The 57,671-nt window shown below is 58.8% G+C and carries 45 protein-coding genes and 3 pseudogenes (1 of these 48 running past the window's edge); 29 read left to right on the forward strand and 19 right to left on the reverse strand.

From position 1 onward, the window contains the following. Nucleotides 1-224 precede the first annotated feature (224 nt). Nucleotides 225-572: an H-NS family nucleoid-associated regulatory protein gene (locus tag HDG34_RS29630; RefSeq protein WP_409259615.1), complete on the forward strand. Its 348-nt coding sequence runs from the start codon at nucleotides 225-227 to the stop codon at nucleotides 570-572. Nucleotides 573-1,097: 525 nt separating this feature from the next. Here the strand turns inward: HDG34_RS29630 and HDG34_RS29635 are convergent. The 6 genes from HDG34_RS29635 to HDG34_RS29660 all read right to left on the reverse strand — a co-directional run bounded on the left by HDG34_RS29635 (nucleotide 1,098) and on the right by HDG34_RS29660 (nucleotide 13,531). Further along, nucleotides 1,098-2,039: a hypothetical protein gene (locus HDG34_RS29635; protein ID WP_184065091.1), complete on the reverse strand. Its 942-nt coding sequence runs from the start codon at nucleotides 2,037-2,039 to the stop codon at nucleotides 1,098-1,100. Continuing rightward, nucleotides 2,032-4,191 carry an AAA family ATPase gene (locus tag HDG34_RS39920; RefSeq protein ID WP_311734880.1) on the reverse strand — a complete coding sequence of 720 codons (2,160 nt, stop codon included), beginning with the start codon at nucleotides 4,189-4,191 and terminating at the stop codon, nucleotides 2,032-2,034. Before HDG34_RS39920 ends, HDG34_RS29635 begins: the two co-directional genes overlap by 8 nt. Nucleotides 4,192-4,278: 87 nt before the next feature. Beyond that, nucleotides 4,279-5,673, reverse strand: a complete 1,395-nt coding sequence (locus HDG34_RS29645; protein ID WP_184065097.1) for a UvrD-helicase domain-containing protein — start codon at nucleotides 5,671-5,673, stop codon at nucleotides 4,279-4,281. Next, entirely contained in the window at nucleotides 5,666-7,432 is a 1,767-nt protein-coding gene (locus HDG34_RS29650) for an ATP-dependent endonuclease (RefSeq protein WP_221309299.1), read from the reverse strand. The genes HDG34_RS29645 and HDG34_RS29650 overlap by 8 nt, the downstream gene beginning before the upstream one ends. Before the next feature lie 184 nt (nucleotides 7,433-7,616). Then, nucleotides 7,617-11,348 carry an ATP-binding protein gene (locus HDG34_RS39925; protein ID WP_184065100.1) on the reverse strand — a complete coding sequence of 1,244 codons (3,732 nt, stop codon included), beginning with the start codon at nucleotides 11,346-11,348 and terminating at the stop codon, nucleotides 7,617-7,619. A gap of 533 nt (nucleotides 11,349-11,881) precedes the next feature. After that, a complete protein-coding gene (locus tag HDG34_RS29660; RefSeq protein WP_184065103.1) occupies nucleotides 11,882-13,531 on the reverse strand; it encodes an AAA family ATPase in 1,650 nt (549 codons plus the stop codon). Between the two features lie 1,631 nt (nucleotides 13,532-15,162). Here HDG34_RS29660 and HDG34_RS29665 point away from each other — a divergent pair. The 3 genes from HDG34_RS29665 to HDG34_RS29675 all read left to right on the forward strand — a co-directional run bounded on the left by HDG34_RS29665 (nucleotide 15,163) and on the right by HDG34_RS29675 (nucleotide 19,513). Continuing rightward, a complete protein-coding gene (locus HDG34_RS29665; protein ID WP_184065106.1) occupies nucleotides 15,163-16,122 on the forward strand; it encodes a hypothetical protein in 960 nt (319 codons plus the stop codon). Beyond that, entirely contained in the window at nucleotides 16,067-17,608 is a 1,542-nt protein-coding gene (locus tag HDG34_RS29670; protein ID WP_184065109.1) for an IS3 family transposase, read from the forward strand. The genes HDG34_RS29665 and HDG34_RS29670 overlap by 56 nt, the downstream gene beginning before the upstream one ends. A 591-nt stretch (nucleotides 17,609-18,199) precedes the next feature. Further along, the gene (locus tag HDG34_RS29675; protein ID WP_184065111.1) at nucleotides 18,200-19,513 is read left to right on the forward strand and encodes a hypothetical protein; all 1,314 of its coding nucleotides are present in this window, start codon (nucleotides 18,200-18,202) and stop codon (nucleotides 19,511-19,513) included. Between the two features lie 149 nt (nucleotides 19,514-19,662). Here the strand turns inward: HDG34_RS29675 and HDG34_RS29680 are convergent, their stop codons facing one another. Further along, nucleotides 19,663-23,748, reverse strand: a complete 4,086-nt coding sequence (locus tag HDG34_RS29680; protein ID WP_184065115.1) for a helix-turn-helix domain-containing protein — start codon at nucleotides 23,746-23,748, stop codon at nucleotides 19,663-19,665. A 110-nt stretch (nucleotides 23,749-23,858) separates the two neighbouring features. Between HDG34_RS29680 and HDG34_RS29685 the strand changes: the two genes are divergently transcribed. Genes HDG34_RS29685 through HDG34_RS29690 form a run of 3 tightly spaced genes read left to right on the forward strand, consistent with a single transcriptional unit; the run spans nucleotide 23,859 to nucleotide 29,808 of the window. Continuing rightward, nucleotides 23,859-27,554, forward strand: coding sequence for a hypothetical protein (locus HDG34_RS29685; protein WP_221309300.1), 3,696 nt, complete (start codon nucleotides 23,859-23,861; stop codon nucleotides 27,552-27,554). Beyond that, nucleotides 27,551-28,720 carry a hypothetical protein gene (locus tag HDG34_RS38720; RefSeq protein WP_221309301.1) on the forward strand — a complete coding sequence of 390 codons (1,170 nt, stop codon included), beginning with the start codon at nucleotides 27,551-27,553 and terminating at the stop codon, nucleotides 28,718-28,720. Before HDG34_RS29685 ends, HDG34_RS38720 begins: the two co-directional genes overlap by 4 nt. 26 nt (nucleotides 28,721-28,746) lie before the next feature. After that, complete coding sequence (locus tag HDG34_RS29690; RefSeq protein ID WP_184065118.1) at nucleotides 28,747-29,808, forward strand: DUF4365 domain-containing protein; 1,062 nt, start codon at nucleotides 28,747-28,749, stop codon at nucleotides 29,806-29,808. Between the two features lie 144 nt (nucleotides 29,809-29,952). On the opposite strand, the gene HDG34_RS29695 is transcribed toward HDG34_RS29690, so the two are convergent. Further along, nucleotides 29,953-31,095 carry a HEPN-associated N-terminal domain-containing protein gene (locus HDG34_RS29695; RefSeq protein ID WP_184065121.1) on the reverse strand — a complete coding sequence of 381 codons (1,143 nt, stop codon included), beginning with the start codon at nucleotides 31,093-31,095 and terminating at the stop codon, nucleotides 29,953-29,955. Between HDG34_RS29695 and HDG34_RS29700 the strand changes: the two genes are divergently transcribed. Together HDG34_RS29700 and HDG34_RS29705 are read left to right on the forward strand one after the other, a co-directional pair. Beyond that, a complete protein-coding gene (locus HDG34_RS29700) occupies nucleotides 31,065-31,463 on the forward strand; it encodes a hypothetical protein (RefSeq protein ID WP_184065448.1) in 399 nt (132 codons plus the stop codon). The genes HDG34_RS29695 and HDG34_RS29700 overlap by 31 nt on opposite strands. A 63-nt stretch (nucleotides 31,464-31,526) precedes the next feature. After that, nucleotides 31,527-32,420 carry a hypothetical protein gene (locus tag HDG34_RS29705; protein ID WP_184065124.1) on the forward strand — a complete coding sequence of 298 codons (894 nt, stop codon included), beginning with the start codon at nucleotides 31,527-31,529 and terminating at the stop codon, nucleotides 32,418-32,420. A 345-nt stretch (nucleotides 32,421-32,765) separates the two neighbouring features. Here HDG34_RS29705 and HDG34_RS29710 read toward each other — a convergent pair. Next, nucleotides 32,766-33,976, reverse strand: a protein-coding gene (locus HDG34_RS29710) for an IS3 family transposase (protein ID WP_184065436.1) whose coding sequence is annotated in 2 segments (ribosomal slippage) — nucleotides 32,766-33,661 and nucleotides 33,661-33,976 — 1,212 coding nt in all. Because the reading frame shifts where the segments join, the coding sequence is not laid out codon by codon here. Between the two features lie 78 nt (nucleotides 33,977-34,054). Beyond that, the gene (locus tag HDG34_RS29715; protein ID WP_184065127.1) at nucleotides 34,055-35,098 is read right to left on the reverse strand and encodes a hypothetical protein; all 1,044 of its coding nucleotides are present in this window, start codon (nucleotides 35,096-35,098) and stop codon (nucleotides 34,055-34,057) included. Nucleotides 35,099-35,417: 319 nt separating this feature from the next. Between HDG34_RS29715 and HDG34_RS29720 the strand changes: the two genes are divergently transcribed. Both HDG34_RS29720 and HDG34_RS29725 read left to right on the forward strand, forming a co-directional pair. Further along, nucleotides 35,418-36,776 carry an XRE family transcriptional regulator gene (locus HDG34_RS29720; protein ID WP_221309302.1) on the forward strand — a complete coding sequence of 453 codons (1,359 nt, stop codon included), beginning with the start codon at nucleotides 35,418-35,420 and terminating at the stop codon, nucleotides 36,774-36,776. A gap of 10 nt (nucleotides 36,777-36,786) precedes the next feature. After that, complete coding sequence (locus HDG34_RS29725) at nucleotides 36,787-37,923, forward strand: beta family protein (protein ID WP_311734882.1); 1,137 nt, start codon at nucleotides 36,787-36,789, stop codon at nucleotides 37,921-37,923. Nucleotides 37,924-38,236: 313 nt separating this feature from the next. Here HDG34_RS29725 and HDG34_RS29730 read toward each other — a convergent pair whose 3' ends face one another. After that, a complete protein-coding gene (locus HDG34_RS29730) occupies nucleotides 38,237-38,923 on the reverse strand; it encodes a hypothetical protein (RefSeq protein ID WP_184065133.1) in 687 nt (228 codons plus the stop codon). A gap of 26 nt (nucleotides 38,924-38,949) precedes the next feature. Between HDG34_RS29730 and HDG34_RS29735 the strand changes: the two genes are divergently transcribed. Further along, nucleotides 38,950-39,717, forward strand: coding sequence for an HNH endonuclease (locus tag HDG34_RS29735; RefSeq protein ID WP_184065137.1), 768 nt, complete (start codon nucleotides 38,950-38,952; stop codon nucleotides 39,715-39,717). Nucleotides 39,718-39,756: 39 nt separating this feature from the next. On the opposite strand, the gene HDG34_RS39930 is transcribed toward HDG34_RS29735, so the two are convergent. The 4 genes from HDG34_RS39930 to HDG34_RS29750 all read right to left on the reverse strand — a co-directional run bounded on the left by HDG34_RS39930 (nucleotide 39,757) and on the right by HDG34_RS29750 (nucleotide 41,762). Then, complete coding sequence (locus HDG34_RS39930) at nucleotides 39,757-40,002, reverse strand: BPSL0761 family protein (protein WP_311734883.1); 246 nt, start codon at nucleotides 40,000-40,002, stop codon at nucleotides 39,757-39,759. Then, a complete protein-coding gene (locus HDG34_RS29740) occupies nucleotides 39,989-40,288 on the reverse strand; it encodes a PIN domain-containing protein (protein WP_221309303.1) in 300 nt (99 codons plus the stop codon). The genes HDG34_RS39930 and HDG34_RS29740 overlap by 14 nt, the downstream gene beginning before the upstream one ends. Nucleotides 40,289-40,596: 308 nt before the next feature. Then, a complete protein-coding gene (locus tag HDG34_RS29745) occupies nucleotides 40,597-41,265 on the reverse strand; it encodes a type IV toxin-antitoxin system AbiEi family antitoxin domain-containing protein (RefSeq protein ID WP_260321385.1) in 669 nt (222 codons plus the stop codon). Between the two features lie 56 nt (nucleotides 41,266-41,321). Beyond that, nucleotides 41,322-41,762 carry a hypothetical protein gene (locus HDG34_RS29750; RefSeq protein WP_184065147.1) on the reverse strand — a complete coding sequence of 147 codons (441 nt, stop codon included), beginning with the start codon at nucleotides 41,760-41,762 and terminating at the stop codon, nucleotides 41,322-41,324. Between the two features lie 149 nt (nucleotides 41,763-41,911). Between HDG34_RS29750 and HDG34_RS29755 the strand changes: the two genes are divergently transcribed. From HDG34_RS29755 to HDG34_RS29765, 4 genes are all read left to right on the forward strand, one after another. Continuing rightward, on the forward strand, nucleotides 41,912-42,208 hold the full coding sequence (locus HDG34_RS29755) for a helix-turn-helix domain-containing protein (protein ID WP_184065150.1): 297 nt from the start codon (nucleotides 41,912-41,914) through the stop codon (nucleotides 42,206-42,208). Nucleotides 42,209-42,843: 635 nt separating this feature from the next. After that, entirely contained in the window at nucleotides 42,844-43,032 is a 189-nt protein-coding gene (locus tag HDG34_RS38725; RefSeq protein ID WP_260321386.1) for a hypothetical protein, read from the forward strand. Between the two features lie 449 nt (nucleotides 43,033-43,481). Then, on the forward strand, nucleotides 43,482-43,784 hold the full coding sequence (locus tag HDG34_RS29760; protein WP_018424976.1) for a helix-turn-helix transcriptional regulator: 303 nt from the start codon (nucleotides 43,482-43,484) through the stop codon (nucleotides 43,782-43,784). Nucleotides 43,785-43,868: 84 nt separating this feature from the next. Further along, nucleotides 43,869-44,927 carry an alkene reductase gene (locus HDG34_RS29765; protein ID WP_184065153.1) on the forward strand — a complete coding sequence of 353 codons (1,059 nt, stop codon included), beginning with the start codon at nucleotides 43,869-43,871 and terminating at the stop codon, nucleotides 44,925-44,927. 91 nt (nucleotides 44,928-45,018) lie between these two features. Here the strand turns inward: HDG34_RS29765 and HDG34_RS29770 are convergent, their stop codons facing one another. Then, entirely contained in the window at nucleotides 45,019-45,546 is a 528-nt protein-coding gene (locus HDG34_RS29770) for a GNAT family N-acetyltransferase (protein WP_184065156.1), read from the reverse strand. Between the two features lie 150 nt (nucleotides 45,547-45,696). Between HDG34_RS29770 and HDG34_RS29775 the strand changes: the two genes are divergently transcribed. The 4 genes from HDG34_RS29775 to HDG34_RS29790 all read left to right on the forward strand — a co-directional run bounded on the left by HDG34_RS29775 (nucleotide 45,697) and on the right by HDG34_RS29790 (nucleotide 48,942). Continuing rightward, a complete protein-coding gene (locus HDG34_RS29775; protein ID WP_184065159.1) occupies nucleotides 45,697-46,344 on the forward strand; it encodes a VTT domain-containing protein in 648 nt (215 codons plus the stop codon). Between the two features lie 120 nt (nucleotides 46,345-46,464). Continuing rightward, nucleotides 46,465-46,917 (forward strand): MarR family winged helix-turn-helix transcriptional regulator, encoded by a 453-nt coding sequence (locus HDG34_RS29780; protein WP_184065162.1) that lies wholly within the window; start codon nucleotides 46,465-46,467, stop codon nucleotides 46,915-46,917. Nucleotides 46,918-46,962: 45 nt separating this feature from the next. Beyond that, entirely contained in the window at nucleotides 46,963-47,541 is a 579-nt protein-coding gene (locus tag HDG34_RS29785) for an isochorismatase family protein (protein ID WP_184065165.1), read from the forward strand. Between the two features lie 51 nt (nucleotides 47,542-47,592). Beyond that, entirely contained in the window at nucleotides 47,593-48,942 is a 1,350-nt protein-coding gene (locus HDG34_RS29790) for an MFS transporter (protein ID WP_184065168.1), read from the forward strand. 40 nt (nucleotides 48,943-48,982) lie between these two features. Here the strand turns inward: HDG34_RS29790 and HDG34_RS39550 are convergent. Next, nucleotides 48,983-49,247, reverse strand: a pseudogene (locus HDG34_RS39550) (LysR family transcriptional regulator); the annotation flags it as partial. A 230-nt stretch (nucleotides 49,248-49,477) separates the two neighbouring features. Here HDG34_RS39550 and HDG34_RS29795 point away from each other — a divergent pair. The 3 genes and pseudogenes from HDG34_RS29795 to HDG34_RS39560 all read left to right on the forward strand — a co-directional run. Further along, a complete protein-coding gene (locus HDG34_RS29795) occupies nucleotides 49,478-50,881 on the forward strand; it encodes an MFS transporter (RefSeq protein WP_090806323.1) in 1,404 nt (467 codons plus the stop codon). Nucleotides 50,882-50,932: 51 nt separating this feature from the next. After that, nucleotides 50,933-51,088: pseudogene (locus HDG34_RS39555) on the forward strand (Gfo/Idh/MocA family oxidoreductase); the annotation flags it as partial. Continuing rightward, nucleotides 51,079-51,165, forward strand: a pseudogene (locus HDG34_RS39560) (3-dehydroquinate dehydratase); the annotation flags it as partial. The pseudogenes HDG34_RS39555 and HDG34_RS39560, both read left to right, overlap by 10 nt. A gap of 37 nt (nucleotides 51,166-51,202) precedes the next feature. Here HDG34_RS39560 and HDG34_RS29805 read toward each other — a convergent pair. Beyond that, nucleotides 51,203-52,282: a hypothetical protein gene (locus HDG34_RS29805; RefSeq protein WP_184065171.1), complete on the reverse strand. Its 1,080-nt coding sequence runs from the start codon at nucleotides 52,280-52,282 to the stop codon at nucleotides 51,203-51,205. A 119-nt stretch (nucleotides 52,283-52,401) separates the two neighbouring features. Here HDG34_RS29805 and HDG34_RS29810 point away from each other — a divergent pair, with 119 nt between their 5' ends. The 5 genes from HDG34_RS29810 (at nucleotide 52,402) to HDG34_RS29830 (ending at nucleotide 56,544) form a co-directional block, all read left to right on the forward strand. Continuing rightward, the gene (locus HDG34_RS29810) at nucleotides 52,402-53,307 is read left to right on the forward strand and encodes a LysR substrate-binding domain-containing protein (protein ID WP_184065174.1); all 906 of its coding nucleotides are present in this window, start codon (nucleotides 52,402-52,404) and stop codon (nucleotides 53,305-53,307) included. Nucleotides 53,308-53,405: 98 nt separating this feature from the next. Further along, complete coding sequence (locus HDG34_RS29815) at nucleotides 53,406-54,080, forward strand: HAD family hydrolase (RefSeq protein WP_184065177.1); 675 nt, start codon at nucleotides 53,406-53,408, stop codon at nucleotides 54,078-54,080. 34 nt (nucleotides 54,081-54,114) lie between these two features. After that, a complete protein-coding gene (locus HDG34_RS29820; RefSeq protein ID WP_184065180.1) occupies nucleotides 54,115-55,263 on the forward strand; it encodes a DSD1 family PLP-dependent enzyme in 1,149 nt (382 codons plus the stop codon). Nucleotides 55,264-55,406: 143 nt separating this feature from the next. Continuing rightward, nucleotides 55,407-56,243 carry an RNase A-like domain-containing protein gene (locus HDG34_RS29825; protein WP_184065183.1) on the forward strand — a complete coding sequence of 279 codons (837 nt, stop codon included), beginning with the start codon at nucleotides 55,407-55,409 and terminating at the stop codon, nucleotides 56,241-56,243. Between the two features lie 7 nt (nucleotides 56,244-56,250). Further along, a complete protein-coding gene (locus HDG34_RS29830) occupies nucleotides 56,251-56,544 on the forward strand; it encodes a contact-dependent growth inhibition system immunity protein (protein ID WP_184065187.1) in 294 nt (97 codons plus the stop codon). 29 nt (nucleotides 56,545-56,573) lie between these two features. On the opposite strand, the gene hpaR is transcribed toward HDG34_RS29830, so the two are convergent. Further along, nucleotides 56,574-56,981: a homoprotocatechuate degradation operon regulator HpaR gene (gene hpaR / locus HDG34_RS29835; protein WP_184065190.1), complete on the reverse strand. Its 408-nt coding sequence runs from the start codon at nucleotides 56,979-56,981 to the stop codon at nucleotides 56,574-56,576. A gap of 191 nt (nucleotides 56,982-57,172) precedes the next feature. Here hpaR and HDG34_RS29840 point away from each other — a divergent pair, with 191 nt between their 5' ends. Then, nucleotides 57,173-57,671 carry the 5' portion of a fumarylacetoacetate hydrolase family protein gene (locus tag HDG34_RS29840; protein ID WP_184065209.1) on the forward strand. It continues 275 nt past the right edge of the window, so only the first 499 of its 774 coding nucleotides appear in the window; the start codon lies at nucleotides 57,173-57,175; its stop codon lies off the right edge, out of view.

Raw genomic sequence — 57,671 nt, forward strand, 5'->3', positions numbered from 1 at the left:
ACACAAACCATTACCAAACCGCTCAGCAGACCTGGACCATTCGGTATCTCTGATCGATGCCGCCGTCTAGTGTCGGTTTCTCACAGCCGTTCACAACTACTCCAAACAAAGCATCGAACCTCATCAGCTATACCAAATCCAGAGTGATATTCTCAAGGAACGGCGTTTGCGTTAATCAGGAGGCTCGCGAAAGGCGAGCAAATCGTAAAACGGGGGGGGAAACCATGGATGAGCGAAAGCGCGACAGTATGGTCGCGTACCTGCGCCGCAGAATGGCTGAAGTCGGCATTGAACTCGATGACCTGGCAGCCGCAATCGCCGAAGACCAGCTTAAACAGAAAACTGCCCGGTACCGCAGCGCGACAGGAGAAGCTTGGTCGGGCGACGGCGAGATGCCTCAATGGCTCAAGCAAGCCATCAGCGCAGGGCAATCAATGGAGCACTTCGCGGTCGAGCGCACCTCGCCCGCGGCGTCGGCGACGACCGAGACGCGGACGAAGGTAGACTGGAGTCAAGACCCGTTTGCAGGCAGCAGACTTGCGGCCGCACAGCCGTCACATCGAGGCACTTGAAATACGCACTGGTGGTCAGCTATTTGACATCTTGTCAAACTAGTAACCAAGCTATCTCAGGCTCAGCCGAAACAGACTACTTCGGACAGTCGACTTGCTGGAAACCGCAAGCTCCAGCGCGAAACTAGAACCGTGACGTCTCGATTCCCTCGTCCAATTCCCTTCTCTACGATGCGGTCGACAGGATGGGGTCGATGAAAATCTGAGCTCGCTTCTGCCCGTACTCGAACGTGTCCTGTTCGCTGAGGAAATCGAATTTCTGCCGGAAATCTATAAGCTCTTGGCTGTCATCGTCATGCGATGACAGCCGGCATCGTCTGGGCTCGTGAGTGGGTTGACACCAACGGTTGACCAAAACGATTTGGAACTTCTGCAAGACGGACCTCGAATCCTGCTTTGTTGAGGTCCATCCCGCCGTGAGCCAGTCCTCTGTGCGTTGATGTCGGCCACGACCGTCGAGGTCAGAGCCGGCGGCGACCCGATAGTGGCAGGATCGACGTTTCCCCACAAATCGCACGAACCGCCTTAGATGACGATTTCATAGTCGTCCTCGTCTTCGTCATCAACGTCGTCGTTGATCTGCCGAGGCACAGTTCCTGGCCGATCGCCTGCCAGCCACGCTTTGGCAAACGCGAAGCAAGCCGCAGAGTAAGGTTTGTTGTGTTTGACGAAATTACTCAGGATATCGTCAAGCAGTGTCTTCGCTTCCATCAGCGTCGCTTCCTTATCAGCTTCGGACGCCATCTTGTCCGCTGACATAACCAGCCTTCGCCAAGCGAATAGCTCCCGTTCCAGTGAAGTCAATCTGGCCGTACGCGCTGCGACCAACCGTCGGCGGTTCAGGCCGAAGCCTTCTATTGTCGCCTCCGCTTTCATCAAACCAATAGGGTCGAGCTCGGCAGGACGAACGAAGGACCGGGTTTGCCCACCAAAACTGCCGACAGTAAACTCAAGGTAACGATGTGGATCATCGAGCGTCGGATTGATGAGTAGCGGTGATTCTGTATGGAGGTATCCCCCCGAAGGGGCACACCCCTGACCGGGCATCAAGGGGAAGTAGTTCCCCTTCCCGAGTTTCCTCACAGATCCGTCGGGCAGAAAATGATCAGTTTCCGTGTTGCAATCACTACATGCGGGGAGTAGATTTGTCCATTCCGATGCGAGCCACCAATAGCCAATTGTAGCTGCCGGGGCTCGCGTCAGCTGCACTCCCCCCTTGGGCCGAAAATGCTCAACCTGGACCCCTTGATTCACGAATCTCGACTCGCAGTACGCGCACTTCTTTTCAAAAATCGCGTTAAGCGCCTGCTTCACCTCCGCGTCTCGGTAAACGTGAAAGCCGCCGAACGCCGGGAAGCCACCAGGTGTCGTCGCGTAGTAACCGGAAGCGCGGCTTTGCTCGTTCGTCGCGCGGTCGCCTTGTAAAATCTCAGGTTCGCTACCAAATGGCCGGTCTCGCTTAATCACCTAGCAGCCCCTTGTACTCTTGGTCACTTTGCACGAGCTCTTCGATGAGTTTGATCGCGTCCTCCGACAGTTCGCCTCCATCGCCAGCATCTCGTAAAGTTGCGAGTTGCCTGTCTATCACGCGGTACATTATTCTCTCTCGCTGGGTCACGCCCATCATTCCTTCATCGTGCAGAGACTCTTCAAGTCCTCGCAGTTCGTCTCGCTCACGTGCGTTCAAGCGGGAATCACCCCGCGCCAGCAAATCGTAGTACCGGACAAATTCACCGTCCAGTTTCTCGTCCAACGTCGTATTGAGCCCAAACAAGTCGGAAGTGAGAAGCTGATCGACGAATAGTCCATCGATGTCACCCGGCGCAGACCGCGCTGACAGCGTCCCTTGCTCCGACGCATTTAGGATCTGGACGTCTTGTCCCCGGACGCCTCGCAAGGTCAAAGGATCGTGTGTGCTATAGATGAAATGGATCATCGGGAACGCCCGCCGCAGTCGCTCTACGATGCGGAGTCTCCAGGCCGGATGCAAATGAGCATCCAGCTCATCAATCAAGACTGTCGCTTGCGCTCCCAAAGCACTGTCCCCCCACGAGTACACCACCTCCAGAATATCGGTCGCAAGGGAGAATATGTTCTGCAACCCGGAGCTCATTGCATCGATCGGCTGCTCGCGGCCATTTATTCGCACTTCGACCTTCGAATCTACGATGTTCACGACCGCAGTCGGCTCCAGCATCAACTGTTGCACAAGGTCTGCTGCATCACGCAATCTTTGCCCAGCAAGCTTCGTGAACCAGCCGTGCGGACCATTAATCTTTGCGTGCTCGTCAAAAAGCGATAGCAGCCGAAAATCATTGCGCCGTTGCTTCCGCGACATGACTTTCCGGGCCAGCAGACGGTACGCCCCGTATGCAAGGACAGGAGACGGCGCAGAGGCGAATCCGCCAAAACTTCGACTGGTTCTCTCGAAGGTTATAACGTTGGGCTCATCCGAGTGCCAGAATTCGAGCCTTATCTCCCCCGCTGACGCACCCTCCGAGATAATCGTCTTTGCGTCGTCGATCATCTCCGATGCAACCACTGGTCCAGCCAAGGAAAGCGCCAGTGCCTGGAGCATAGACGTTTTGCCGACACCATTTGGCCCAACGAATGCAACCCACTGTGCATCCTTCCCATCAGGCATCGGAAAGTCAACGGCTGCCTCTCGAATCCCCTTGAAGTTTCGGATTTCGATTCGACGGATCGGCCGTGCACGCCGTTGCACGTGCCCCAAAAGATATCGGGAGTCTCTTGCTCGGTCACGCGTTTCGAATACGCGTTCAACCTCATTCCGATCAATAAATCCTACAGTGTTAACGATTTGTCGAAGGCCCCATTCTGATATTGAGTGCAGATCCATCCTACGCACTCTTCTCGGCATAAGACCATGTAGCAGAAGCGCTATTGCTCCCGAAAATGTCGCCTCAGGCAGGAGTAGTTTTCGGACCGCTTCGAATATCGAAGTTAACGCTGGCATCTTCGCTTGTTCGAAGGCTTCATTCCACCGAAAAATAAACTCACGTAACGCGCTCTCTCGACTGTGAAGCAAGTCGTCGCGATTCAGGTCGAGAACTGAGATAGTCTCCGTACCACGCTGTGTGAGACCGTACATCCTTCCTGAAGGGGCAACACTCAAATGCTTCTCTACCTTATCGTATGCCGGATCAAGGAGCGCAGGAGTCTCAGTCCGGCGCAATGATTCGATGCTCGCACCTAGCGCACTTCGCCCTCTAATCAAGGGGAAGAGATTGGCCTTTATCGAAGCACACGCAGCGCAGCCAACATACAAATTTTCCCACTCCACCGCTAGCCAGCAATAGTGGAGGCGGTCTATTCTCCCTCGCCCCCGGTCTGCAGCCCGAGTCGGTCTGAAATGGTCAAGACTCTCAGAACGGCTCCCGCTGTGAAGGCGTGTTTCACAATAGGAGCATTTTCCAAAGGTCCACCCCGACAGTACCTCCAGCAGTTCGCTCCGATCCCTATGTTCCAGACTCAACTCAGGAGGCCTGTGAAAATCTGGCTCTTCCAGGTATTCACGCACCTTTTGTCTATACGATGTTGCCTTTCCAGAAGAAAAAAATTGTGGCGTCGGTACGTTATAGCGATTCAATTGTCGCATTGTGTTCTATCTCTTTGGTCAGATAGCAATTCGTTATTATTAAAGGAGACGCAGCAACCGTCAGCGACCACCGAAGATGTAATAAGCTTAAAGGTCAGGTCTCTGAAATTGCACCCAATTGTCCGGAGCGGAAATGGTCAACGAATGTGTAGCCCTGGAAATTGCAACGTAGAAAAGCTTCGCCTGCGCGCGTTGCTCCCGGGCGAAATGCGCAGCGTCGGGTACCACAACATGGTCGAACTCCAGCCCCTTCAGTAACAATGGGGTTGACACAGTTCTCTGCGGTAGCCGACGTCCCGTGAGGCTCGCACGCTGCCTCACTCGTTCAGCGGCATCTGTCATCGACACACAGCGTCCAGCCGCAACGTCCGCCAAGGCGCGCTCGACATCGCGCCAAAGTTCCCTGCGGTAGAGCTGGTAGCGCGCACGCCGAGGAATCAACGACAAGACTGTCGCCCCCGCCTCCGCGGCGCTAGGACCAAAAAGATCGGCTACCGCTAGCCTGATTCTCGCATTGGTTGCCAGATCGGCAAGGTTGTCCTCCTCGCCATCCTCTAGCGGCTTCACATTGACGCAATCGTCCACCAGCCCCGTGATGACATCGACTCGGCTTTGACGTGAATCGCAAGCATCCCAATCGACGCAGAACTCCTGCAACCGCCTGGCAGCCACCTCCTCAATAGCTTGGTAGCCGCCGCCCGCTGCGCGAGCTAGTCGATAACAGATTCCCTTGTTGCAATGAACAGCCGCGACGCTGCCCTGAACGCCGTCGAAGCCATCGAACAACGGCCCCATATCGAACGCCGTGTCGGCGCGACGGAACGCGACCGGTCCAACCGAGAAGTCTATCCCCTCACCCCGCATCAACCTTTCCCGGACGTCCGCAATCCAGTCTCCAAGCTCGGGATTACGATTCCGCCACCGATGAGGAACGTCAAGCTCATCGACCAGGGGAAACCACGGGAAAATGGTCGTCTCCCAGTTGAGAGTCGCGCCAGCGAACTCGAAGATACCTTGCATCGGATCGCCAAAGATCAGAGTCGGGACGATGGCGGACAACGTCGTCGCAAGCTCGTGCTGGGAACCGTTGCAATCCTGATACTCGTCAATCAGAATGCGGTCGTAAGAGGCTTCGACCACTTGACGAACCGCGCCAACTGCGAGGGCTCGAATGGTTCCTCTGTACAGGTTGTCCCACTGCGCACCTTGCGGCATACCTTCGCAAGGCTGTGCAATTCCGGGGAAGGCATGGGCATACCGCATTGACCAGCCGGCGATTGTATCGACCACTGCCGCCGCATGTGGAACTTTCAAACGCTTGAGTCTCGACCGGATGGCATGGACCCCGGCGTGAGTATGAGTAAGAATTAGAGTACGTCGTCCGAGCGCCGCGACCTTGGCGATCTGCTCAGTTTTTCCGTGCCCTGCCGGCGCGACAATGGCCCCTTTACTGAAGCCCAAAAGCTGTTCGGCTTCAAGCATATAGCCAAGCCTCAGCAGCAGCCAGCGCTACTGCTATCGGGGACTCAGGGCTCGTCATTGCAATGTCCCACGCAATAGGAGCTAGACCACGGCCAATGCGTTGATCCTTGAACCACTTCTTCGCACCGAAGACTCCCGCGATCTTCTCACGCAACTCGCGACCGTCGAACGCGGAAATCAACTCCCACACCACGAAATCGCCCGCGATAGTCACGCGATCCAGATCCAACGCAGCGAGAAGGTTGTCGTTGATTTTCCCGGCACCACGCTCTTCGCGAGCATATTCAAGCAGAAGCTGAACTTGTTGGTCACTCGCCGCAGAAAACAGTGCGTGCTCGGACTCCAGCTCTCCTCCATATTCAAACACTGGAATCCCTGCCTCATCCAGCGAGGCCACTGCCTCCACGGTCAATGGCACGTCGGAGTCACGGAAAACTGCAACGGAATATCCCAATTGTGCCAATCCCAATGCCATTGACACAGTTTGCCCACCGTTGCCATCCGCAACTGATGCTCCCTTGTGCTCGCATGGCATGTCGTCGTGACGAGGCGGCCAAAACTCCCGCAGGCCGTTAAGCATCCCCACTTCGGTCATCCCCTCGCTGACCAGGATGCGCCGAGCGAACAGCGCTCGCGGGTTGAACCGCATCAGAGCATGGATGGGATCGGGCGCCGCAGGCTTGGTCACCGTAGTCGCACGATCCGGGCGGGACGTCCGACAAACGAAGAGCGACCTCGCTCCTGCCTCGGCCAAGGCCACCTCAGAATGGGTGGTAAGGATAATCTGACCGACCGGGCAATTCGCCTCTGAGGCGACGGTCTGGTCGCGCCGAAGCTGAGAGATTGCCCCCATGATGCGATGTGGCTCGAGCCCATGTTCGATTTCATCGACGAGAACGATAGCGCCTTCCGATACGGCGGACTTCTGGATCGCGAGAGTAGCCAGGCGCCTGGTTCCCAAGCCGGCCATTCGCAACGGAACTCCCTCGTCGTGCAGCGCGATGGAGCCCGCGGAAAGACCTCCGCGACCAAGCTCCAGCCCGGGTGCGTATGCCCCCTCGACATAAGCACCCATGCCTTTGGCAAACCCTTCAGCCGCCGTCGCAGCCTCCATAAGGGCCTCGATCTCGTGGAGGCCCGCGCTGTCTCGGGCAGCCTTATAGGCTTGTGCCAATCTGGCCGAGGCCTCCTCGTTGTTCCCGGTCAGCCGAGACAGCACCGAGCCTTGGCCCCACGCCAAGTGTCGAGCGTCCTCACCGGCGAGACGGACTAAACCGAAGAGTGCGCGATCGCGATTTGAGAGCGTGCGCGCGTCTTCGATTCGGTCGCAGCAAATCTCCCATGCTGGTTCCAAGGTGGCATCCACGGTGAGCCGAATGGTCAGGACCGGCTCGTCGCCATCTTCAGCCTCATCGCGAATCGTCCCCTCGGCGGACCAGCCCCGAATATAAAGCCCGAACCGTTCGTCCGACTTGAGTGCCTTGGACAGCTCGCCCACAGTGACTTCGATCTCAATCGTCTTCGTAGTGTCGCCGCCGATGAAGTCCGCTTCGGTGAACGACAACCACCGCGAAGAAAGCGTTGCTTCTATTGCGTCGAGGACTGTCGACTTACCGGAATCACCCGGGCCAATCAGACAACAGAACGATAGACTGGGGGACCAATCTAACGATGCGATGCCCCGAAAATTTGTGACTTTAAGTTGTCGTATTTGCATTTCCGTTCCTCTGGAGCATTCCAGCGCAATATCCCGTTTCATCCGTGAGCGTCCACGCTACTTCCGAACGTTTCGAATCGATGCTCGCCGTCAATCAATCGATCTGTACGCAACCGCCGACTTCGCGTCGTGCTTCCCACGGGATTGCCGGCGGTCGGACGGCAGCGCTGGCGCTGCGAAGCCACCCCGGCCCAGTCCATGCGCCCAGTCAAGCTCACTGCGTAGATTACGCGGGTATTTCTTCCGGCACGTTGTCCAGATGCTCTGCCAGGCGGTTAAAGATACGGTGGACGTCGGATGAGCCCGTCCAGAAACGACGGTCGCCGACCACATACAACCGACGCTTGGCGCGCGTAACCGCAACGTTTACCAAATTCGGTTTTGCCCCAGCAAAACTGGAAATCACGCCAGGGCTGGACGGATTGCCACCGAGCAGAAAAACCACGTGGTCGGCCTCCTTACCCTGAAAGGTATGGACCGTCCCCGCCATCCCCTTGCTCGCCTCGCCGTAGCGGCGGTAAAGCAGCTGCCGGATCTTGCCAGCAACCGTTCGGAATGGCGTGATAACGTAGACCTTGAACTGTCCGTTTTGCTTGAGTACGCCGCCCGTAAGGCGCTCGACCAAGTCCATAGCGCGCAACGCCTGTGCTTCAACCCAATGCCCATCAGAATGCTCCGCTGGAATCTGCACCCAGCTACTGGGCCCAATACCGTGGGGGCCGGCATCCTCACTTGTGCCATAGACCATCTTGTCCTCATAGGCGATGCTGTTGGCAATGCGGAACATGGGATTGAGACAGCGACGGTGCACGAGCAAGGGAGACCCCAGCCAGATCCTCTCCTGTGAGTCAGGTTCACCGAGATAGATCCCGAGCCGGTTGGCGCGATCAGCCAGCGTCTGCGCAGACGCGCGCGGCGGCGCCCATTGTGACTCGGCGGAGCAGCGGCGGAGCAACGGCGCCATCAGCTCCTGTGGCACACCCACGACCGGCTCCAGTTGCAGCGGATCGCCGACGATGACCGAGCGTTTGCTGCGCCAGATCGCGCCAGCCGCCTGTTGGGGTGTCGCTTGCCCCGCTTCGTCGATCATCAGCCAAGCGAGTTGCTCGCTCTTAATACCCCGAAAGAGCCGCGGGAACGAGGCAAAGGTCGTGGAGACCACTGGCACTACCAGAAAGAACGCGTCCCAGAGATGAATCGGCCCCTTCTCGATCTGGGTGACATTGAGGTTGCCCTGCAGCAGGCTCACGAAAGCGCTGAGGGTGCGGGACAAGCGGTTCCACGCGGCCACGACGAATGCCTGGTGCAGCTTCATAGCTGCAACGAAAACGTCGCGGCGCGCCTCGAACAGCGCCGGAAATTCATAGGGCACTGCACGGTGCAACGACTCTCGATCCAGCGCTGAAAGATGCCATAGGGCAATCTTGTCCGCAGACACCTCTGATGCGGATAACACGCGCTGCGCCTTACCCAGATCGGCGTCGGCCCGCATCACTCGAGACTGAGCCTCATCAATGCGCTGCTGTGTAGCCTCCAGCAGCGTTTGCGCGTGCCCCAGAGTGTCGCGTGCATCGCGAACGACGCCGGCAGAAAGATCGCGTGCCTGGGTCAGCCTGTCGAGGAGCCGGGCCGGAAGCCCGGCATCTCCTTCGTCGCGGCAGATATCGTCGAGCGATATCCCGGCTCGTTCGACTTCCTTCCTGCAGTTCGCCTCATGCCGATCGACAGCCGCGACGGCCTCCGCCAATGTGCCGAGCTTTCGTCCGAAAGCTTGCTCCTTGGCGAGTCGGTCAGCAGCAGTCGCTTCTCTCACGCGCGCCTCGCGCAGTTGCTGCTCGAGCGCAGCACCACGCACGTTCCAACGGCGGCTGTATTGTGTACGGAAGAGTTCTGAGAAGAATCCCGGCTTGCCCCGAAAGTGGAATTCCATGTCCGTCTGAATGCCACGTATCGCGGCTACCGCGGTCTCATGCCCGGTACGAGCATCGTCCAGTGCGGCCGGGTCTACCGTTTCGCGCAGCAGATCATAGGCTTTCTGCTGTGCCTTCCTCTCCGTATCGGCATCGCTCCATGTCTTGCAGATCGATACCTGATGTACGGCGCGCTGGCCCTCGCGAATAGCGGACTCCAAACTGGTTTGTGCCCGGCGCGCCGCTTCCTTCTGACCGATGAGGGCCTGCTCATTGATAGTCAATGTTGCAAGGGCCATCCTTTTTGCAGACATTGCGCGCGTATTCAGCTGAATGGCGTCGGCGACGCTGGCTGCCATACGCGTCAGGTCTTCCACTCGCTTGCGCGCCTGACGGTATTGACTGCGTGCTTCTTCCCACGATAGCGCGCCGTGCTCACCCGTCTTAACGAGATCTTGCAGGGAGCGCAAGCGCAGCGGGTCCGGTTCGGGCAATGGCTTCCCTTCCTTCTTCTTCTGCGGCAGCCCCGAGAACCAGAAGCGGGTCGCAAACTGGCTGCGATTGCTCTTGTTGCCCAACACCGCGGTAACCAGGCCCCAACGCTCCTGTGTTGCCGAACGTTGTTTCGCCTTCTGCGGCGCGGCTACCGAATCCGCCAGCACCGGGAAATAATCGATGTCGATCCCCGGCGCGATCGCAGCCAGTCCCGGTAGCTCTTTCGTGATGTTCTCCACCGCTCCGTTATTGGCGGACGACACCACGATCCCAAAGCCCCGCAAACGCGCATCGAGCTCATACACGGGATACTGATACTCTTCAATGCCAAGGCGTTTCGCGAAGGCCGACGTGGGCGTCTCGAAATCCACGAGGACATCCGCGCGATTCACCACGACGGCAGCGATGATGTCCTTGAGCATGGTGGTCTTGCCGGTACCGGGTGGGCCGTTTACAGAGAAGAGACCGGCACCGTCAGAGAGATCATTCATCACGGTATTGACGGCGAACTGCTGGGCTGTCACCAGGGGGAATCTGGCCGGCCAGCAGCCGGCCGGTAGTTTCGACGGGTGGACCCCGTCGATCAACCGGTCAACCTCCGACTCGAGGTCAACGCGGCCGATTGAATCCTCTCCCTTCAGATAAGCCTCTAAACCGACGCCGATATTTCGCGCCGCCACCGCATCGCCCACATCTTCCAGATCTTCAGCATAGAAGCTGTTCAAAGGATCATCCTGGGACGCCGTGGATGCTTCGCTGTCCGCCGCCTCGTTTTCGGGTGCCCAGAGAGCCTGGATGCGCCACTTCTCATGCTGCTCGGGATACCAGCCCGATAGCTCAAAGACAAGGTCGGCAATAGCCTGAACATCGCCCGACGTTACTGGCCGCAAGGGAGGCGGCTCGGGGCGGGACTCCGCTACTGCAGGCGCACCGCGTTCTTCGCGAGCAACCACAGCCGGCGCCGTCTTTTTCTCTTCCGCCGCGCTTTCCCCACAGGGCTCTTCAACTGATACTCTCGCAAGAAGCCGGCGTTCGACCATAAGGTCTTGCACTTTCTCGCGGATTTGCTCTTCAAGCCCACCGATCCCGAAGAATCCCCGGAAATCAAGCGTCGCGGCATGTTCGCGCGCGTTAGCAATCTGCCCCATCGCCCACGGTACGGTGCTTATAAAGACCTGCCCGCTCGCCATCCCCTCCCCATTGACATTCAGAACAACGCACGCGGCCGGCGAGGTCGGCCGCAATTCCGAATGGTCGATCGGGACCGCGCCGAGGTATCGGCGCGCAACCTCAATAAAGTAGCTCCCACCGAGTATGCCCGCGAAGAGCTGAAACTTCCGGCTCGGGCCAATCTGTCGGTCGAGAATGGTCCGCTTCTTCGGGTCCTTCCACGGCAACTCGCGATCAGTTGCGTCGTGCTCAAACTCCCAAACGGAATCTTCCAGCTTGACGGACGGTGGAGACTGAGGGGCAAGGTATTCAAGAGCCTGCCAGAAATTGATGGCCGCCTCCGCCTCCTTCCAACTGTCGCGAACCCCGTTCGTATGTCCCACCTTCGTTGACTCCTTCAACATCTCGATCCACCACCCCAAAACTTCACTTGTCGGCCCTCAACTTTTCCGGCAGACATACTATCCGACCTGAGCGTTCGGGAGCATGCAAAAGTTAAATCAACAATCCGATTCCGAATTAGGCTTCTCCCAAGTAGCTCGCCAAAGACACCTGCCGTGCTGGCATATGAAACTGTCGCTGCTAGAACGTGAAAAGCTCGCAATGCGCCTCGGTATTCATGGACGGCGTGGTGTAAATCGCCGAAAAGCACCGATGGGACATGAACTGTCCTGTCACCGGCGCTATATGGTGAAACTGAGAATCCGACCTGGAGAGCCAAGGCTAGCAGCGGGCGAAGATTGCGAGCTTGCGCTTAATTGTCCTGATACCCTCGACCGACTACTTCAAGCAGGGACCCGCCGACTGTTGCGTTCAGGACAGCACCTCCTACGTCTGGTAGCGCCCGACCACGGGTCAAGTCGAACTCGCGATCGGAACGTCACCGCATCGTTTCAAGACGTACGCTACGACATAGTCAACACGCGGGCTTGTCGCCAAAGTCGTCCATGTACGGAGGAATGTACGGGAGGTCAATTATTTCCTGAGGGGTCTGCCACGCCCGAATCCTGTTAGTGAGAGCGGCGATCATCTCCGGAACGTTGCTCCCCTGAAGATAACTGCCTTCCCACTGCCCGACCTCGCGTTGAAACTTCATGGCGAGATCCACTTTCGCAATGCCCTCTACTTTCGTTACGCCAGCAGATTCCTTGACGTGCTTCTGCTTACCAGCCCAGTTGTTGGGCAGGTAGGATTCAACCGTGTAGTGCTGCGTGACCCAGATTCCCGGAGCGGGATGGGTTTGAGCTGCTTCATGTAGTATGCGCAGTTTCTCGGCACCGATCGGGCTCGTACTTGCTTCCGGGAGATCCTTGTCAACGACGATGACGAAATTTCGATTGATCCTACGCAGGTCGACCTTTTCATTGTGATCGTCGGTCATCGTAAGGTGCTTCAGGAGTGCGCCACCATAAGTCACGAACGAGTAATGAACCCGTTCGATCGGTGGCTCGACGTTGTGAGCTTGACAATAAAGCTCGATCCATTTCTTCAGGTAAATGCGGTCACTGGGTCCTTCTACCCAAATAATCCCATTGGCCTGAACAAGATCTCCCGAATAAACACCCAGATCGTCAAGTATCCGACGCGCGTCCGGCAACATCTCGAACTTGCCGCGGGCCGCAGAGACTACCTTGGCTTTAACGCGCGCACCGAGTTCAGGATTGGTAAGAACCGACGAGTGTGTGGCGATGATGGTCTGCGCTTCGAGCCTCGTTCCTTCCGAGGCCACGATGTCAAGCATGACGCGTTGCAGGCTTGGATGGAGGTGACGGTCGGGTTCATCCAGCAAAACAAGTGAATGCGGGGCGCACCGTCGCATAAACGCAAGGATTGATGCAAGTTGCAACCAGCCAAGCGGCAACATCTTGCGGTGCACATTCCCGTGTTGACCTGGATCGTCCTTGAACAAGACACTTATCCTTCCGGGCTCCCTAGTTTCTCGATTGAACAGGACGAAAGCTGGCACGCGTGGATTTGAATAGACCGAAGGGAAATGCATGCTCAGTTCATTCAACATTTCTACGAGATTTTCGTCGGATAGCTCATCCGCTGGAAACGCGCCGGCTGGCTGAAAATGTTCAACATTCAGATCAACCAGGTCATCCAGGATCGGTTGGATTCCAGCTACCCAATCGCCGGGCTGCCCATACCTGTTCGCCATCACATCAGGACAGCGGACATCACTACCACGATTTGCAACGACGGTGATTGCGACTTCTTCGAATATCGACATGTCCGGCTTGGTTCTCGAGAACCGAACCCTAAGTTCGAAATCGGAACCTACGAAGTCGAAACCGGAATAGTCTGCACCAGGGTAGTTTTCCCGCGCCAAAGTTGGCCAAAGACTTGCATCCGCAAGTCCCCGGAATAGGTCGATCACAGTACTTTTTCCGCCTGCGTTCGGCCCGACGACGATCAGCAATTCGCCCAATTCAAAAAACACACTGTGGCCGCTGTCTATCATGTGCTGATAGTAGCTGCTCTGCTCCGGGCGTTGGTGCCAATTCAGCTTGCGTAGTCCGTGAAATCGAAACCGACGAACACACCTTTTGTTCTGATCTTCCACTTGGCCTCACTATTTTCTCTTTTCACCTAGCCTGCCAACCACGCCCTAGTTGGAACATGACAGTTCATCCCAGACGCAACATAACGCATTGAACGCCTTGCCCTCTTCATGTTCGTTCGACGACCTTGTCCCTCGCACGTCCATGCTCTCAGCGGCCGCCCATTATCCGTCGCCCCTGGATCGGAAAGTTGCTAGGTAACGTTCTAAAATCCACCGCACCGCACATCCGATTCAACATTTTCATCAACGGCAGCTTGTGAAAAAACTGAAGGGTTGCGTGCTCACGTCGGCTTATGCACTGCGCATAAGCAAGCACACGCGTGCTATCACACAGCTTCATGACAGAGTGTCCGATGAAGAGATGGATCAGCAAGCCATGCCTTGCGGCCGTCCGTGCGGCGGAAGTAACCCATCCCAAGGTGAATGAGCAGCATCATTGGCTGTAGACATCCACATCGGGGACCCAATTCGCAAGGAACGCCTAGTATCGTCCGTGACGGAGAAGGAAGGGCGGCCACGGTTGCTCATCTGAACGCACAAAGCGGACGTGGTCGGCCGATCTACTGCAATGAGCGAAGCGCGACAGGTGTTGGCGGGCACGTACTGCTCGCTCCGCGAACAACCGGTGTCATCGCTCGGCGTTGCAGCCCCGCTTACCAGGCAGGCACGCAGCTGGCCCCAGCATCAGCTCGGGAACGCTTGATTCCACAACACCTCCCCTGGTCAGCAAAACATCAAATGCGCGCAGGAACATCTCCCCCGAAGATTGAGCATATGCTTTAGCAAACATATGCTTCCTTAGGGTATAGCGTAGATATCCTCGATCGAGGATAGCAGGAATAGCCTTCGGCCCTCTGCAGCGAGTGCAAGGTGCCTTCCGGCATCGCTTGATGCGACGCCTCCGCCAGACTATTTCGGGTCCCGCGCATCTAGCTTCGCCAGCGCGTCCGTTATCTCAGCCCATCCCCCGTGGTCGGATATCCCTGGCGCGCCACCGTTCCACCCGTCCCCGCCAGCGGTCACCACCGAAGCTCTTCAGTCGGAAGAGGCGGCCCCAACGTCGGTGGCTTTGCGCGCGGCCGACGTGTGACATGGGATGTATATCATCGAAATCGACCCTGCTTCGATTTATTTTTGAGGAAATTTCAACCGCAGAATCACTGCAACGAAATCTCCGATAAGTTGCTAGCAGATCTCGCCTCGCTTGCATCTTCGGCAGAGTCTCTGTTTGCTGCACTCAGCCGTGAGCGAACGCGAACTTTGCGTTGCGACACCATATCTGTATCTGCCAGATCACGTGACTGCCGATTGCTTTTTGACGTCCGCGTTAAAGGCACGGTCCCTTTCTGACCTCTAGCACGGACGCTTCCGTCGGGAATTGACTGCGCCGGGGCCAAGCAAGCGACGCCTTCCGGTTTGCCGTTGCCGTCTCCCAGCAGCACCAGACTCGTGGGATTCTTCCGCTCCTGCTGGGGTGCGGCGTAGACGAAATGCTACGCAGTTTTTATACAACGACAGCCGCCTGACTCCTGGACGTTGTTGGCCCCAGGCTCACAAGCACGGCGGTATGGCAAAATCCGCCTACCGTGCTGAATCCACAACACGCCCGCCACGCGACGTGCAGACGACAAATGACCGCGATAACCATCAAAACCGAAATCCGCGACGCCGTATTCGAGCACGAAGTGTTCAACGCAGGGAACATCAATTCCTGGTATGCGCTCGAAGCCATCCGCGGCGTTGAGGCGACCTGGACCTTTTCCGAACCTGAACTTGGTGAGGAACTCACCCGCCTGGAGCGCGAAGGCCTCGTTCTTCGAAGGAGTGGATTCGGTGGTGATGTGCGCGAGTACTGGGGAGCAACCCACACCGGCAAGATCGCACGGGAAGCCCGCTGGCAGGAAAGGGGACGACGCCACCCTACTCTTTCAACGCAAGTCGCGTCGGCAGAAGACTTGGCCATCGCTCTGATTGCGAGCGGCGGCGAGGAGCTCGATCTGCCGACTGGTTCTGGGTTGACGGACACGACGCTATCAATCTACCTGCGGCATCCGAATGAGACGGCGTCTGAGGCGATGGTCAATGAACTGATCGCAAAAGGATTGGTTCGACGCGAAGACGAAGACTTGATGAACTGGCCCTTCCGATTGACGCTGACCGCCGATGGACGTCGCCATTACGCACGTGAGATCGTGCCACGCCTCGGCCTCCAGCCGCCGGCGACTATTCTCGCACCGACTACGCCCGAGCCGGTGCCCTTCGATGACCTTGGACTCGAATCGAACCTCGCGGACAATCTTCGCTATCGCTGGGAGGAAGCGGCCCGATGCACAGGAGCACGCGCATGGCTTGCGGCGACCGCCTTGTATGCATCTATCCTCGAGGTTGTGCTACCCGATTGGCTCAGCCGCGATATTGAGCGCGCCAAGGCGGCCGTTGCAGCGCCGCGAGACAGGCGGAGTCAGCAGGTACTACCCTTGGAAGCTTGGCCGCTCGGAGCTGCGGACGAAAACTTGGACTACCTGGAGGTAGTTCATGTACTCGTACGAAGACCGCATGCGAGCGGTCCGGCTTTATTTGAAGTTGGGTAAGCGCGTCGGGGCGACCATCCGACAGCTGGGTTATCCGACCAAGAATTCTCTGAAATCGTGGCATCTCGAATACGAGCGATGTCATGATTTGCGGACCGGCTATGTTCGTTCCAGGCCGGTATATTCGGCCGAACGGAAGAAGGTGGCCGTCGATCATTACTTAGGCCAGGGCCGTTGTGCTGCTGCAACCTTGAGGGCGTTGGGATATCCCAGTCGCGGGACGCTCGCCGCCTGGATCGAAGAACTGCATCCCGAAATCGGAAAACGCATTGTCGGCAGAGCAACTGGCAGCATTCCGAAATCGCCGGCGGTGAAGCAGGCGGCAGTCATCGAACTGTGCACCAGAGAGGAAAGCGCGCGCCTGCTTGCGCAGAAAGCAGGCGTGAGCAGGCCGACGCTTTACAATTGGAAGAACCAGCTACTCGGTCGTGAAGCCCCAGCATCCATGAAACGCCAGAAGAAGCCAGCGCCTGACAGTGAGCGTGCGAAACTGGAACAGCAGGTCGAATCGCTTCGACGCGACGTCCGGCAACTGCAGCTCGAGCACGACATCCTGAAGAAGGCGAACGAACTGATAAAAAAAGGAATGGGCATCGTCCCGCAACTCCTGAGCAACCGGGAGAAGACGATGCTGGTTGATGCCCTAAAAAACACCTACACGTTGTCAGAGCTTTTAGCCGTATTGGGGCTAGCTCGCAGTTCCTACTTCTATCATCGTGCGCGTCTGCTCGTGGCCGACAAGTATGCTGGCGCTCGCCGAGTCATCGCAGACATCTTTGAAGTCAATCACCGGTGTTATGGCTATCGCCGGATACGCGCTGCACTGGGCAGGCAGAAGGTCGTTATCTCGGAGAAAGTGGTGCGACGTTTGATGAGGCAGGATGGGCTGACCGCTGCCACAGCAAGACGACGTCGCTACCGCTCCTACGGCGGAGAAATAAGCCCTGCGCCGGAGAACATCATCAATCGTGACTTCCGCGCAGGAGCCCCGAACGAGAAGTGGCTCACCGATATTACCGAATTCCAGATCCCGGCCGGCAAGGTGTATCTGTCTCCGTTGATCGACTGCTTCGATGGACTGGTGGTGAGCTGGACAATCGGCACGCGGCCGGATGCCGAACTTGTAAATACCATGCTTGATGAGGGCATCAAGACGGTAGCCAACAGTAATAAACGGCCTGTGGTCCACTCTGATCGCGGGGCGCACTATCGCTGGCCTGGATGGCTCGCACGCATACGTGATGCCAAACTAGTTCGCTCGATGTCACGCAAAGGATGCTCACCCGATAACGCGGCCTGCGAAGGCTTCTTCGGGCGGCTCAAAACGGAGTGGTTCCATTCCCGTGATTGGCGGACTACGACCGTCGAGCAATTCATTGAGGTACTTCACTCCTACATACGCTGGTATAACGCGAAGCGGATCAAGGTCTCGCTAGGCGCTCTCAGCCCGCTCGAATACCGGGAGAGCTTGGGAATCGCAGCATAAACCAGTCCAAGTATTTAGCCGCACCCCCACCGGGTCAGTATTCGGTGGAAATCAACAGACCTTGGGAGTGTTCTGTATATTTCTTTATCTGGAACGTCTTCATACGCTAAACGTATCAAGCTCCAATCAATACGGCTCTCGTTGCGGCACTCAATTTGCCGTCGAAGAACGCCAATCCACAGCCTTATCCACAGAAATTGTGGATCACTCGAACGTATGTCGTCGGTCACTGCAGATGCTATTTTTTCCAGTACCGGTGCGAACGCGAAAATGACACTCATCCTGGTCAGCCTTCATGATCAGCGGCCATGCAACCGAATCATTGCCCGCGCGCCGACGCCACAAAGCGAAAAAAACAGCGAAATGAATGAGCCCACGTAACCCGTCACCCGGTCCGGGGTACGAGTGTCCGATAAAGAACCTCGATTGTTGGGGTTGCCGTCTAGTATCACGAGCGTCTTTGTGTAAACATGCGCGTCTGTTAGGCGAAACGCGAGAAGACTCTGATCATGCGGGAAATTGCCGACCAAACTATGATGCATCGCTCGCTTTAAGATGCTGTTCAAATTCCTTTTAAATAACGAGAGCACTATGAAAGACAGCTCAGAACCAACGGCATTTAGCGAGACTACCGATTCCTATTACGTTCCTCCCCACTTTACTGAGGTCGAAGTTTTTCAAGAGAAGCTGTATCTGGGAGAATGGGATTCCGAGCGACTTATAAAAATCCTAAAAAATAAAGTTTTGAAATTGCTTTCCCCGCAAGCTGATTTGGTTGGTTTGCAAGCCGTTATTCGCATACTCAGAGAAGCTACCGACCCGCAAATACCGTCTGGTTTGTTTTCGATAGTTGATGAGACTTTCGAAGAAGAAACCTATGGCATAGAGTTATGGGCGACTGACATCGGACGAGTTTTAATCCTAGATTTTCTTGACATAATCATGGAGTATAAACGCGCGGACGATATTCCACGAATTATGGGCATGATGTCATGGGAGTTGTTTCACATTCCCAGTCATATTCTCATGTTGACGCGGAAGTATCGATGGCATCAGTTGTGGGATGCTATTTGTGGACGTTGGGATCTGGAATCAGAATATGATCCGCAGATTCGTGCTCAACATTTTCTAACTGAAGAAGCGCTTAAGGGGGAGCCGACTTCGGAATCGGCGCTGCTGCAAGCGCATCAGAAAGAACTAGTTGCACTTCAAAGTGTAGCACGTCGCGCAACAACGCCAGTTGTGTACGTGGAAGGTAAAACGGATCGGATGATTTTGGATATTGCATATTCGAAACTATTTCCGAACGAAAAAAGACCATTCCTAATTAAGGAGTGTGATGTGATCGGTGGTGCAGCGGGCGGCGCCGGGGGGGCTCAAACACTTTCTCGCCTAATTTCGAGTATCAGACAAGATAGTACTTATGCTGCGTTGGCCCTTTTCGATCACGATAAGGAGGGTATCGATGCCTACAACAAACTACCGGCATACTTCTGCAACAGGCCTCAACCTCAATACAGGCCGGGAAAAATATCGCAAAGCGGGCGTGCCGCGGCCCTTTTATTGCCATCGTCAGGCGGTCGAGAAAAATACTCGGATCTTCTCAATCTTTCTATCGAATTTCTCTTCGAGGACGAAGTCCTGAGCTTGAAAAATTTGTCTGGAAAAGGATTAGTATTTAACTTTCCGGATTTAGAGATTCGAGTCAAGAAAAATGGAAATCCCCTCGTTGAAGTCAGGCGAAGCGATCTGTCTGAAACGCGAGAAATCGTTGGGGGCAAGATGGAATTTGCTAAAGATATTGTGCCAGCACTTGATGCGGTGCACTTCCATCGATTCAAAAATCTGTTCTGGATGGTAAAGGATATCCTCCTGACGGACATGAAACCAAGCGAAGGGGACTAGGGTCACGTCCAACCCAATATCGCTCCATGTCATTCATTAACCGAAAGACTAATCATAAAAGCCTGGGCGGCACGCCGCCCAAGGAGTGAGCCCCGCGTCCTTGAGCATAGCGAGAGTACTAAGAATTCACTCTCTTCAGGGCGCCGACTTCACTCATCTTCCTCGTCCATTGCCTGACCAATTTTTCGTTCTCGCTCGATATCCGCATTCGCATCTCGCAGCAAAGCTTCATACAACTCATATGCTGGTTCGAAGCGACCTATTCTCGATAAAACGGCCTCAGCCGCATCTCGCAGCGCCAGATCGCGAGCAAACGGTCTACCGGGAACCCCGCTTCGAATACCGCCCGTTGCACTCGCATATAGGGCATTTGTCGCACGTTCCTGTAGCTCAATGCCGAACGAATTTGCCTTACGAAGAAATCGAATAACGAACGCCTCTTGCTCGAAGACAAACGAGTGAGCCGTTTCGCGGAGGATCGTCATCGCCAGTTCAAAATCGCCCAATTTACCGGAATCGATGAATGTCTCAAGATAGGAAAAAAATTCGGAGCCAAACGGCGCACAAAGTCCTTCAATCAGGTACGAGAATTGATATCTGAAAAGGACGTCGTCTGATCGCTCGCGTGCCCAGTCAAACAGATAGCTTAGCCAGAATCTTGACTTCGGCAGATCCATAAAACCGAACGTTCCGTGCCTGAACGCGCCATATGGAATAGGCCGATAGTGCCAATCACTGCCCTCCAGGACCCGTTCCACCCGAAGCTTAAAAAAATCTATCATCAATTGGGTATGGCGTCGGATGGCCTTCCCCAAAAACTCCTGAACCCAATAACCCTCCAAATTATCCAGTTGAACAAGTCTTTGGAGGAGTACCTCGAACTGCTGTCCCGTCACGTCCTCAAACGAAATAACACGCGTATTGCACAACCACATCAGATAGTTATCCGCGACCTCGGGATCTGCGGACATATTTGCGGCCGTGAGCAGTTCCAGCGCAAATACCTGATCAACTGACGCGACCGTGCCGATAGTCTGCGCGCCTTGTAACAGAACAGGTTTCGATTCGGATCCGACTATCTCTCTAAGTGCCCGGACATCGGTTTCTGTATATCCGTCGCGTGGACGGTACCGGTTATAGGCTTCGGCCAGAATCCATATGCCGGATTCGTCGCCAGACTCAAGGTACGACAGCACAGCTGCTTCAGCGTATGTCGCATCGTCGTGGAGTAACTTTGCGAGTGCGATACCAGCGAACCGGCCGACAAGTGAATTCTCGTTGACACGCGCGTCCTCTATGACGACTCTTGCAAATCCGACAGACGCTGCGATGATGTGACTCAAGAGCCCGAGAGGTGCGTTCGCCGAATCGTCCCCCGCATCTATAATCTCCCGAAGACGATCTTCAAGGAAAGAACGCAGTTCGCGCGGCTCAGGAAAGGTTTCAAGAATCTCAGCCGTAAGTTGGCTCAGGACTTTCTCACGGTTGTCCAGAGAATACTCGTCGCCCGCCTCGCCAATAATTCGCCCCCATCCGCCCATGAGAAGATTGATGGTTCGAGAGCGGAGATTATCGTTCCCCCTCGCCAACACCTCTTTCGCCAACGGCGTCGTTGCGCCATCGAAATACTTCGCGTGCCACGAAACTGCGTGAGCCAGCCGATTAAAGACGACTGGTGAAACCTCGCGCTGCCCAAGGTGGTTATTGATCTCCTTCAATGTCCAGCAGAACTCGCTGGTCCATTGGTCCCGTCCTTCAGTTGAGACAGCCACATTGAACATCCCCATCGGGAAGCGAAGTGCGCTTTCCAGCAAACCAGCAGCACGGTAGCCGCGCGATGTTCTTGGATCGAAGAGCAAGTCGATGCAAGCGCTAACGATCTTTTTCCGGATCGAGGTTATTTTCTCCCCGGATACCAGAAATGCTTTCAAACGGACTTCGCGATGAGTCGACGACGTTGTGTGCCCCTCCGTCGCCAGAGCGCTACCCAAGATGTCAAGCGGTGTATACGGAGACTCCCAGCTACTATCCATCGGGATCAGTGTCAACGCGAAATCGACTACGCGCTCGATGTATGTGATGGGCTTGTAGGGTTCCGGAGATGCGAGTTCGGCAAGAATACGGATCGGATGAGATGGGTTCCGACCCAGCACACCTCTATCGTGCCGGCCTAGGTCCCATAGTAACTGGCATGCCTTTGGCAAAGATTCATAGTTATAAGCGGCATTGCGGATGATCTTTGCTGCGCTCTCCCGCTCTTTGCCCGAACGGATCAGTCGAACTGCAAACTCCAATGCCTGATTTGGCTGGTAGAAGGCAACGGCTGCCGCCGCTCGCAAGTAGGCAGGGTTATCGTCACAGTTGGCAAATACCCGCTCCCAAAGAGCATCCAGCAACCTACTCTGACGGGTGTCCCCGTTTGACTTGATCCAGTCAAGGCGACCGAGGTTCGAAAGAATGTGTTCAACGTATGGGGCAGGTACCGCGTCGAACACACTTTCGGCAAATCCCGTGGACTGACCTGCCGAAGATATACATTCTTCTTCCGTAATGAAATCGGCGAGCAGGTCTGGAGCGATCCGCTTTGAAAATCCTCTTTCGAACAAGACGCCCGCATCCGCGAGCCGACGGGTTATATGGGCGATCTCATGGGACTTAAGACCAGCGATGTTCGCAAGCGCGTCTATTAACGCCGAATCTTCACCCTTGATTGGCTGGAGTAGCGAAATTGCAGCGAGCGTCACACGCACCGCGTTCGCATTCAGGCCGCTACTAACGCCCTCCACGATGCTTTGAACCAGACGGCTGAGCAGTTCACCGCGGAAATTCTCTTCGCTAAACAGAAATTCTGGCGGAAGTGCTTTACTCGTGGATAGTACCTCTGCGCCGATCACGGTAGCTAACGGGCAATCACGGGTGAGCGTGGCCAATCGCACAGCGTGATATTCAGGCCCTCCGAATCGGTTGAGTGCCTGCCGGGCAAGCGCCTCAGTGTCGGTTTGAGACATCCTCGACAAATAGACACAGCACATCTCATTTCCCGATAGTGCACGTGCCATACGCCTGATGCGTTCAAGCCCGTAGTGCCGCGTTGACACAATCAGACGCGCCTGCCTTGACGGATCGGCGACGTAATCAAAAAGCATCCCCAGATCATCACGGTCGTGTGCGTCATCGCAGACGAGCAGTTTCGGCTCTGTACCTAGTTCCTCGAGACTCCGAGTAGTAAGCGCATCATGGGACAAAAAATAGACGTCCAGCGGCAGGCGAGCCTCCTTGATCCTGTCCGCCAACGCCTTTAGCAAACGAGATTTTCCGGAGCCTCCGCTTGCAACCAGTAATGCCACTGGCAGGTCGCTGTCGTTTGCAAAGCGAGACAACTCATCAAGCTCCGCCTGCCTTCCGACAAGATTCCAGGAATGCGAAAAAGCGCGACTGATCTGTGACGCGGCCCCAAAAAAAGCATCCGGGGTATACCAAGGTGACGGTTCGAGTTCCCCAATCAGTGCGCGACGCTGTCCGGAAAAAAACACATCGACCAGGTGTCGCTGTTTGACTGTGGGTAATCCCTGTCTTATCAACCGCGAGATGTCCTCCCGGTCCCAGAGCTCCCAACCCGCATGTTGCCTGATGGCGTCGCGAGCCTGCGTACTCGCGACGCTGCTCAGCAATATGACCTTATGCGCTGCTTCCCTCGTATGCGCTTTGACGGCGTCATCGATCTTCTTTGGACCGAACGCCGTGTGGCGTTTGCACTGAAACGTGAAAATTCGCCCGTCTGGGAACACGGCCTCGATATCCAGCCCTTCCTGCTTATGCCCCTGATCTCCATAGCGATGTACGTCGGCGTCGCTATAAATGGCACCCAGGAAGTACGCGCAGAAACGCTCGAATGAACTCGGGCTCAGCGCATCAATCGGCCACGGTTGATCGAACGTCGCTTGTGGGGCGGACGCTGGTACATAGCCCGCTGCGAGAAGAAGCTCGCCCAGGTCACATCGCAACGCTGTCGCGATATCCGGTATCTGCGCCGCCCTCGGTCGCGAGAGACCCTGCTCCCATCGACTGACAGTCTGCTGTCGAACGCTCAGCAATGCAGCCAGTTCGGCCTGGTTTGCAATGCCCGCCGCTTGCCGCGCGGCGGTCAGACGGCGACCAAAATCCACCCAGACCATTTTTCTCACCCACAAAATGTGTTCCAGAATATCATACTCATTAAATGTGTTATATTTCAAGCACGCAAATGCACGACACCCTGTAATGGAGCGCTGCGATGACAACTGGCCCGGCTTCTTCCGCGCCGCCCACTCCGATGAGAGCTGGGGGACGCGCAACCGAGGATGGCATGGCCTTCCAGGCGGCGGTCGCGACCTGGTTTGCTGTCCATATCCTCGTGCGGATGCCCGTCGGCGGCCGGTTCGGCATCAACAACGAAGCGGTTCCCGTCGCTATCCGCCTTGAGACGGGTGAGGGACTCGACGATATTGACGTGTCGCAGTCGGACGGCGGAACGCTTCAAGTCCAATGCAAGACGACTGCAAATCTTGCTACAGCCCCGGATTCGCCATTAGCGAAAACGATCCGGCAACTGGTGCGCTGGGTTGCCGACGCAACGATGGTAGGTGCGCCCCTAGATCGCAATCGCAACGTTGCCTTGCTCGCGGTGAGTGCAGGTGCTCCGCGAACGCTCGACAACCTCGAGTCTGGTTGTCGAGCGTTCGATCTTGGCGGGACCTGGTCGGTGACACGCGCTCAACGTAACCAGGCGGAGCGCAACGCGCTTAATGCACTGGAGACGATAGCCATCCCGGCCTGGACCGACCATCGCCGCGCCGCACCCACCGAGCACGATCTGGCCACACTGGCGCGCGTCTTCCATGTCGCACGCTTCACGATGGACGAAGGTGACAGCGACTGGCGCGAAGCCTCCAGGTTGCTTGGTCGCGGCCTGTTTGGCCGTGAAGCGGCTGGGGATGCCCCACTTCGTGACCTCAAGGCGATCATGCGCAGCCTAATCAGCAGTGGTGCGCCTGCAGATCGTGCCGGGCTGCTGCAGGCGCTGCGCAGTCGAGGACATCAGGATGTCAGCTCGCCAGATTTCGACGCGGATATTGCAAGACTGGGCGCCGCGACCCGTAGCGAGCTCGCGCGTCTCGCGGTCCACGGCCACCTGCCGCTCGGGCATGGCGTTCCAATCGCGCGCGAAAGCGATGCGCCGTTGGTTGATGCTATTCGAGAGGGCTCACTCCTTGTCGTCGGCGAGCCTGGCGCGGGAAAAACCGGCGCGCTTGTCCACGCTGCCGCGACAATGGCAGCCGCTGGAGACACTGTCGTCTTCCTGTCGGTCGATCGTTTTCCCGGCGTTGCAATTGCAGCCAATCTCGTTTCGGAACTCGGGCTCACCCATTCGGTGGTCGAGACTCTGGCGGCCATGCCTGGCGCCGGACGCAAGATCCTGATCATCGACGCGCTTGATGCGGCGCGAGGAGGGACTTCAGAGGCTGTGTTCGCTACGCTGATTGAGGACGCGCGCGAACGTCTTGCCAACGACTGGATTGTCGTCGCGTCGATCCGCACATTTGATCTGAAAAATGGGCGCAGATTCCGCGATGTGTTTGCGGGAACGCCGGCGGATCACAACTTTGCCGATGCTGGCCTTCAAACGGTACGTCACTTTCTCGTTCCACGCTTGACCGAAACTGATCTTGCGGTGGTAGGAGCGTCGTCGTCGGAATTGGGCGCACTGCTTGCATCGGCGCCACCTCGCCTCGCCGAACTGCTTCGCAATGTCTTTAACCTGTCGCTCGCGGCACAGTTGCTGGACCAGGGGGCCGACCCGGCAGCGTTCAGCGCTATTCGAACGCAGTCTGGACTGATAGACGTCTATGAGGACGCCCGCCTCAACACGACACTCCTGCAGCAGGCTGCGGCAGCCACAGCAGCGGTGATGGCGCAGCGGCGCCGCCTGTCCGTGCGCAAGGTCACGATTGGACACTCAGCTCTTGACGCTGTGATCCAGACGGGTGTTCTCGCAGAATCTGGCGATCTGGTGAGCTTCGCGCATCATGTCTTGTTCGATCATGTGACAGGCCGTTTCCGTCTGGATTGGGACCATCCCAATGCGTTAGTGGCCCAACTCTCAGGTGACACCTCGACTGCCCTGCTACTCGCACCGGCACTGCGCTTCGCCATCGAGCGACGCTGGCGCTTTGACGATGAAAACCGAACGCTCAGCTGGCAACTGATCACCGGCATTTTCTCCGAGAGCACAGTTGACCCGGTCCTCGGCAACGTCGCGCTTCGGATCGCAGTCGAAAACATTGAACAAGACCGAGATATCTCGGGACTCACGGAGCGCATTACAGCCTCACCGGCCGACCCCGCGCTAGTGGCACTGACTGGACGGCTTGCACGCTTCGCGGCGATGGAGATCGAGAGCACGCGCCCTGTTTCTACACCGCGGGCTATCGCCTGGGCCCGACTCGCCGACGCACTCCTGGCGACAGGTGAAAATAGATTGGTCGATCCAGCGCGCGTGCTGCTGATCACCTTGTTTCAACATGGTGACCTCTCGGACGCCGCTTTACTTGAAGTCTACGGTCGAGCGGCGCGCGCGCTGCTTGAATTTGCCTGGTCGACTTCCCCGTCGCTGACCGCCATTAGCACCAACGCGATTCGCTTCGTTGGCAAGAGCTTCGCTTCTGATCCTGCCACTTCGCGTACCCTACTCGATCGCATCCTCCGCGAGCCCCACTTCTCGCAGTACGCAGATTGCGAGGCTTCATGGCTCGCTGAGCAGATCCTGCCGATTACGCGCGTCGATCCCGACTTCACGGTCCAGATCTATGCCGCCCTTTACAGCCAGACGATTGATGATGACTCGACCTCCTGGATCGGTGGCTACCGGAGCCGGATCATGCCACTCTCGTCCAACCGGAAGCAGGATTACGAGCACTGTCGCTGGCACCTTGGCATAGCGATGGGTGATGTTCTGGCAATCTCGCCCGCGCATGGCACACGCGCGCTTATCGAGGCGCTCATAGGCAAGGCTGCGAGCAGCAGATATGGCCGTAATCACGAACCCACCCTGGTCAGTCTCGGGTCCGTGACTATCGAAATGCGCGGTCACGACACTGAACTGAATGCCTGGTACGAGGAGGAGGACAACGGGCGAAACCACGATGACGACCTGCTATATCAATACGTCCGATTCTTACGCGGCGGTGATATCGCCGCCTTCAGAAGCAGCGTGACGTCGGCGTCGCGCGACTATGCGACCGCCTCGGTCTGGTCACGGATTCTTGGAGTCGGCGCTGAGCGCGTCGGGGAATGCGACGATCTCCTTTGGCCACTGGTCGAACAACCCGATTTCTTCGAGAACGGTTCTACGATACACGCAGCGGCTCGCTTCGTTGCTGCCGCGTGGCCCTCGCGGACGCATGAGGCTCGCGTCCGGTTCGAAACCATGATTCTCGATGAGACACGCCTTGTCGATGAACATGACCGACGCCGGTGGCGTTACAGCCTTAGCCGCATTCTCGCGCTTGTTCCAGAAAACACCCTCGAACTCGAAGGGACGCGAGTGCTGCGCCGCGCGCTCGACGCAGAGAGACTTCTGGTACCGAATGAGCCAGACCATCTCTATACCCGCGATTTGGGCGATCACGGCATTTTCGTGCGCTCCGAATTGCGACGCAACGGTATCGATATAGATAGCGGCCCTAACGGCGAAGTGTTGGACGCATCAGACGCCCTCAATGCTCACGTCAGCCATACCCCTTCGGACAGTCCCACAACTGACCTCGCCACGCTGTGGAGTGCCACCGTGGCATTCCTTGCACTAGTTGACTCGAATCCAGGCCTGCATGATCAGGTGCAACGCTCAAGTATCGGCCATGTCGCCAATGCGGTCGAGCGAATCGCGTCGAGCCCGAACTATGCCCCCGGCGAAGAGGGCTTGCCAGATCTTCCAACCATGTTTGCGCTCCTCGAACGGCTGTCATCTAGCCGCTTCCCCGTATCGCGCGAGGTCGACGCATGAGCATCCACTGGGGGAATTGGGACGTGCGTGTCTATGCAGCGGAAGCCTTGGTGTCCCTTGCGTCGCGCTTTGCAGTAGAGCACCCGACGATCGCCGACCGGCTGCAGACTTGCCTTGCTGATCCTGCACCAGCCGTGCGTCTTCAAGTGGCGCAGAACCTTCAGGTTCTCTTCCTGGCAGCGCCCGAGCGAATGTGGGCGATGGCCGAACAGATTGTCACCTCCGAAACGGACGCTGAGATAATCTCTACGTTTTTGAGTAACGCATTGCGGCGCCTTAGCCGCTCTGAACCAGAGCGCTGCGAGGCATTGCTCGGCATGGTGAAAGACCGGCTCGACGGTGACCTTGGCGGCGACTATCCAGGGCGCAACGACATCCTGGAGTCGCTCGGGGGCTGGACGGCGCAGCTTTACGCCGGGCAGGGACGGACGCTCACGCGCACCTGGCTTGAGGAATGGTCCGTCGATCCGGCACGGTACCGCGACCTGCTGGATGCCTTCACGTCGTCGCTACGCGGCGCATTTTTCGACCGCTATGCGCCTGCGGCTCATGCAAATGCGTGCGCGATGTGCGACCGTGCGCAGGAAGGCCTCTCACTTATCCTGGCCTCTGCCACGACGACCGCCGCCGAAGCCTATAGGACGCTGACGTCCGGTGCCCCTGAGGACGACAAGCGGGAAGCAGAGCAGCATTATCGCGCAGCAGAGATGGTCATTAACCATGCCATGAATCAGCTCTACTTTGGCTCCGGCGCACACGCAAATAATCAAGATACCGCAGTGGGACTGCCCGATGCCGCCGCAAAGTCGAGATTCCTCAGTGAATACCCTGCGATTCTTGCGCTGCTCGGACGATCGCGCGAACCTTCGACGCTTCACCACTTGATTGAGCTTTACGAGTTTCTCATCCCAGGCAACCCGGTGACCGTGTTCGAGGCGATCCACGCCATACTGCTCGGGCGCGGCGAAGAGGAAGGCTACCACTACGAAAGCCTTGGCAGTACCGCAGTCGTCCGCATCGTGCAGCGCTACATCGCCGACTACCGCGCGATTTTCGAGGACGAAGGTCGAAGGGGACGTCTGATCGCAATTCTTCAACTCTTCTCCGAAGTCGGTTGGCCCGATGCCCTGAAGCTTCTTTACCAGCTCCCCGATCTATTTCGCTAAGCTGAACTCGAAAAAGATTATCGACAATGGCAGAACGAGCAAAATCCCAGAAGATCGGCGCGCGTGGGCATAAGTGGCTACTGGCTCATGTTGAGGAGCATCCGCACTGGTTAGCACGCGAACTTGGCGAAGATTTCGGGGTAGACGCGGAACTTGAGTTGACAGAACCCGAGGTTCGCGGGGATATTTTGAAGGTTCAAATCAAGTCTTCTGCCAACGTTGAGCGGCGCGATGGCGCGGTAAAATTCAATATTGATCGGAAGTACCTCGATTACGCCAACGCCTGTCGCTATCCGCTCCTGATGATTCGTGTCGATGTGACATCAAAGAGCGCATGGTATCTCTGGCTACAGGACTGGCTCCTTATGCAAAAAGCGACAGGTGTCAGTCCTCTTTCATGCCAGCAGGACTCCTGGATTGCATGGGTGCCTGAGACGCAGACTGTTGACTCTGGGCTCAATGACGACCTGAAGCGAATCGCGCGGTGGGAAGGTGCGTCTCAGTTGGCGCTGAGTCTTACAGATGCAATGCACGCCGCTGCAGCCACAATGAATACGTCCATGGTGAACTTGTTGGCAGATGCTCTGGCTTCCTGCGCGGGCGGACTTGGACCAGCCGGCCTCAACTCAGTGATCGACGAGGCGATCCGGCTCGGTGACCGAATGCGTGGCACGCTAGAAGGGTACGATATTTCAAATCAGCTTTTCACAATGGTGCGTCGATGCGGTGATCGCATCAACGCTCAGACCATCGATCGGTTGGTGCTTAGAGGTGACAGCTATTCGCGATCTGGGCTAAATTCGCTAGCCGTTTTGTACGATGAGCATTTCTCCCATATCTCGTCGATGAATCTGCCCTTACGGTACTTTCGTAACGAGCCTCGCGTCGCATATTACTGCGCCTTCCGGGAGGCTAATCCGAAGCATCGCTCAACGGAGATGTTTGTAGATCCGTCGCCGTTTGAATATGCCGGATTAAAATATCGACAACCCGACCGGTTCTGGGACCAATACGCCAACCGTGGCCCTTCAGCGTTACTGGATGCTCTCGAGTACGTAGACCCTAACCAGTCAGCTACCGAAATCTGAGGGCGCCCAGGCGCTCGACGCAAGTGCCATTGATGCGCCCAAAACCCGGCAGCATTTTCGCACTCGCATATTTGAGCGAGGCGTGGCCGACAAGCAGCGCTCCCTTGGAGAGGCGGACGTAGCATCTGTTACTGAAAGTCGCGACTAGGTGCGGATCGCGCGCACGAACCGGAGCCAAGGCGTGGGCGGCGTCGACCATGGACTTTCGGGAACCGGATCTTCTTCGCCTCGCAAAGCGGAAACATCAACGAAAAGCGCAATGTTCCATGTTCGCGGGTCGACGACGCTGTTATATGCAACGCCGTCCAGCTGGCCATCCTCAAACTCGAAGTCTCGCAGGAACTCCGACACCACCTGGGACGGCAGGTATTCGACGTGCACCCGATCGTCTCTGGCAACCGGACTCGTGATGGCTTTCGTAAAGCTGTTCAAAAAACTCAATCCAAGCGTTTCCTGACGCGTCGCATCAGAGAATATTCCCGGTATCGCCGGCAGATTGCGCAGGTCGAGAATATGCATTGCCCTGAGTGTGCGCCAGCAGCCAACCCGTGACGACGTAGACCTCGTTTCCTTCGTTGCACCGGCAGCGGAAGACGCGACGTACATCATAGGGATGCCCGCCGGATTCATGCGGTTGCTTTGGTTGGCGAATTCTTTCGGCGGGGGGCCGAAGTCATGCCAGTTGACCCTTTTACCTCGCTTGATGTCGGGCCGCGCGCGCCAAAGCAAAGTGCCCGCAGGCAACTCCCGAATCAGCCCGAGCTGTTCGCTCATCTGGGCGATGGCACGCAGCAAAAAACCGCACGAATATGAATCCCTGTCCTCGTCGTTGCCGCCAAGGCGGTGAAAGAAGAACCGGCGTTGATGTTTGACTATTTCGCAGAACCTTTCCCAGCTTGTTTTCAGCGCGATGTCGTCGTCGAGCGTTAGCCAGTCGTAGTCACACCAGACCTCATCTGTTAGCGTATGAACGATAGCGTCGTACAAGCGGCCATTTTCATCGCGCGGGAGCTCAAGGCCGATTTCGTCAAAAACGATTTCTGCCGTATCCCACGTTTGGCCTTGGTAGCCACCTTCTGCCGATTCGTACGGCAACTGTTCGGCGGCTAGGCCCCAGAATTTCTCAATGCCGCCTTCAATGAATTCGCAGATTTCGCCGAGTGACATCGTGGGCGAGTCATACCCACCACAGGCATCGCAACCTCTCGGGCCGTTATCGCTGCGGATCCAGCTTCTCAAATCGGAATCTGCAAAGCATGAAGAGCAGACTTGCCAAGTCGAACTCACAGATCGTCCAATCCAGGATTTTGAAAGACAAGCAAGGGGGCAAGAGTCACGCGCCGCTCGTGCGAATACGCTGGATTTTAAACCATTGCAGTGCCGCCGGATGCGCTCGTGACCTGCGCGCCGCAATCGGGTTCGCGGCCTTAAGAAAGCGCCGGTTTGCCGCGCGACGCGGTAGCGGCTACCGCTCCGAGAACGCGACGAGCCCGAACAGGTTTCGATTGAAACAGCCACGTGCCGGCGATACTCAAGCCAACAGGTCTACCGCAACGATCGCACGATTTTGCCCGAATTTCAGCGCGCATAAGTCGATGAAAATGCGTATCCTTATCGCTCATTTTTCCGAGCATTCAACCCGCACCCGACAGTAACGGTTCGCGATAAGCGGTTGATCGCCATCCTACCGTCAACAACTCAACGCGCAGCAATCAACCATGCCTACATACGCCGACCTAAAAGTGGCCCCGCCTCGATCGTGGGATGAATTCGAAGCCATCACGTGCTCTTCAGCGAAGAATCGCTGGAACAACCCGAATTTCACTCGCCATGGACGGCAAGGCCAAATGCAGGACGGCGTTGACGTCTATGGCAACGACAATGATGGGAAGCTGGTCGGGCTACAGTGCAAGAACAGCGTATCCGGCGTCACCGAAGAGGTGATCGCTGAAGAAGTCAAGAAAGCGGAGGCATTTACGCCCGCTTTGACGCACCTGTACATTGCCACCACTGCAGATACCGACCGCAAGGTTCAAGGCGCCGTCCGGGACCTTAGTGCCGCACGGGAAGCGGCTGGGAAATTTGGCGTCAGCATACTGTTCTGGACGGACATTTGGCAGGACCTGACGAAAGACGAGGCGAGACTGTTCCAGCACTATCCGCAACTCCGCCCCAGAGAGGCCGAGCAGAAACCGACTCACGACGAGCGCCTGTTCCAGGAGTTTCAATCGGTGTTTCCCTTCGAACCAGCCGTTCGCCTGCTCCGCGAGCAGGATTTCGGCGCTTCGTTCCCCAAGGCGGCCATAAAGCCGCTCATGGACTTCGTCGAGACCTGGAATCAACCGGAGAAGGAGTTTCTGGACCCAGAATTGCAGGATGCACTGAAGAGCTTCTACAAGGCGGCCGAAAATATGGCCATGCATGTGGCGGGAAAAACGGTGCCAATCGGCAGCATGGAGTACCTGTCAGTATTTTCGGATGCACAGAGGGCGGCCGGCCCTCGCCCCAGTTCGGTGATCGAAGACGCCCGCATCCTGAATGAAGAGGCCTCTCAGTTCGTTCCTGTCTACGAACAGTTTTTGCGCCTATGCCGACGCAAATTGGCCAGTTGAACCGTCGGACGGCAAACCTGAGCTGCTTCGCGGCATTGTGGCAGCGTACGCAGCCCATGCGCTCAGTTTGAGTGAATAGTGGCGAGCCGGCCAAGCAGATGAGTGGCACCGTCCGACGCCGTTCGGATGCTGCGGCCGCCGCGCGCCCTTCCAGTTTGGGCAGTTCCGTCAATTGACACTAGACCTTACGGCCTCCGCCCCCTGCCGCGATGCCAGCCGTTATTGCTGCAGGAAACCAATCAGTCCGAGACGCGCTGTGGGACGAAGACCGGGACGTCGCATTGCCAAGGACCAACGCCTTCGACGTCTAACGCTGGATTTGCCCCCGTACTTCCGGACACCGCCTCACACTAAGGTTGATGAATCGGTTCTGCGTCGGAACTCGCGTGGCGAGCGATATTGCAACGCGCTGTGAGGATGCTTCTCGTTGTAGTGCTCGAATGCAATGGCGAGATTGCGTGCAGCCGTTGCCGCGTCGGGCTTCGGCATAAAGGCGACGTAGTCACGCTTCATCGTCTTCACGAAGCTTTCCGCCATGCCGTTACTTTGCGGGCTGCACACCGGCGTCGTCAACGGTTTCAATCCGATGGATGTCGCGAAGCTGCGGGTCTTGTCCGCTGCGTAGCCCGAGCCGTTATCCGTCAGCCATTCGATTTCGGCCGGCGCCTTCAGGGCATTTCCAAAGCGGTTCTCGACGGCTGCAAGCATGACATCACGCACCACGTCGCCGCTATGGCCGCCGGTCGTTGCCGCCCAGCTCATCGCTTCACGGTCGCAGCAATCCAGCGCAAATGTGACGCGCAGCGGCTCGCCGTTGTCGCAACGAAATTCGAAGCCGTCGGAGCACCAACGCTGGTTGCTCTTCGATACAGCAACCTTGCCGTCATGTCGCCGCTCAGGCCGTGGCGGAAGCGCCTGGCGCTGCAGCAACAGGCCGTGAACACGCATCACGCGATACACCCGCTTGGCATTGACTGAAGCGGCGCCCTGCGATTCCCTCTCGCTTCGCAACCGGCCCCATACGCGCCGGTAACCGTAGCTTGGCAAGTCGGCAATGCACAATCGAATTTCCTCGACCAGGCTCGCATCATCGGTCTTGCGGGCCGTGCGTGCGTCCCGCCAATCAGCAGGCCGCGTGCGCTTTGCCGTAACATTCGAACGCGCTACACCGAGAACGTCACAGACCTGCTTCACTGCTCGTCCCCCGGCAATGATGGCGAGCGCGCAATCCATTTTTTTGCGCGGCCATACTCCACGGCTTCGCGCAGGATTTCCACCTCCATCGTTTTCTTGCCCAGCAGGCGTTGAAGCTCCCTTACCTGCTTGAGCGCGTCGCTCAGCTCCGAGGCCGGCACGACTTCCTCGCCAGCGCTGACCGCAGATAAGCTGCCGTCCTGGTACAGCTTGCGCCAATGAAACAATTGATTCGGATTCACGCCGTGCTGGCGTGCCACCATCGAGACCGTCTTGCCCGGCTCGAAACTCTCCCGCACCATCGCCAGCTTCTCATCCGCTGACCACCGCCGCCGACGCTCCGGCCCAGACAGAACTTCCATCACTTCTTGCTTGTTGTTAGTCAAAAACACAGTCGTATGCCTACCCGCTATTGTAAGTGGGAGACTGTGTCCGGACTTTCAGGGGGCCGCTCCAAACGCAGCCCTGAACCGACGCCAATCGGCGGACTCCGACGCTTCCAGCTGCTCGACATTCCGAACTCGCCTTACGCTTTGCATGGGGGTGTACTCCCTGCCCATTGTCTTGTCCTGGTAGGGGATACACGCCAAACGGATAACCTCGAGCATGATGAGTCGCGGAAGCCACGGCGTTCCTTCGAGCTGCTCGAAAAACGCCGCGATGCGCGAGCCGAAGGTGGGATCATACGGGCTCTCTCCGCGCATCGTCGACAGGCAGGTGGAGATCTTTTGCGGCAGGGCCTCAAGCCCGGAGACGACGGCGATGTCGCCATTCACCGCGAACCAGTCGCGAGCCTCGTCAAGCGCAATATCTGCGGGCAAACAGTGAGCATTCGTGCGCGGGAAAGCTCGATTCACGCGGCAAGTCACGATGCACCCTTCAGCCGATTTTTCCCAGGCTGGGGCCTTCACAAGTTGCCGGCCGTCACCCAACGCATTAACCAGAACGTACCGATCGTAGGGGTCTAGCCGTTCGAACCGCTCGATAAATGAGACCAGCCCGTGCAGGTCACCGATTAGAAAATGGTCGATTCGTACGCGCCATTCCTGCGACGTCGTGCCCGTCAGTTCGCCAGAGAACACAAGGTCTGGACCAAGTGCCACAAAGCCACCCTGCCCGTTTTGCGTCAGGCGCCCGCTGACCTCCCGAGATACACGCTGCTCGTGGTCTGCCTTCATTCTGGCCAGCAAATCAGGTGGATAGGCTGCCCGATCGCGGTCAATGAGGACGCTATGATTCACGCACATCCAGATGCCATTTGTGATGTGCGAACGCTCTTCCGGCGTCATCGATTCGAGGTAGCGTGCTCCGCCCGGCGATGCACCATGAATATGGGCTGCCACGCCGATGCTGACGACGGCTGCCGGCGAGTCCTCTCCCGGGCCCGACGTCGCTATGCCGCAGTAGGAGCAGCGGTAATTGGCTCTTTGCGCGAGGGCTCTCTTCGTTTTCTCGGAGAAATTGTCTCTGTTTGTTCCGCCCATAGCCTACTTCGTTGGTTGGTCTTGTTTTCGCCTACACGCGCCCAGTTGCTAATCGGCGGCAAGCATGATACCGCGGGTTCTCCGCAAGCAGAGCGCACTGACGAATCGTTCGCGTGTGTATCGGGCGCGACCCGTCAAGGGTGAGTCACTGCCATTCTCGCATCTGAGTCTCCCGTTCCGTGAAATGCTCGTCGTTAGGGCCGCGGAGCGATGGCGCAAGGTGCAGCAGGACGACGACTAACCGGACGGTGCCGGCGCACCGCTGTCCGGCACCTGCGACGACCGCGCGATGGCTCGGCATGATCGAAAGCAAACTGAAATGGAATTGAATTTTCATTCGGTTGCCCAGAAGTCCTCGGAACACAACATATTTGTAGTGTACAATTCGCTCATGTCTCCTGTTACCCTGATTTCTAATGAACGGCAAGCCCGCGAAACGGCAGCCCTAATCGAACAGATTGGCGAAGCGTTGTCTTCGGAGCAAACCCTCAAGTCGATTGTTGAAGGATTGCCGAGGGAGGTGATTGATGGAGTCCGGCGCTCGCTTTCGACTGAACGGCAGGAGTTAGCCGAAATATTGGCGGCCTACCAGAACGCGAAAGAAGGCGATTTTGAACTGCTGAAACGCAAGGCTGAAAACGATCTCGGCGAGGTCTTAATAGTTGCGCGTATCGCCAAGGACTGGTCGCAGAAAGACCTTGCCCGAAAACTCGGTTTACGGGAGCAGGCAATTCAGCGGTACGAATCTGAGCGTTATCGGTCTATCAGCCTCGCCGGCTACATACGAGTCGCGCGAGCCCTCGACGTGGATTTGGCTGCAGATATCCGGCCAGTCAATGAGAACCGCTGGGCGCCTTCGTTCGAAGTTTCGCCAGCAGAAGCGCAAAAGGTGCTCAAACACGCACGTGCGCACGGGTGGCTTCAAGGCGACAACGGATCTGACGAGAATGGCATCAGCCAGTTGGTCAAGCATGTCGCGGAGCATGTCGAGATGCATGGCACCCCCTCCTTGCTTCGCACCGGTCTCAACGTCAAGCATCACTCCGAGGATTGGACGTTACTATCCTGGAAAGCCCAAGTAACGCGCAAAGCGAAGGCTGTTATTGATCGCGACAAACTCAAATACCGGCCGCTCGACGTGTCATGGCTCAAAGACCTGGTTCGACTGAGCAAGTTAGACGACGGACCGGCGCAGGCGGGTGACCTCCTCAGGCAGCACGGTATCGTTTTGATCGCGGAACGCAACATCCCGGGGATGAACGTAGATGGAGCTGCCTTCCTGGTCGACCATATCCCGGTCATCGGCCTGACGCTTCTACGCGATGCACTGGATAATTTCTGGTTCACGTTGATGCACGAAGTCGGCCACGTGATTTTGCATTACAGGACAGGCTTGGCAGCGGGGTTTTTCGATGACGTCGAAAGTGTGGAAGTTGACGAGTTTGAAGAGGAAGCGAATCGCTTTGCGTCAAACATGCTCATTCCCGAAGAACTATGGTCGCGCTCCCCGGCGCGCATTGCTAAAACAGCTGATCCTATCGAGCGTTTTGCTGATCAGTTAGGAATCTCTCCCGCAATTGTTTTTGGGCGTATTCGCATGGAGCGAAAAAACTACGCCCTGTTTTCGGACAAAATTGGTCGCAACAAGGTACGCAGGCAACTACTTTCGCAGCCCTAGGAGGTTGTTAGTGAAGGGAAATAAGATCTTGTATTGCCCGGCATTGCGCATGAAAGCGGGCGAACTGAGCGGCGTCCGGGAACTGGCGCCTGATGTTGCTGCACATGTCCTCCCTCGCTTTATCGTGCCGCCGCCTAGCGAAAGAGACGACGATCAGCCCGAGCTTTTTTTGCTCGACGACACACCTGACGTCGGCGGACTATTGTCCCGGCATTGGCTTAATCGCCCTGCGATTATTGATTCGACCTACCTCATCGCCGAACGCGGAAGAGACAACCTCGCGTCGTGGCTACCGCAGATGTTCCGCCGTGCAAGAAGCCTGCACGTGAAAGCCATTCCAATGGCGAGGCTTGCAGATCTGGGCGATCTTGAGATGGACGCGTTCAAGGAGTCCATCGCGGAAGAAGACGATTTGAAATTCTCCTTCTGCGTCAGTTCCGGCGAGATGGTGGGGCCAGAATTTGGTTTAACGCTTTCTCGCGCTGTCGAGCAATTGGGTTTGCAAGCCGTTGATTGTGCAGTCATTGCCGACTTCTCCGATTCCGATTTTTCTGCACCGGATCTGGTAGCGCCTATTATCGGCGGGGCGCTGGAACTGCTCCAAGACCTCGGGCAATGGCGGCACATCATCTTCCAGGGGACGAACTATCCTGAGAAGAACCCCGCTGAGCATGGCGCTAGTGAACTTTGGCCTCGCAATGAGTGGGCCGCTTGGCGGCAGGCCGTAAGCTTCGACCCTGCAACGGCAGAACACGTGATTTTCGGCGACTATGCGGCCGATTGCGCGAAAATGGTCTTCGGGGGTAGCGGCGGAAAAGCGATTCGCCACTACCGTTACACCACCGAGTCCGCATGGTTGATTGCGCGGGGCGGTAAGGCCGGCTCGGATAAAACGGTCATGGAAGAAATCTGCGCGCGAATCGTTGCAAGCGGGCATTTCGCAGGGGCGCAGTTCTCGACGGCCGATGCATATATCGCCCTCACCGCTCAAGGACAGGACGGGCCTGGCAACTCGACCATCTGGCGGCAGGTCAACACGACACATCACTTAACGCGTGTTGTCGTCGATGTTGCGAATGTGCGAGGCATCTCCATCGAAGAGCTTTCCGTGCAGGATTCTGGCTCGCAGTTGGTTTTGCTTGAGTAACCCGTTTTTTCGCTGGTGCTCCTAGCTGCGGACGCGCGGGCGTAGCGACATGCTGCGCCGTGGCAGTCCGAATATGTGCTCCTGCCGAACTTCGTCTTCATACGCAGCGCGTCGAAGAATGGCCTCAACTGATGAACATCTGAGGATGCGATAGGACGGAGACAGGCGGGAGCGGGCAGCAAGGCTCATTCGGAAGGACCCGGCACCCGTAAGACCGTCACTGCAGGTGACTATCTGATGCCCTTGCCCGCAGACTTTATGGCCGGAAGGCGAGCAAACGACCGCTCCACCGTCCATAACGACCTGCAAGCACTCAAGCAAGCCCCCATGTCTTCAACTCCTGATGACCAGGCACGGTCAGCGCGAGTCGACCGGCCACATTTAGCGATATGAAGCCAAACTGTTGCAGGGAACGTTCGAGTGCCGCCTTCTCTTGTGCGGTGATCGAGTTGTTCCCTTTTGCCCATTCCGCGAGGGCCGCTATGATATCCGGAATGCCTGTAACCTGAACGCGCTCTGGCGCCGGCCGCGGCAGGTCGTTCCGCTGCATATCCGACACGCCGATTTGCATCGTCGACGGGCTCCAGACGCCGGAGTTATTAGCCCGCGTCCCCGGCACCGTGTTGAACCAGATGGTCCCATCCGGATGCAACGCTAGCCGCTCCAGCAAGTGCTTCTGAAGCTGACCACCAGATCTCATGCTTGAGACAGCTACTCTCGACGGCGATTCGATAAGAACGACAGCTCGATCCTGATGTTTGGCTTCGATCTGTGCAATTTGAGCGCGCAGCGTCTCGATTATTTGTTTCCCTGCTTCCAGCATACCGCCCCCGTGGTTAGATAGTTCGTGCCCGCGGCCGATCTTCAAACGTCTTGAATCTACGCTGAGGCCAAACAGGTCGATTTCGCCGATGATCATCAACGGGGACAAGTCGAACGCAGATTGCCTTTCCGCCGGACCGCAGTTTGCCATTATGCTGTCTTCCCTGAAATCCTTCACGCACCGCTCTATGAGCGCGACCCACAATGGCGAAATACGACTCTCTCGAAACTTACCTGCGCGACCTGCCCAACAAGTCTGTCCGACTTACCTTCGACGAGATTAACCGGATCCTTCCATCACCCTTGCCTCGCTCGGCCTACGACCACCCGCCTTTCTGGAGCAACACGACCGTTGGAAGCACGCACGTCTGGGCGGACGCCTGGCAGCGCGCTGGATGGCGTGTAACGGGCCACAGCCTTGAGAACCGGCATGTTGACTTTCGTCGCTTTCAAGATGCCGCATCGGAGGCCTGGGAGGGCGGCGTGGAAAGGAAAGTTGAAACTGACGACAGACAATCGGAGGAAGACGCGCAGGCAGCCAGCATCGGCGACAGTGGGCAGGACGGGGAGGAACTACAACTTGTCGCAATCAGGAGGCGGCGCGGGCAGCCAGATTTTCGGGACAGGCTCTTGCGCGCATACAACGGCACCTGCGCCGTCAGCGGTTCAACGGTGGTATCGCTGCTTGAGGCGGCGCACATTGTCCCTCATTCGGTCGAGACAAACTACGCCACCAGCAACGGAATACTGTTGCGCTCGGACATCCACACGCTCTTCGACCTGCATCTGATGGCGGTGGATACAAATTGTCGCGTGGCCGTCTCGCGGTCTTTGGAGTGGACGGAATATGCACAATATCGCGGGCGCCGCCTCGCCGTGCTTCCCGCTGACGACAAAGAGCAGCCGTCATCTGATTCGCTGAAGCTGCACCATGATCTTTTTGTGGCGCACGAGGAAGCGCTGGAAGGCTGACGATACGTGCGATGGCGACGACGCCGCCGAAACGGCGAGCTAAATTTTTCGCCTATCCCGTCGTGGCTGGAGGCTGTCGCGCCTCCAGTTTGACGCGCTCGCCCAAACGTTCGGTAACGCTAAAGCAGAGACGGCGACGTCGACTTCAAGTGGATAGTGACGTAGCAACGCCTTCGCCAACGTCCGCACCGGATCAGCAGAATAGGCACCGGGCCCTTGCGCGAGCGTGAAGAGCAGTTCGCGCGCCCCGAATACCCCCCGAGTGCGCTCATCAGGCATTGTCATAGCCAACCGCCGAGCAGAACTCGCTCGTTACGTCCTTAAAATCGGCGACCTCATTGACGAGGCACCATTGGTCCCAGACGAACTGCACGTCGTCATCGTGCTCACTGCTGCCGACATGGTCTTCCAGCAACAGCAGGCAGACCGCATCGGGAAACTCGGCCTTCTTTTCCTTACGTTCTGCGAACGGTGGCGATTCTGAAAAGTACAGCTGGAAGACGCGCTCCGCGAGATCTTCACCCTGGATCGCGAGGATACTGCCCCTCGTGCGCTTGACGTAGTTCTCCACACGCGTTCGGAAACTGGAGGCCGCGAACTCCTCAACGGAAAGACCCTTGAACATCGTCTCAGGGGAGACCCTCCCTGCTCAAAATTGTAGCCAGCTTTTTGAATCAGGTTCGTGTCAATCGAGAAGAACGAAACTTCTCCGTTCCAGAGCTGGGCGGCACTCGGTAGTCCTTTCGGCATCTTTAACCTATGTTGTTCGGCGACGAATTGCGCAGCCTGACTGCGACTTTGAACCATCAAGATGCAGCTGGAAGATACATTACACCATGGTTAAATTGATCGCTTGCCCGACTGCCACGAAATACGCTGCTAAGCCGTCAACCGGTCCGCCCATTCATAACCTTCAAGTTCGCCCATCGACTTGATTACCTGAATCACGTCTCTGCGGACGCAGTAATCTGACAGAACTTGCAGTATGTTCGGCCTGGGCGATCTTAAACTTGCGATCAGATTCTGCAGGTCTTCCTGCGACGCGGCGTCTAATGCAATGGCGAAATGCTCAATGATTGCCCGCTCAACGACGGACACGCGGATGTCTTCCCGTTGGAAAGGCAGCGGCGCAAGTCCATAATCGGACGGCATACGCCTGTCAAATAAATATGAAGGGTGGTAAGAGAGACGGAATGTCTCCACCGCCCATGAGGGCAAGGAAGAATAGCCGGCACCCCAAATGTCGACTCTCTCTCGAAAGTAGATGTTATGGAGCACGCCCCGCCAGGAAAGCGCTGCTCGCCCGCCAACATGAAGTCCGGCTATCGAGTGCGACAGGTACGCGAGAGTGCCATGCAGCGAAGGGGAATCGCCACGCAACAGATACGTATCAGGCGAAAGGACGCGTAGCCAACCATCGTTGACCAACCTGAGAACGATTGAGGCGCCAAAGCCAAGCGAGGTGAAGTACCTCTGCCCCAGCGGCTCGGAACGGGGAGCATGGTCCATCAGATACTGGATTACATGCGCAAAATCGACGAGGGTCAACTCCACTTCCGATGCGGCAGGCATACTGCCAGGCGACGGAGGCTGCAACGCCACGATTAAACCGAAGTCAGTGCAGGTTTCATGGTGGCGTCGGTGTCCAGGCGCTCCCACAGTAGCGTGCGTATCCGAAGCCGGTTCGGATCTGATCGCAGAGGATCACACGAACGCAAAATCCCGCTCTCGTCTCCATATGCCATAAATTCGAACTTTGACCTGCCCTTTTCACGGCACGACCAAAGGCTGAAGACCGGGATCATTCTGTCCCAGTCGATTGCAAATACGCGTGGCGGCGCCAATACAAAACTCTCAAGCAGCGGAAGCAGCGCGTCTGCCTGCGCGACAACGAACGAATAAGCGTCCGGCTCATCACGTTCAACGTGGGCCGATCGGACCACAAACGTCGTTGAGAGATGTGAGACCCCGGCGATCTGCCAGTAATCAGACGCCTCGCCGACGATCCTGTACGGAGCGCGCCACTGTGGCTTGGTAAAAAACATTGAAGCAGCCGAACCCGATTGAAGTGCCCGCGACCTGCGGCATCAATGCGCCTTGTCGCGGATTCGTCATGTTACATATTGCACATTATCAATTGTAGCGTAATAGTGTGCAGCCGACGACATTTAGGTTTTCTGTCATGCAGCAATAAATGTCGATCCGTCACGGTCTTGCGCGGGCATTAAGGGCAGCACGCAAAATGCGTCGTGTGTCCCAGGAATCCCTGACGGTCTCAAGCCGGACCTATCTGAGCGCGCTGGAACGTGGCCTGCAAGCGCCGACCCTTGAGAAACTCGACGAGATTGCCGGTGGCATCGGCGTCCACCCGTTGACGCTGCTGATTTATGCCTACACCGTCGACCAGACCCCGAACGAAAAGCTTGAAATGAAAGAGCGGGTGCTTGCGGAAATGGATGAACTCGAGCGCTACGACGCTGCCAGCTTCTGATACTGTTGACCAACTCCGGCCGGCATCGAATCTCCGTGCACGGATCGAAGCCTAGTAGGCCAGTTCGAGCGCGGTGCGAACTGGCCGACCGTCGCCCGGCCGATTCAACTGGCAGAGTTATACGGAATCTCGATTGCCACGTTGCTTCGACGCGGCTCCGATCGTGCGATCGACGTGAGCCTCAAGATAGCTGAACAGTCGCAGCGACTCAGCAACGACGATCGGGCATGGGTCGGCAATCCGCTCAGGGACCTGTGCAACCGCCTGCCGGCGTCGGACGAGAAGCGAACGAGCCCGTCGCGACACGCGACAAGCGCGAGATAGTAGGACAGTGCCCGCTCGCGCACCGACGCCACGTTCATCGTCAACAACATCGCTTTGGTAAGGGGCGGACGGGCATGGGACGCCCTCGCCCGGTTTAGCTTTGAACTCACCTGATTAGCTATCGCATTACTTCGAAACGAGCCGCCAACTCACTCGCATCGACAATGGCCATTGCGCGCGATGCCTAGAGACCGCTTTCAAACCTAGGCGGACCATGCGATGCGCCAGTGCGAAGACTCTGTGTCGCGTCAATCGTCTTGTGTCGTCAGACTGGATGCGCCAAGCCGTTTGCTCGGAGGCTGCGACCGGAAGTGGCCGAACTGCTTTCGATCCTACCCGATGATGGCGATCGTAGCGGGTGGAGACGGGCATTTTGGCTGTATTCGCCGCACGCGCTTCTCGACGGCACCTTGCCAGCAGAAGTCTTTGCAAAAGATCCGGCATGGGTACTCGATGTGGCACGACAGGAATTTTACGGCGATCCCCTTGCGAGCTGGTGACGATGGAACGCGTTTGCATATCAAACAGACGTGCGCACAAATTGCCATCTGTCATACCAGGGTTCATCGCAACAATCCAGCAAAGCCTCACCCCCGCTAACAAGTGCAGCCTTTTATTTCGCAAACCTAATTTATATTCTCTCGGGCCCGGCGGATCGCCCGCGTCAATATCGGGTGTGCGATCCTCATACCACTCGGAGATTTATTCAATCAAAACAGTCGTCTACGGGTGATTTTCACAATGCGGCATAAGAAGTTCAGGCCTTTTTGTGCGAAATAAATAGTTCGGCAGAAGTGCAGGCTTTCATGCATGCCCAGACCTATCGCCCCATCCGCAGTAGTGTTTTCACCAATATCGTTAAGTTCCGATATATGATTCGTTCTGTAGCGATGCATGTCGCGCACGCCATGCGGCGTGCCGGTTGCCGAATCACCTGAAAACCATCCACATGACGCCCGATTTCGACGCGATCCACAAAGCGCTGGCCAACCCGGTCCGCCGGGAGATTCTCGGCTGGCTGCGCGAGCCGCACGCGCATTTTGCCGATCAGGAGTTGCCGCTCGACCACGGCGTGTGCGCGGGCAAGATCGACTCGCGCTGTGGTCTGTCGCAGTCCACCGTGTCGGCGCACCTGGCCGCGTTGCAGCGCGCGGGGCTCGTCACGTCGAAACGGGTTGGTCAATGGGTGTTTTTCAAACGCAACGAGCCCGTCATTCAGGCGTTCCTCGAATACATGAACACGAAGCTCTGAGCGCCGCATTCGCATCGCCGCGCTTCCTTTTTCACGCAGTTTTTTTGAGGCTCGGGCCTTGCCCGCCGCCAAAGGTGAACTCTTATGCCGACTCTTTTCGATCCGCTGCAAATTGGCGATATCACGCTGCCGAACCGCATCATCATGGCGCCGCTCACGCGTCAGCGCGCCGAGGAAATCCGCGTGCCGAACGCGTTGATGGCGCGCTACTACGCCGAGCGCGCGAGCGCCGGTCTGATCCTCAGCGAAGCGACATCGGTCACGCCGCAAGGCGTCGGCTACGCCGAAACGCCGGGCATCTGGTCGCAGGAGCAGGTCGAAGGCTGGAAGCTCGTCACGCAGGCCGTGCACGAGGCGGGCGGCAAGATCTTCCTGCAGCTCTGGCACGTCGGCCGTATTTCGGATCCGCTGTTCCTGAACGGCGAGTTGCCGGTCGCGCCGAGCGCGATCGCGGCGGGTGGTCACGTGAGCCTCGTGCGTCCTGAGCGTCCGTTCGTGACGCCGCGCGCGCTCGAGCTCGATGAAATCGCCGGTGTCGTCGAAGCGTTCCGCGAGGGCGCGGAAAACGCCAAGGCCGCGGGCTTCGATGGCGTCGAAGTGCACGGCGCGAACGGCTATCTGCTCGACCAGTTCCTGCAGGACAGCACCAACAAGCGTACCGATGCCTACGGCGGCCCGATCGAAAACCGCGCGCGTCTGCTGCTCGAAGTCACCGACGCGTGCATCAGCGTGTGGGGCGCAAACCGCGTCGGCGTGCATCTCGCGCCGCGCCGCGACGCGCACACGATGGGCGATTCCGATCCGGCCGCAACGTTCGGCTATGTCGCGCGCGCACTCGGCAAGCGCAAGATCGCGTTTATCGCGGCACGTGAAGCGCTCGGCGACGACCGCCTCGGCCCGCAGTTGAAGGAAGCGTTCGGCGGCCCGTATATCGCGAACGAGAAGTTCACCAGGGAAAGCGCGCAGCAGGTGCTCGACTCCGGTGAAGCGGATGCGGTGGCCTGGGGTCAGTTGTACATCGCGAATCCGGATCTGGTGCGCCGCTTCGCTGAAGATGCGCCGCTGAACAAGCCGGTCCCGGCGACGTACTATGCGCGCGGCGAAGTCGGCTACACCGATTATCCGGCGCTCGAAACGGTGTAATCGGTAGCCACAGCGGGCTCATGTCCGCTGTATGAAATGACAAAGCGGCGGGCGTGACTGAATTCCAGTCACGCCCGCCGCTTTTGGTGCGCTAGACAAGCTCGCGCCGCATAAACACCCGTTTCGATTCATCGAGTCCGCGCGCGATATGCGCGTCGCGCCGCGCGAGCAACGCCGCGTCGAGCTCCGACGTGTCGAGATCGCGAAACCCGAGCCGTCGGTAATACGGCGCATTCCACGGCACGTCGCGATACGTCGACAGCACCAGCTGTGTCATTTGTCGCGCGCGCGCGATTCGCGCGACCTCTTCGATCAATGCCGCGCCGATGCGCCTGCCCGCGTGCGAGCGCAGCACATCGAGTTCCTGAACGTAGATGCGCGTCGGCTGCGGCTCGAACATCACGAAGCCCGCGCAGATCGTCTGCTGGTCGAGCGCGACGATGATCTCGCGCGCCTCGATCTTGCGCTCGACGACCTCGCGCGCCATAGGCGGCGCGTCGGCAATCCCGGTCATGCCGACGCTGACGAAACGCAGGCCCGCTTCGAATTCGATGCCACGAATCGTTTCGGCATCGTGCAAAGCGGCAAATCGGAAGGTGATGGCGGAATCGTGCGACATGGCGTTGCGTCCGATGAAGACCGCCCGAGTTTGACATCGGCACCGCTACATCGACAAGCGGCATATGGCATAAACTCGCGCAAGCGCCCTGCACGCACGCTCGCGGGACTACACTCATCACATCCGAACGCCACCCGAGGCCACGCCAAGATGAACCTGATGAATGTGCTGCAGATCGCGCTGCACCTCGACCAGCACCTGAGCGCGCTGATCGTGCAGTTCGGCACGGCAATCTACGCACTGCTGTTTGTCGTCGTGTTCGTCGAATACGGTTTTCTGCCGCTGTTCTTTCTGCCCGGCGATCCGCTGATCTTCATCTGCGGCGCGCTCGCGGCCACCGGCGCGTTGAACGTGTGGATCATCGCGCCCGTGCTGTTCGTCGCGACGGTGGCCGGCAGCAGCGTCGGGTACGCGATCGGCCATGCGGTCAGCGACAAGGTCTATATCCGCAACTACTACTGGCTCAATCGCGATGCGCTGCGCCGCGCCCACGTGTTCAGCGAGACGCGCGGCCGCCTGACCTTCCTGCTGTCGCCGTTCATCGCCGTGGTGCGCACGTTCGCGCCGTTCGCCGCGGGCGTGTCGCGCATGACGTTCTCACGCTTCGTCGCGTTCGTCACCGCGGGCGCGGCGCTGTGGGTGGTCTCGCTGGTCGCTGGCGGCTATCTGTTCGGCAACGTGCCGGTGGTGCGCGAGCATCTGAGTTCGCTGGTGTTGCTGGGCCTCGCGCTCGGCGGTGCGATGCTCGTCGGCGGAGCGGTATGGCGCTTTTTCAACCGGCGCATGCGGGCGCGCTGAGGCCATCGTGGCGACGTTTCGGCGTACGGCCTCCCGCCACCTCAAAACTTGACCCGGGCGAGATACGAAGGTAACCTTATCAGGAAACCTTCACATCATGTCATCGCACGAGTTCACCGCATGACCCAATCCCCTCCCGCAGTTACTCCGGAAGAACTTCATACGCTCGCCGAAGATCTGCGCGTGCTGGCGGGCAAGCTGCGCCGGCGTCTGCGCGAAGAGTCGCATGTCGGCGACTTCACGCCGTCGCAGGTGCAGGTGCTGAACTTGCTGGAACGCGAAGGCCCGGCCACCGTCACCTCGCTCGCGCGTGCGCACGGCATGCGGCCGCAGTCGATGGGAGAAACGCTCGCGGTACTGAAAGCCGCGGGGCTCGTCAGCGGCACGCCCGATCCTAACGATGGACGGCAGACGGTTCTGTCGCTGACACCCTCCTTTCGCAAGAAGGTCAAGGCAAGCCGCGCGGCACGCGAAGACTGGCTGTACCGCACGATTCAAACGCGTTTCACGGCAGCCGAACAGCAACAACTCGCGACGGGCGTCGATCTGCTGAAACGCCTCGTCGATTTGTAACTCGCGATTCGCGCACACGCGTCTCGCCACTCGCAGGAGCACTTCATGGCACTCACGACTCTCGACGCCCAAACCGCACTGGTCGTCGTCGACCTGCAGCGCGGCATCGTCGCGCTGCCCACCGCCCCCCATCCGGCCAGCGAAATCGTCGAACGCTCGGTTACGCTGCTCGATGCGTTCCGCCGCCACGGCCTGCCCGTCGTGCTCGTGAACGTCACCGCCGGCGCACCGGGCCGCACCGACCAGGGTCGCCGCTCCGCCGACTTCCCGCCCGGCTTCGCCGACCTTCTGCCCGAACTGAAGCAGCAGCCGTCGGACCATCTGGTCACGAAGCGCACTTGGGGCGCCTTCACGAACACGGACCTGGCCGCGTATCTGCAACAGCAAGGCGTCACGCAAGTGGTGCTCGTCGGTGTCGCGACCAGCATCGGCGTCGAATCGACCGCGCGCTTCGCGAGCGAGGCGGGCCTGAACGTCACGCTCGTCGTCGACGCGATGACCGATCTGAACGCCGACGCGCACACCAACAGCATCACGCGCATCTTCCCGCGCCTCGGCGAAACCGGCACGACGCGGGAAGTGCTCGATCTGCTCGAACGTTCGCGCGCTGAAAGCCTGAATTGAAGCGGGCCGCTACCCGCATGCGGCCCACCCCGCGTTGAGGAAACCCCTGCCGTGAGCACCACGTTCCGTTCGCTGCGCATATTCAACTATCGTGTCTGGGCGAGCGGCGCGATCGTCTCGAACATCGGCACATGGATGCAGCGCACGGCGCAGGACTGGCTCGTGCTCACCGAGCTTACGCATCACAACGCGACGGCGGTGGGCATCGTGATGTCGCTGCAGTTCGGACCGCAGATGCTGTTGCTGCCGCTCACCGGCTACGCGGCCGATCACTTCGACCGCCGCAAGCTGCTGTTCGCGACCCAGGCGGCAATGGGTACGCTGGCGCTCGCGCTCGGTCTGCTCACGGTCACGGGGCTCGTGCAGCTATGGCACGTCTACGTATTCGCGGGCCTGCTCGGCTGCGTGACCGCGTTCGATTCCCCCGCACGCCAAACCTTCGTATCCGACCTCGTCGGCGAACGCGATCTCGCGAATGCCGTCGCGCTGAACTCCACGTCGTTCAACGCCGCGCGCATGCTCGGGCCAGCGGTCGCGGGTCTGTTGATCGCGTCGGTGGGCAGTGGCTGGGTGTTTCTGATCAACGCGCTTTCGTTCGTCGCCGTGCTCGGTGCACTGCGCATGCTGCGGCTGGACCAGTTACATATCAAGCCGCGCAATGTGCGCTCGCGCGGCAGCTTCGTCGAAGGCTTCAAATATGTCTGGACACGCCCCGATCTGAAGGCGGCGCTCCTGATGCTGTTCCTGATCGGCACCTTCGGCCTGAACTTCCCGATCTTCATCTCGACGATGTCCGTCACCGCGTTCCGTGCGGGCGCGGGCGAGTACGGCGTGCTCAGCTCGACGATGGCGATTGGCTCGGTCACCGGCGCTCTGCTCGCCGCGCGCCGCGCGCGGCCCACCATGGGGCTGCTGCTCGGCGCCGGCGCGATGTTCGGCGTCGGCTGCACGGCGGCTGCGCTGATGCCGAACTACGTGCTGTTCGGCATCGTGCTGATCGCGATCGGCGTGTCGACGCAGACCTTCACCACCTCCACCAATAGCCTCGTGCAACTGACCACCGAACCGGCCATGCGCGGCCGCGTGATCGCGATCCTGCTCGCGATCGCGCTCGGCGGCACACCGCTCGGCGCGCCGGTGGTCGGCTGGGTCGCCGACCGTTTCGGGCCACGCTGGGCGCTCGGCGTCGGCGCTGCATCGGGCTTCGGCGCCGCGCTCGTCGGACTTGTCTATCTGATGCGATACCGGCAACTGCGTTTCTATCGCGAAGGCTGGCGCCTGCGTTACAGCATCGAAGATCCGCGGCCCGTCACGGCCACCACGGTCGTTCCCGACTCCGTAACGACGGTTCAGCGTAGCGAGCTGGACGAGGCGGAAGAGGATACGGCTTCGAGCGTGTAAAAGCGCAAGCGTGTGAGCACCGGATCCTGGCAGGCGCAGCTCAGAGTCCGCCCACGCCGCGCGTCACCCGTGCACACGGTCCGTGCGTCAGCTGCTCCCTGAGAAACTCGATGCACACCTGAATCCGCGCCGACGACGACAAGCGCTCGGCCGTCACCGCGCACACTCCCGTATCCCTCCTTCGCCCACTGCACGACGATGTCGCTCAGATTCGACGCGACCGTGCCTGTCACCTTCACGCTCCTTTCGCCATGCGGCCCGCTCAGGCGCCAGACCCCGAAGCGGTCGTCGCGGCCGCGAAACAGTGGGGCAAGCGGCAGTCGTTTGAAGCCGGTTTGAATGCAATGCCCGGCGCACCCAGGCCGTGGTTAACCCGGAGTGCGCCGCGCCAGCTCGTGACACGCGTCGATCCATCCCGTTGTGCCGCACCGCGGCAACGAGACCAGGAAAATCCTGGCTTGCGCGGCGCCCGTTTAAAGGCGCCAATGATTCAGCCGTAGAAGCTGACAAAAACATTTCCCATTCAGGAGACGTCATGCAAACGAACGCATCGGCAAGCAGCGGGCATAGCTCGCAGGCGCGCAAGGCTACCGCCAGCGGCTGGATCGGCTCGGCACTCGAGTACTACGATTTCTTCATCTATGCGCAGGCCGCCGCCCTGATCTTTCCTCAGCTGTTCTTCCCTTCCGGTAATCCCAAGATCGCGATCGTCGCATCGCTCGCAACCTACGGCGTCGGCTACGTCGCGCGGCCGATCGGCGCGGTCGTGCTCGGGCACTGGGGCGATACACACGGGCGCAAGAACGTACTGCTCGTCTGCATGTTCCTGATGGGTCTGTCGACGATGGCGGTCGGTCTGCTGCCGACCTATCAGCACGTCGGCTTTCTCGCGCCGGTGCTGCTCGTCGTGCTGCGACTGATCCAGGGTTTCGCGGTCGCTGGTGAAATCTCGGGCGCCAGTTCGATGATCCTCGAACACGCGCCATTCGGGCGACGCGGCTTTTACGCGAGCTTCACGCTGCAAGGCGTGCAGGCCGGCCAGATTCTGGCCGCCGCGATCTTCCTGCCGCTCGCCTATTTCATGAACGACGCCTCGTTCAATGCGTGGGGCTGGCGCATTCCCTTCCTGCTCAGCGCGGTCGTGCTGATCGCCGGGTACATCATCCGCCGCGAAGTCGAGGAAACGCCCGCGTTCGAGAAGGAGGACGCGAGCGGCGGCGTGCCGCGCTCGCCGATCGTCGAAGCATTCAAGTACAACTGGGGCGACATGCTGCGCGTCGTGCTGTGCTCGCTGATGAACGTGATCCCGGTCGTCGCGACGATCTTCGGCGCGGCGTACGCGGTGCAGCCGTCGTACGGCATCGGCTTTTCGAAGAGCCTGTATCTGTGGATTCCGGTGATCGGCAACATCGTCGCGGTGCTGGTGATTCCGTACGTGGGCAATCTGTCCGACCGGATCGGGCGGCGTCTGCCGATCATCGTCGGCGCGCTCGGCGCAGGGCTGCTTTCTTTCGCGTATCTGTACGCGATCAGCATCCACAACGTGCCGCTTGCGATGGTGGTGTCGATCCTGATGTGGGGCGTCATCTATCAAGGCTACAACGCGATCTTCCCGAGCTTCTACCCGGAACTGTTCCCGACCCGTTCGCGCGTCTCCGCGATGGCGATCGGCCAGAACATCGGCACGACGATCACCGCGCTGCTGCCCGCGCTGTTCGCCTACGTCGCGCCGCCGGGATCGCACAACGTGCCGCTGACGATCGGCGCGATCACGTTCGCCATCACGATCGTCTGCGCGATCGCCGCATGGAGCGCGCGTGAGAACTTCCGTGTGCGGCTTGGCGACCTCGGCGAAAAGAACGTCGTGCCGCTCGACAAGCTCAGCTACGACGCAATGCGCGCGCAGAGCATGGCCGACGCGAAAAAGGCCGCTGCTTGAGCCCGCTTGCCCTTTAACGCGTCTTGATCAGGACTTTCAGGGAACCCGCTCATGAACCGCACCCGGATCGCCGTCGCCGGCGTGGGGTACATCGGCCGCGCCCATCTGGCGGTCGCGCAGCAAAGCGACGCGTGCACGCTGTCGGCGATCGTCGACCCGTCGCCCGCGGCCGCCGCGCTCGCGGCCGAGGCGGGCGTGCCGCTCTGGTCAAAGGACAGATTTGCGGCTTCGGCGTGGACAGCTATCTGCTCGGGCTGCGCGCGGCGGTATCGGCGGCGGGCTAGCCACGGGAATGCGCCGCGCGGCGCTGGACTCGCGCGGCTAGCGCCATGTTTCGGTCAACTCGTTGGCCAGCACCATCTTCTGGCGCACCGCCTCGACGAAGGCCGCGTCGATGCCCGCCTGCGCCTTCAGGAATTTAAGCGCGGCGGAATGCACGGCGCGCAACGCGCCGCCGTCGATGCCCGTCATACGCGCCGCGCCGCGGCGCGTTTCCTCGACCAGATCGCGCGCGCTCGTGAAGTCGGGCGACAAGCCGCATTGCGCGTCGAACGCGGCGCGCAGACCGGCCGCGTAGTCGCGCGACTCGCCGAGCCGCTCCATATCGATCAGCAAATCGACGCCCTCGCCCATGCGCAGCGCGCAGAGGATCCACAACGCAATGAACGCGCGATACGCGTTGTCGCTGTCCACCGTGCGCGCGAATTGCTCGCAGGCGACGGCATACGCGTCATCGGGCATCGACGGTAGCGGCGGCAGGCGTACGCCGCACACGCCGATCGCTTCGCGCACCAGCGGGTCCATCTGATTCAGACCGAGCACGCGAAACGGCGCGGCGACAAAGAATGCATTGCTCCACTGCTGCCGCAGCATCCAACCCGATGCGAACTGCGATGCGGGATTGCGCAGCACGCCCACGTGCAGCGCCTCGGCAAACGCGCGCTTCAGCCACGGCAGACGACCGCCCGTGCGGCAAAACTTGAAGACGGGTATGCGGCCCTGCTCGATCGTGTGCTCGCTCAGCGCGTGCAGATAGGCCTGCAGTGACGGGAATGTCGCATCGGGATCGCGCGTAAAGCGATCGATGCTGAAGCGCCGGTCGTAACCCGCCACGCCGCGCGTATCTTCGCGCAAAAACGGGCGGTATTCGTCGAAGTAGGGTGCGGCGAGCGGCGGGTGCCCCGAGGTCAAGGTCGGCCGCGAGGCGGGCACGTCGGCGGGTTTGAGATCGGCGAGCACATTGCTGAGCGGCTCGTAAAAACCGGCCGCGCGCTCGTGTTCGCGCAGCCGCGACCACACCCACGTGCCCGCGCTGCGCCAGCCCGTGTGCAGAAAAACCGCCTGTTTCAGCGGAGTATTGGGCGTGGCGTCGTACGCGGACGACTCATGAGGCAACGGCATGGGACTTCTCTTCCAATGATTGGATCAATAGACTGGAAGCGCCACTTTACCCTGTGATCGATCCGGACGCATTATGCTGCGAGATTCCCCGCTCCCGCCATTGCACCCACCTCGCATCCATGAACGATTCGGCCGATATCCGCTTCCTGCTCACGCTGCGCGCGAGCGGCAGCCTGATCGCCGCCGCGCGCCGACTCGCGCTGTCGCCGTCGGCGGTCACGCAGCGCCTGCAGCAACTCGAAAAGAAGCTCGGCATGCAGCTCGTGAACCGCAGCGCGCGCCGCCTGCAATTCACCGACGAAGGCCTGCTGCTGTGCGAGCGCGGCGCCGAACTGATCGAGCAGTTCGACGCGCTGTTCGACGATCTGCAAACGCGCCGCGGCGGCCTCGTCGGCACGCTGAAGATCAACGCGCCGCTCGGTTTCGGACGACGCCATCTGGCGCCGCTGATCGGCGAGTTCCAGCAGCAGAACCCCGACATCGACGTCGCGCTGACGCTGTCCGACCGGCCGTTGACCGAAACGCTCGATCGCTTCGATATCGTCGTGCATATCGGCGAGCTGCCGCCGTCGAACCTGGTCGGCTATACGATCGCGCCGAACGCGCGCTTCGTCTGCGCGGCGCCCGCGCTCGTCAGGCGAATCGGCCAGCCCGAATCGCCGGATGCGTTGAGCCGGCTGCCGTGCATCGTGCTGCGCGAAAACAATGAGGACGTGTCACTGTGGCCATTCAGCAAGGGCCGCACGCGCCGCAGCGTGCGCGTGTCCGCGCATCTGAGTTGCAACGACGGTGACGTGATCCGCCAATGGGCCTGCGAGGGACGCGGCGTGATTCTGCGCTCCGAATGGGACGTCGCCGAGGATCTTGCGAAGGGCAAACTCGTGCGTCTGCTGCCGGGCTGGAAAGCGCCGGACGCGAACGTGATCGCGCTCACGCATCAGCGGGCGGGACTGCCCGCGCGCACGCGCCATTTCATGCAGTATCTGCAAGGCCGCTTCAGGCCGTTGCCACCGTGGCGGCGGTGATTCAGTCCATCTGAATCTAACAGTCAATCTATCTGAACGCTGAAGTACTATCGAAAACCTATAATTGACTCATCCTCAACAGCCGGCCCCATGCAATCATGACTGCCGCCGCCCATTCCACCGACACCCCCGCCTACCCCGACGCGGTCCTGTTCGACCTGCTAACCGCCCTGCTCGACTCGTGGACCTCATGGAACCGTGCGGCAGGCTCGGACGAAGCGGGCCGCGCATGGCGTGCCGCCTATCTGCGTCTGACATACGGCTGCGGCCGCTACGTTCCCTACGAACACCTGGTGCGCGAGGCCGCCACGCAAGTCGGTTTGTCCGAATCGGCCGCGAACGCGCTCGAGGCGAACTGGCTGAACCTGACGCCGTGGCCCGGCGCGCTCGGTGCGTTGCGCGCGCTCGCGCCGCACTGCAAGCTCGCGATCGTCACCAATTGCTCGACGCGGCTCGGCTCGCGGGCGGCCGCGCTCTTGCCCGTGCGCTGGGACGCGATCGTGACCGCCGAGGAAGCCGGCGTCTACAAGCCGGACCCGCAACCGTACCGCCTCGCGCTCGACAAGCTCGGCGTCGAGCCGCGCCGCGCCGCGTTCGTCGCCGGCTCGAGCTACGACATGTTCGGCACCGCGGCCGTCGGTTTGCGGACTTACTGGCACAACCACGTCGGCCTGCCGCTCGTCACGGGAGCGCAGGCGCCCGAGGTCGAAGCGGCCTCGCTCGAGGGGCTGGTGCCGTGGCTCGCAGGCTTTGGCCGCGATCGTCGTCACTGAATCTCCAACCTCACCTCGCTCCTCAGGTGCAAACATGAAACTCGAACAGATCGAAACCCCGGCCGCGCTGATCGACGTCGCGCGGATGCAGAAGAACATCGCGCGGATGCAGGGGCTGATGAATGCGCTCGGCGTCGCGTTCCGGCCGCACGTGAAGACCACCAAGTGCATCGACGTCGTGCGCGCGCAGATCGCCGCCGGCGCGCGCGGCATTACGGTGTCGACGCTGAAGGAAGCGGAAGCGTTCTTCGCGGCCGGCGTCGACGACATCCTGTACGCCGTCAGCATGGTTCCGTCGAAGCTGCCGCGCGCGCTCGCGCTGCGCCGCCAGGGCTGCGAACTGAAGCTCGTGGTCGACAATCCGACCGCCGCCACGGCGATCGCCGCGTTCGGCGACCAGCACGGCGAAACGTTCGAGGTCTGGATCGAGGTCGATACAGACGGACATCGCTCGGGCATCCAGCCCGAACAGCAGACGCTGCTCGACGTCGGGCGGATTCTGCACGAGAACGGCGTGAAGGTCGGCGGCGTGATGACCCATGCGGGTTCGAGCTACGAGTTGAATACGCCTGAGGCGCTCGCCGCGCTCGCGGAGCAGGAGCGCGCGGGCTGCGTGCGCGCCGCCGAACGGTTGCGCGAGGCGGGCATCGCGTGTCCGGCCGTCAGCGTCGGTTCGACGCCGACCGCGCTCGCCGCGCGGCATCTCGAAGGCGTCACCGAGGTGCGGGCCGGCGTCTACGTGCTGTTCGATCTGGTCATGCACAACGTGGGCGTTTGCACGCTCGACGACATCGCGCTTAGCGTACTCACGACCGTGATCGGTCATCAGGAAGACAAAGGCTGGGCGATTCTCGACGCGGGCTGGATGGCGTTAAGCCGTGATCGCGGTACGTCGCGGCAGTCGCACGATTTCGGCTATGGGCAGCCGTGTTTGCTCAATGGCACGTTGCTGCCGGACTATGTCGTGAGCGGCGCCAATCAGGAGCATGGGATTCTTGCGGCGGTTCCGGCCGATGCGCGAGCCGATGCACGGACCGAAGACATCGCGCAGCGCTTTCCGATCGGTATGAAACTGCGCATCCTGCCGAACCACGCTTGTGCGACCGGCGCGCAGTTCCCCGAGTATCACGCGGTTGCGCCGGACGGCAGCAGCGTCGAATGGCAGCGATTTTACGGCTGGTAGGTCGGCGGCTTCAAAACATGCCCGGCGCACTCGGCACACTCAAGGAGAACCAACGCCTTCTGCCAGAATCATCCATCGCCCATAGACGGACGTGAATCCCGCCGTTAGCGTGGAATCTCCACAGGAATACAGAGGATTCTTGCATGTCCGAGTTGAATGAACCAGACGGCGTTCGCGTCGTGCTGAGCGCCCCGCAACTGGCGGCGGTGCTGACCCGCCAGTCGATCAGTCAGACCGAAATGCTTTCTAACCGGCTATGGGGCGGGTTGCAACTCGTCGGCGGTTTGCTGGAAATGGTCGGTGCTGGGGCATTGTGTGTCATGCCAGAACCGACCATGGCGAGCAAGGCCGGGTGTATTGTGTTCGGCGCACATGGGTCTGATACGACGTCGGCGGGTTTGCGTCAAATCTGGACGGCCCGGGATACGGCCACGCTGACACAGCTGGGCACGACGAAGCTGGCCGAGACAATGAGGGCGGGTCCTGACGCGGCGAACAACATCGGCCTCTTTCTTGATCTAGCAGTCTCGGTGAGCGTGGCGGGATCGATCAAGGCAGTACGGGCGTCCGAGATCACGATGGGCCGGTTCAGGCTGATGCAGCATGAAGCAAAGCCTGGCAGCCGCTTTGGCGGGCATACATTCGAAAAGCATGTGGCACGGACTGAAGCACAGTTGCGTGAGCGACTGGCGCGCGAACCAAAGCGCCGGGTTGTTTCATCGTTCACTGATCTACAAACGGCAGAGTGGGCGATTTCCAAGGTCATACAGGACAACGCGGCCCGGATAACGACGTGGGCGCAATCTCATACCGGTTCCATACGCCTGGAACTGACGGGCGATGCAGGTAGGCAGGTAGGGTACGGGGTCATTCGCAAGACGGGGGAGATGGTGAATCTGAGCAAGGTTCACATGTTCTTGATCCGGAAGGAATATAACGGCATGCCATACTACGTCCTGACCGCCTACCTGATGCCATGAGCTTACTGTGAAAGACGAATCACCTTACCCGAATCTGGATTTTCTGATTCATGGCTATTTCAATGAAGATTTCGATTTATGGGGCAACAACGTACAGGAAATTGTCACGTGCTTCAAAAAAGAGAGCGACGAGACCCTTCATAAGTTAGTCGTGGATGAAATCGATCGTTTTGCAAGCGACCATTCCGCCAACCTGGACGGATATTTTGAGGAAATCTATGGCCTCTACGTTGATCCCGAACCGTGGGGTCACACGACCGCCTCATTTCTCGATGAAGTGAAGCGTCTCCTGAGAGAGTAGATAGCCCCAAACCTGCCGCGAAACGTCGGTCACTCATCCACTTCCGACAACCCCGCCAACAGATCGTCGACCGCGCGATACACGCGCTCGACGATCTCCGGTCCCACCTTGCGCTCGAGCTCGCGATAGTGCGCCTCGAGATCCTTCGAAATCACGCGCACCAGTTCGACGCTCGTATCGGTCAGCGACACGAGCACGCGCCGCTGATCCTCCGCGAAACGTTCTTTCGTCACGAGTTCCATGCTCTCCATGCGCGCGAGCACGCCGGCCATGCTCGGGCTCGAAATCGTGCAGATGTCGGAGATGTGGCGCGGCTCCATCGGGCCGTGCTCGTTGAGCGCGCGAATCACGCGCCATTGCTGCTCGGTGAGTCCATGCGCGGTGATCAACGGACGAAAACGCTCCATCATTTTTTCGCGGGCGCGTAACAACAGCATTGGCAAATTGCGGTGCAAAACTCGGGTGGACGCAGCGGACATGGCGGCAAGGAATCAGAAAAAAACAGCTGTCGAAGCTTACGGGAAAACCCGCGATCAACCGGCAGCCTATTGACCGTCGATGATATCAAGCGGGATACTACTAACATCTTAGTGTTTTCGCAAAACTTTCGCCACGAGGCTGCGCATTTATGTTTGCCCTTGCCGATCATCTGCTGCATCCCGAAGGCGACGCGCTGCCTCGCGACGTGGACGCGCACACCGCGGCCGCGTTGCTGGCACGCGGCGTTGCGTGTCGCGCGCCGGTCAGCGGCGTCGTGTACGGCGCCCTGCTGAACGATCGCGCCGCCTTGAACGCGCTGGGCGACGCACTGCATGCGGCACCGTACAAGGCACCGCCGAAAGCGCCGATTCTGTATCTGAAGCCGCGCAACACGCTGGCCGGGCATCGGGCGCGCGTGGTCGTGCCGGATAACACGCTCGGCGTCGAGGTGGGCGCGTCGCTCGGCATCGTGATCGGCCGTACCGCGACGCGCGTCGGCGTCGAGCGCGCGGCGGACTACATCGCCGGCTATACGCTGGTCGGCGATCTGAGCGTGCCGCATACCAACGTGTATCGCCCGAACGTGCGACTGCGCGCATGCGACGGCTTCTGCGTGATCGGACCGGCGCTCGTCGCCGCGCGCCACG

It is taken from the genome of Paraburkholderia sp. HC6.4b, from assembly GCF_014200875.1.
GTDB lineage: Bacteria > Pseudomonadota > Gammaproteobacteria > Burkholderiales > Burkholderiaceae > Paraburkholderia > Paraburkholderia tuberum.

What these genes read in the sequence shown, in the direction of transcription:
- HDG34_RS29690 (WP_184065118.1), top strand. Translation starts at nt 28,747, where the DNA reads ATGGCAGAACGAGCAAAATCCCAGAAGATCGGCGCGCGTGGGCATAAG.
- HDG34_RS38720 (WP_221309301.1), top strand. Translation starts at nt 27,551, where the DNA reads ATGAGCATCCACTGGGGGAATTGGGACGTGCGTGTCTATGCAGCGGAA.
- HDG34_RS29645 (WP_184065097.1), bottom strand. Translation starts at nt 5,673, where the DNA reads ATGCTTGAAGCCGAACAGCTTTTGGGCTTCAGTAAAGGGGCCATTGTC.
- HDG34_RS29795 (WP_090806323.1), top strand. Translation starts at nt 49,478, where the DNA reads ATGCAAACGAACGCATCGGCAAGCAGCGGGCATAGCTCGCAGGCGCGC.
- HDG34_RS29820 (WP_184065180.1), top strand. Translation starts at nt 54,115, where the DNA reads ATGAAACTCGAACAGATCGAAACCCCGGCCGCGCTGATCGACGTCGCG.
- HDG34_RS29670 (WP_184065109.1), top strand. Translation starts at nt 16,067, where the DNA reads ATGTACTCGTACGAAGACCGCATGCGAGCGGTCCGGCTTTATTTGAAG.
- HDG34_RS29675 (WP_184065111.1), top strand. Translation starts at nt 18,200, where the DNA reads ATGAAAGACAGCTCAGAACCAACGGCATTTAGCGAGACTACCGATTCC.
- HDG34_RS39930 (WP_311734883.1), bottom strand. Translation starts at nt 40,002, where the DNA reads ATGACAATGCCTGATGAGCGCACTCGGGGGGTATTCGGGGCGCGCGAA.
- HDG34_RS29750 (WP_184065147.1), bottom strand. Translation starts at nt 41,762, where the DNA reads ATGTTTTTTACCAAGCCACAGTGGCGCGCTCCGTACAGGATCGTCGGC.
- HDG34_RS29805 (WP_184065171.1), bottom strand. Translation starts at nt 52,282, where the DNA reads ATGCCGTTGCCTCATGAGTCGTCCGCGTACGACGCCACGCCCAATACT.
- HDG34_RS29705 (WP_184065124.1), top strand. Translation starts at nt 31,527, where the DNA reads ATGCCTACATACGCCGACCTAAAAGTGGCCCCGCCTCGATCGTGGGAT.
- HDG34_RS29780 (WP_184065162.1), top strand. Translation starts at nt 46,465, where the DNA reads ATGACCCAATCCCCTCCCGCAGTTACTCCGGAAGAACTTCATACGCTC.
- HDG34_RS29685 (WP_221309300.1), top strand. Translation starts at nt 23,859, where the DNA reads ATGGCCTTCCAGGCGGCGGTCGCGACCTGGTTTGCTGTCCATATCCTC.
- hpaR (WP_184065190.1), bottom strand. Translation starts at nt 56,981, where the DNA reads ATGCTGTTGTTACGCGCCCGCGAAAAAATGATGGAGCGTTTTCGTCCG.
- HDG34_RS29700 (WP_184065448.1), top strand. Translation starts at nt 31,065, where the DNA reads ATGAAGAGCAGACTTGCCAAGTCGAACTCACAGATCGTCCAATCCAGG.
- HDG34_RS29715 (WP_184065127.1), bottom strand. Translation starts at nt 35,098, where the DNA reads ATGGGCGGAACAAACAGAGACAATTTCTCCGAGAAAACGAAGAGAGCC.
- HDG34_RS29755 (WP_184065150.1), top strand. Translation starts at nt 41,912, where the DNA reads ATGTCGATCCGTCACGGTCTTGCGCGGGCATTAAGGGCAGCACGCAAA.
- HDG34_RS29765 (WP_184065153.1), top strand. Translation starts at nt 43,869, where the DNA reads ATGCCGACTCTTTTCGATCCGCTGCAAATTGGCGATATCACGCTGCCG.
- HDG34_RS29785 (WP_184065165.1), top strand. Translation starts at nt 46,963, where the DNA reads ATGGCACTCACGACTCTCGACGCCCAAACCGCACTGGTCGTCGTCGAC.
- HDG34_RS29760 (WP_018424976.1), top strand. Translation starts at nt 43,482, where the DNA reads ATGACGCCCGATTTCGACGCGATCCACAAAGCGCTGGCCAACCCGGTC.
- HDG34_RS39920 (WP_311734880.1), bottom strand. Translation starts at nt 4,191, where the DNA reads ATGCGACAATTGAATCGCTATAACGTACCGACGCCACAATTTTTTTCT.
- HDG34_RS29775 (WP_184065159.1), top strand. Translation starts at nt 45,697, where the DNA reads ATGAACCTGATGAATGTGCTGCAGATCGCGCTGCACCTCGACCAGCAC.
- HDG34_RS29825 (WP_184065183.1), top strand. Translation starts at nt 55,407, where the DNA reads ATGTCCGAGTTGAATGAACCAGACGGCGTTCGCGTCGTGCTGAGCGCC.
- HDG34_RS29815 (WP_184065177.1), top strand. Translation starts at nt 53,406, where the DNA reads ATGACTGCCGCCGCCCATTCCACCGACACCCCCGCCTACCCCGACGCG.
- HDG34_RS29630 (WP_409259615.1), top strand. Translation starts at nt 225, where the DNA reads ATGGATGAGCGAAAGCGCGACAGTATGGTCGCGTACCTGCGCCGCAGA.
- HDG34_RS29720 (WP_221309302.1), top strand. Translation starts at nt 35,418, where the DNA reads ATGGAATTGAATTTTCATTCGGTTGCCCAGAAGTCCTCGGAACACAAC.
- HDG34_RS29650 (WP_221309299.1), bottom strand. Translation starts at nt 7,432, where the DNA reads ATGAAACGGGATATTGCGCTGGAATGCTCCAGAGGAACGGAAATGCAA.
- HDG34_RS29665 (WP_184065106.1), top strand. Translation starts at nt 15,163, where the DNA reads ATGACCGCGATAACCATCAAAACCGAAATCCGCGACGCCGTATTCGAG.
- HDG34_RS29770 (WP_184065156.1), bottom strand. Translation starts at nt 45,546, where the DNA reads ATGTCGCACGATTCCGCCATCACCTTCCGATTTGCCGCTTTGCACGAT.
- HDG34_RS29735 (WP_184065137.1), top strand. Translation starts at nt 38,950, where the DNA reads ATGGCGAAATACGACTCTCTCGAAACTTACCTGCGCGACCTGCCCAAC.
- HDG34_RS29810 (WP_184065174.1), top strand. Translation starts at nt 52,402, where the DNA reads ATGAACGATTCGGCCGATATCCGCTTCCTGCTCACGCTGCGCGCGAGC.